Origin of the sequence: Mycobacterium scrofulaceum, assembly GCF_002086735.1 — a bacterium.
Lineage (GTDB): Bacteria > Actinomycetota > Actinomycetes > Mycobacteriales > Mycobacteriaceae > Mycobacterium > Mycobacterium scrofulaceum.
On sequence record NZ_MVIJ01000037.1, the window covers coordinates 1 to 56,411 of the forward strand.

Annotated in this window: 46 protein-coding genes, 1 tRNA gene and 2 pseudogenes; 24 read left to right on the plus strand and 25 right to left on the minus strand. The window is 67.8% G+C overall.

All coding sequences use genetic code 11. From position 1 onward, the window contains the following. Positions 1 to 499: 499 nt before the first annotated feature. On the plus strand, positions 500 to 1,477 hold the full coding sequence (locus tag BST44_RS20815) for a hypothetical protein (protein WP_083178990.1): 978 nt from the start codon (positions 500 to 502) through the stop codon (positions 1,475 to 1,477). 137 nt (positions 1,478 to 1,614) lie between these two features. Here BST44_RS20815 and BST44_RS20820 read toward each other — a convergent pair. From BST44_RS20820 to BST44_RS20865, 9 genes are all read right to left on the minus strand, one after another. Then, positions 1,615 to 1,687 (minus strand) — tRNA-Arg (locus BST44_RS20820). A gap of 186 nt (positions 1,688 to 1,873) precedes the next feature. Next, positions 1,874 to 2,326, minus strand: coding sequence for a DUF5709 domain-containing protein (locus BST44_RS20825; RefSeq protein WP_083178991.1), 453 nt, complete (start codon positions 2,324 to 2,326; stop codon positions 1,874 to 1,876). A 45-nt stretch (positions 2,327 to 2,371) separates the two neighbouring features. Next, positions 2,372 to 2,797, minus strand: coding sequence for a hypothetical protein (locus BST44_RS20830; RefSeq protein WP_083178992.1), 426 nt, complete (start codon positions 2,795 to 2,797; stop codon positions 2,372 to 2,374). A 453-nt stretch (positions 2,798 to 3,250) separates the two neighbouring features. After that, positions 3,251 to 4,660: a phosphoribosyltransferase family protein gene (locus BST44_RS20840; RefSeq protein WP_208619854.1), complete on the minus strand. Its 1,410-nt coding sequence runs from the start codon at positions 4,658 to 4,660 to the stop codon at positions 3,251 to 3,253. 83 nt (positions 4,661 to 4,743) lie between these two features. Next, positions 4,744 to 5,568, minus strand: a complete 825-nt coding sequence (locus BST44_RS20845; protein ID WP_083178994.1) for an LLM class F420-dependent oxidoreductase — start codon at positions 5,566 to 5,568, stop codon at positions 4,744 to 4,746. A gap of 23 nt (positions 5,569 to 5,591) precedes the next feature. Continuing rightward, positions 5,592 to 6,647, minus strand: a complete 1,056-nt coding sequence (locus BST44_RS20850) for a poly-gamma-glutamate hydrolase family protein (RefSeq protein WP_083178995.1) — start codon at positions 6,645 to 6,647, stop codon at positions 5,592 to 5,594. Further along, positions 6,648 to 7,904 (minus strand): Nramp family divalent metal transporter, encoded by a 1,257-nt coding sequence (locus BST44_RS20855; protein ID WP_208619856.1) that lies wholly within the window; start codon positions 7,902 to 7,904, stop codon positions 6,648 to 6,650. Between the two features lie 83 nt (positions 7,905 to 7,987). Then, positions 7,988 to 9,064 carry an NAD(P)H-dependent amine dehydrogenase family protein gene (locus BST44_RS20860; RefSeq protein ID WP_083178997.1) on the minus strand — a complete coding sequence of 359 codons (1,077 nt, stop codon included), beginning with the start codon at positions 9,062 to 9,064 and terminating at the stop codon, positions 7,988 to 7,990. A 101-nt stretch (positions 9,065 to 9,165) separates the two neighbouring features. Next, positions 9,166 to 9,957, minus strand: coding sequence for an SDR family oxidoreductase (locus BST44_RS20865; RefSeq protein WP_083178998.1), 792 nt, complete (start codon positions 9,955 to 9,957; stop codon positions 9,166 to 9,168). A 269-nt stretch (positions 9,958 to 10,226) separates the two neighbouring features. Between BST44_RS20865 and pstS (BST44_RS20870) the strand changes: the two genes are divergently transcribed. The 4 genes from pstS (BST44_RS20870) to pstA all read left to right on the plus strand — a co-directional run bounded on the left by pstS (BST44_RS20870) (position 10,227) and on the right by pstA (position 14,539). After that, the gene (gene pstS, locus BST44_RS20870; RefSeq protein WP_083179032.1) at positions 10,227 to 11,339 is read left to right on the plus strand and encodes a phosphate ABC transporter substrate-binding protein PstS; all 1,113 of its coding nucleotides are present in this window, start codon (positions 10,227 to 10,229) and stop codon (positions 11,337 to 11,339) included. Positions 11,340 to 11,522: 183 nt separating this feature from the next. Then, positions 11,523 to 12,638, plus strand: coding sequence for a phosphate ABC transporter substrate-binding protein PstS (gene pstS / locus BST44_RS20875; RefSeq protein ID WP_083178999.1), 1,116 nt, complete (start codon positions 11,523 to 11,525; stop codon positions 12,636 to 12,638). A 57-nt stretch (positions 12,639 to 12,695) separates the two neighbouring features. After that, entirely contained in the window at positions 12,696 to 13,640 is a 945-nt protein-coding gene (gene pstC / locus BST44_RS20880; RefSeq protein WP_142274616.1) for a phosphate ABC transporter permease subunit PstC, read from the plus strand. Then, the gene (gene pstA / locus BST44_RS20885; protein ID WP_083179001.1) at positions 13,637 to 14,539 is read left to right on the plus strand and encodes a phosphate ABC transporter permease PstA; all 903 of its coding nucleotides are present in this window, start codon (positions 13,637 to 13,639) and stop codon (positions 14,537 to 14,539) included. The genes pstC and pstA overlap by 4 nt, the downstream gene beginning before the upstream one ends. Before the next feature lie 23 nt (positions 14,540 to 14,562). Here pstA and ku read toward each other — a convergent pair whose 3' ends face one another. From ku to BST44_RS20910, 5 genes are all read right to left on the minus strand, one after another. Continuing rightward, on the minus strand, positions 14,563 to 15,471 hold the full coding sequence (ku, locus tag BST44_RS20890; RefSeq protein WP_083179002.1) for a non-homologous end joining protein Ku: 909 nt from the start codon (positions 15,469 to 15,471) through the stop codon (positions 14,563 to 14,565). A gap of 90 nt (positions 15,472 to 15,561) precedes the next feature. Further along, positions 15,562 to 16,473 (minus strand): carbohydrate kinase family protein, encoded by a 912-nt coding sequence (locus BST44_RS20895; RefSeq protein WP_083179003.1) that lies wholly within the window; start codon positions 16,471 to 16,473, stop codon positions 15,562 to 15,564. Then, a complete protein-coding gene (locus BST44_RS20900; protein ID WP_083179004.1) occupies positions 16,470 to 17,879 on the minus strand; it encodes a mannitol dehydrogenase family protein in 1,410 nt (469 codons plus the stop codon). The genes BST44_RS20895 and BST44_RS20900 overlap by 4 nt, the downstream gene beginning before the upstream one ends. Before the next feature lie 110 nt (positions 17,880 to 17,989). Continuing rightward, entirely contained in the window at positions 17,990 to 18,847 is an 858-nt protein-coding gene (locus BST44_RS20905; RefSeq protein ID WP_083179005.1) for an HAD-IA family hydrolase, read from the minus strand. Then, complete coding sequence (locus tag BST44_RS20910) at positions 18,844 to 20,370, minus strand: mannitol dehydrogenase family protein (protein WP_083179006.1); 1,527 nt, start codon at positions 20,368 to 20,370, stop codon at positions 18,844 to 18,846. The genes BST44_RS20905 and BST44_RS20910 overlap by 4 nt, the downstream gene beginning before the upstream one ends. Positions 20,371 to 20,502: 132 nt before the next feature. Here BST44_RS20910 and BST44_RS20915 point away from each other — a divergent pair, with 132 nt between their 5' ends. Both BST44_RS20915 and BST44_RS20920 read left to right on the plus strand, forming a co-directional pair. Further along, entirely contained in the window at positions 20,503 to 22,770 is a 2,268-nt protein-coding gene (locus BST44_RS20915; RefSeq protein WP_083179007.1) for an ATP-dependent DNA ligase, read from the plus strand. Further along, positions 22,767 to 24,704: a fumarylacetoacetate hydrolase family protein gene (locus BST44_RS20920; protein WP_083179008.1), complete on the plus strand. Its 1,938-nt coding sequence runs from the start codon at positions 22,767 to 22,769 to the stop codon at positions 24,702 to 24,704. The genes BST44_RS20915 and BST44_RS20920 overlap by 4 nt, the downstream gene beginning before the upstream one ends. On the opposite strand, the gene BST44_RS20925 is transcribed toward BST44_RS20920, so the two are convergent. Further along, entirely contained in the window at positions 24,701 to 25,618 is a 918-nt protein-coding gene (locus BST44_RS20925) for an SAM-dependent methyltransferase (RefSeq protein WP_083179009.1), read from the minus strand. The two genes, BST44_RS20920 and BST44_RS20925, sit on opposite strands and share 4 nt — an antisense overlap. Before the next feature lie 75 nt (positions 25,619 to 25,693). Here BST44_RS20925 and BST44_RS20930 point away from each other — a divergent pair, with 75 nt between their 5' ends. Further along, entirely contained in the window at positions 25,694 to 26,500 is an 807-nt protein-coding gene (locus tag BST44_RS20930) for an enoyl-CoA hydratase/isomerase family protein (RefSeq protein ID WP_083179010.1), read from the plus strand. A 40-nt stretch (positions 26,501 to 26,540) separates the two neighbouring features. Here the strand turns inward: BST44_RS20930 and BST44_RS20935 are convergent, their stop codons facing one another. The 4 genes from BST44_RS20935 to BST44_RS20950 form a co-directional block, all read right to left on the minus strand. Further along, a complete protein-coding gene (locus BST44_RS20935) occupies positions 26,541 to 27,407 on the minus strand; it encodes an LLM class flavin-dependent oxidoreductase (protein WP_083179011.1) in 867 nt (288 codons plus the stop codon). An 89-nt stretch (positions 27,408 to 27,496) separates the two neighbouring features. After that, the gene (locus BST44_RS20940) at positions 27,497 to 28,219 is read right to left on the minus strand and encodes an STAS domain-containing protein (protein ID WP_142274617.1); all 723 of its coding nucleotides are present in this window, start codon (positions 28,217 to 28,219) and stop codon (positions 27,497 to 27,499) included. Positions 28,220 to 28,707: 488 nt separating this feature from the next. After that, positions 28,708 to 29,940: a DUF4873 domain-containing protein gene (locus BST44_RS20945; protein WP_244184887.1), complete on the minus strand. Its 1,233-nt coding sequence runs from the start codon at positions 29,938 to 29,940 to the stop codon at positions 28,708 to 28,710. Beyond that, positions 29,937 to 30,842 (minus strand): AurF N-oxygenase family protein, encoded by a 906-nt coding sequence (locus BST44_RS20950; protein ID WP_083179013.1) that lies wholly within the window; start codon positions 30,840 to 30,842, stop codon positions 29,937 to 29,939. The genes BST44_RS20945 and BST44_RS20950 overlap by 4 nt, the downstream gene beginning before the upstream one ends. Positions 30,843 to 30,969: 127 nt before the next feature. Here BST44_RS20950 and cobF point away from each other — a divergent pair, with 127 nt between their 5' ends. The 4 genes and pseudogenes from cobF (at position 30,970) to BST44_RS20965 (ending at position 33,361) form a co-directional block, all read left to right on the plus strand. After that, positions 30,970 to 31,713, plus strand: coding sequence for a precorrin-6A synthase (deacetylating) (gene cobF, locus BST44_RS20955; protein WP_083179014.1), 744 nt, complete (start codon positions 30,970 to 30,972; stop codon positions 31,711 to 31,713). Positions 31,714 to 31,718: 5 nt separating this feature from the next. After that, positions 31,719 to 31,961: pseudogene (locus BST44_RS31020) on the plus strand (DNA-formamidopyrimidine glycosylase family protein); the annotation flags it as partial. 153 nt (positions 31,962 to 32,114) lie between these two features. Beyond that, the gene (locus BST44_RS31025) at positions 32,115 to 32,582 is read left to right on the plus strand and encodes a zinc finger domain-containing protein (RefSeq protein WP_231989271.1); all 468 of its coding nucleotides are present in this window, start codon (positions 32,115 to 32,117) and stop codon (positions 32,580 to 32,582) included. A gap of 29 nt (positions 32,583 to 32,611) precedes the next feature. After that, positions 32,612 to 33,361 (plus strand): SDR family oxidoreductase, encoded by a 750-nt coding sequence (locus BST44_RS20965; protein WP_083179016.1) that lies wholly within the window; start codon positions 32,612 to 32,614, stop codon positions 33,359 to 33,361. A gap of 81 nt (positions 33,362 to 33,442) precedes the next feature. Here BST44_RS20965 and BST44_RS20970 read toward each other — a convergent pair whose 3' ends face one another. Continuing rightward, on the minus strand, positions 33,443 to 34,762 hold the full coding sequence (locus BST44_RS20970) for an oxygenase MpaB family protein (protein ID WP_083179017.1): 1,320 nt from the start codon (positions 34,760 to 34,762) through the stop codon (positions 33,443 to 33,445). A gap of 92 nt (positions 34,763 to 34,854) precedes the next feature. Here BST44_RS20970 and BST44_RS20975 point away from each other — a divergent pair, with 92 nt between their 5' ends. Further along, positions 34,855 to 35,430 (plus strand): TetR/AcrR family transcriptional regulator, encoded by a 576-nt coding sequence (locus BST44_RS20975; RefSeq protein ID WP_167380237.1) that lies wholly within the window; start codon positions 34,855 to 34,857, stop codon positions 35,428 to 35,430. 21 nt (positions 35,431 to 35,451) lie between these two features. Here BST44_RS20975 and pgi read toward each other — a convergent pair whose 3' ends face one another. Together pgi and BST44_RS20985 are read right to left on the minus strand one after the other, a co-directional pair. Further along, on the minus strand, positions 35,452 to 37,116 hold the full coding sequence (pgi, locus tag BST44_RS20980; RefSeq protein ID WP_083179019.1) for a glucose-6-phosphate isomerase: 1,665 nt from the start codon (positions 37,114 to 37,116) through the stop codon (positions 35,452 to 35,454). Positions 37,117 to 37,315: 199 nt separating this feature from the next. After that, positions 37,316 to 37,636, minus strand: a pseudogene (locus BST44_RS20985) (chorismate mutase); the annotation flags it as partial. A 569-nt stretch (positions 37,637 to 38,205) separates the two neighbouring features. On the opposite strand from BST44_RS20985, the gene pcrA reads away from it, so the two are divergent. Beyond that, positions 38,206 to 40,539: a DNA helicase PcrA gene (gene pcrA, locus BST44_RS20990; protein ID WP_083179020.1), complete on the plus strand. Its 2,334-nt coding sequence runs from the start codon at positions 38,206 to 38,208 to the stop codon at positions 40,537 to 40,539. Between the two features lie 113 nt (positions 40,540 to 40,652). Here pcrA and BST44_RS20995 read toward each other — a convergent pair whose 3' ends face one another. Next, positions 40,653 to 41,219 carry a hypothetical protein gene (locus BST44_RS20995; RefSeq protein WP_142274613.1) on the minus strand — a complete coding sequence of 189 codons (567 nt, stop codon included), beginning with the start codon at positions 41,217 to 41,219 and terminating at the stop codon, positions 40,653 to 40,655. Position 41,220: 1 nt separating this feature from the next. Beyond that, positions 41,221 to 42,270, minus strand: a complete 1,050-nt coding sequence (locus BST44_RS21000; RefSeq protein ID WP_142274614.1) for a M23 family metallopeptidase — start codon at positions 42,268 to 42,270, stop codon at positions 41,221 to 41,223. A gap of 323 nt (positions 42,271 to 42,593) precedes the next feature. Here BST44_RS21000 and sucC point away from each other — a divergent pair, with 323 nt between their 5' ends. The 3 genes from sucC (at position 42,594) to BST44_RS21015 (ending at position 46,271) form a co-directional block, all read left to right on the plus strand. Continuing rightward, positions 42,594 to 43,757: an ADP-forming succinate--CoA ligase subunit beta gene (gene sucC / locus BST44_RS21005; RefSeq protein WP_083179021.1), complete on the plus strand. Its 1,164-nt coding sequence runs from the start codon at positions 42,594 to 42,596 to the stop codon at positions 43,755 to 43,757. Between the two features lie 12 nt (positions 43,758 to 43,769). Beyond that, on the plus strand, positions 43,770 to 44,672 hold the full coding sequence (gene sucD, locus BST44_RS21010) for a succinate--CoA ligase subunit alpha (protein WP_083179022.1): 903 nt from the start codon (positions 43,770 to 43,772) through the stop codon (positions 44,670 to 44,672). A 72-nt stretch (positions 44,673 to 44,744) separates the two neighbouring features. Further along, entirely contained in the window at positions 44,745 to 46,271 is a 1,527-nt protein-coding gene (locus tag BST44_RS21015) for an acetyl-CoA acetyltransferase (protein WP_083179023.1), read from the plus strand. A gap of 73 nt (positions 46,272 to 46,344) precedes the next feature. On the opposite strand, the gene BST44_RS21020 is transcribed toward BST44_RS21015, so the two are convergent. Next, entirely contained in the window at positions 46,345 to 47,193 is an 849-nt protein-coding gene (locus BST44_RS21020) for an LLM class F420-dependent oxidoreductase (protein ID WP_083179024.1), read from the minus strand. Between the two features lie 246 nt (positions 47,194 to 47,439). Between BST44_RS21020 and BST44_RS21025 the strand changes: the two genes are divergently transcribed. The 7 genes from BST44_RS21025 to BST44_RS21055 all read left to right on the plus strand — a co-directional run bounded on the left by BST44_RS21025 (position 47,440) and on the right by BST44_RS21055 (position 56,333). Beyond that, positions 47,440 to 48,321 carry a DUF5336 domain-containing protein gene (locus BST44_RS21025; RefSeq protein ID WP_083179025.1) on the plus strand — a complete coding sequence of 294 codons (882 nt, stop codon included), beginning with the start codon at positions 47,440 to 47,442 and terminating at the stop codon, positions 48,319 to 48,321. A 39-nt stretch (positions 48,322 to 48,360) separates the two neighbouring features. Next, the gene (locus BST44_RS21030; protein ID WP_208619855.1) at positions 48,361 to 49,749 is read left to right on the plus strand and encodes a cell division protein PerM; all 1,389 of its coding nucleotides are present in this window, start codon (positions 48,361 to 48,363) and stop codon (positions 49,747 to 49,749) included. Positions 49,750 to 49,770: 21 nt separating this feature from the next. After that, on the plus strand, positions 49,771 to 50,418 hold the full coding sequence (purN, locus tag BST44_RS21035; RefSeq protein ID WP_083179036.1) for a phosphoribosylglycinamide formyltransferase: 648 nt from the start codon (positions 49,771 to 49,773) through the stop codon (positions 50,416 to 50,418). After that, positions 50,415 to 52,010, plus strand: a complete 1,596-nt coding sequence (gene purH, locus BST44_RS21040; protein ID WP_083179027.1) for a bifunctional phosphoribosylaminoimidazolecarboxamide formyltransferase/IMP cyclohydrolase — start codon at positions 50,415 to 50,417, stop codon at positions 52,008 to 52,010. Before purN ends, purH begins: the two co-directional genes overlap by 4 nt. A 40-nt stretch (positions 52,011 to 52,050) precedes the next feature. Beyond that, on the plus strand, positions 52,051 to 53,436 hold the full coding sequence (locus BST44_RS21045) for a sigma 54-interacting transcriptional regulator (protein ID WP_083179028.1): 1,386 nt from the start codon (positions 52,051 to 52,053) through the stop codon (positions 53,434 to 53,436). Beyond that, entirely contained in the window at positions 53,429 to 55,417 is a 1,989-nt protein-coding gene (locus tag BST44_RS21050) for a vWA domain-containing protein (RefSeq protein WP_083179029.1), read from the plus strand. Before BST44_RS21045 ends, BST44_RS21050 begins: the two co-directional genes overlap by 8 nt. A 67-nt stretch (positions 55,418 to 55,484) precedes the next feature. Further along, entirely contained in the window at positions 55,485 to 56,333 is an 849-nt protein-coding gene (locus tag BST44_RS21055; protein WP_083179030.1) for an aldo/keto reductase, read from the plus strand. The last annotated feature ends 78 nt before the right edge of the window (positions 56,334 to 56,411 follow it).

Genomic DNA, 56,411 nt, shown 5'->3' on the forward strand with positions numbered 1-56,411 from the left:
CCGCAGGGCTCACCGCCGCGGCACACGATGCGATCGAGGACATGACCCCATCATCGCAGCCGGGTACGACAAATCTCGGCTGGCCAATTCGCTTCGGGGAGTTACTGCTCCGAAATGTTTCAGGGAGGACGTCGAGGCGAATTCGCGGCCACTGCAGCCAATCCGCGCCCCCTCAAGGTGCTAGTGGGAAGCTCGCCAGTCCAACGCGAGGCCTCATAGCGGGCAACCACGAGTGCGGCGCTGACGCGACACCCCCACTTTTCGGCCACCCCTCACTGATGACCGCGATCACGGCCTGATACCTCTGCTCGGCCACGCTCACTCCCTCATCCAGGGAGTGCCAAGGATCAACCGAAACCGCTGTAAAGGATCAGCCGAAACACTGTCACGCATCACCCGAAGACAAATGTCACGCATCAGCCGAAGACAAATGTCACCTATCAGCCGAGGTGATACACACCGATGAGTTAACCTCTCCGATCGGAGGGATGGTACGCACATGTTGCAAGTGCCGTTGTCCGGCTACCGATGGGCACTGTTCGTCGTGGGCGTCTTCGCCACCGCTGCCATCGCGATCGCGGGCCTCTCGACCCTCATCGCCTCGCAGACCAGCACACCTTCCACCATGAGATACCCACCGGCCGTCACCTCGCGGACCAGTCAGACGATCGCTGTCGAAGTCGATAAGCCCACCGCCGTTCAACCCAGTCAGGCGGTTAAACCCGGTCACGATATTCATTTCGGTACTGATATTGACCCCAAGACTGTTGACCACAGTCAGACTGTGGAACCCGGTCATACCGTCAGCGTCGCCATTCCAGACGCCGCCCTAGACAAGCTCGGACCATCTCATGAACCTTCGCTGAAATGGCTGGTGGAACCCGCGGCGACCATCCTCGCCGCGATCGGGGCCGCCGCCGCGACCATCATCACCGCTCGCATCGCGCTGAGCGGGGTTTTGAAGGGGGCCAAAGACAAATGGCTAGACGACCGCCTAGACGACGTATGGCAGCGATTCATCTGGATTGTCGATTCAGCCCGGGGGAAGCTCCTGGACTGGAACCAGCGGAAGACCCTTCTGGCCGGGCTAAGTGAAAAGGCCGACCAGCTCGAAGATCCTCAGCTCAGCAGCATAATCAAGCATTGGTTCTCCGAAGGGGCGGAGAGAATCTACAACGAGCTCGTTAGGAGCGAAGGCCCTAGCGAAACGCTAACGTCGCTCGGTAGCCCAGAGGATGCGATCAAAGCGGCGAAACGTGTTTTAAGGGACAAGACCCTAAGCCCTGACATCAAGGCAAGAGCCCAAACGCTTCTCGATCGTTCCAACAAAATTCAACAGGGCACCGACATCGGCGCGGCATTGGCAGCGATTTACAGTGAAATCGACGAAGACTCACGCCCGGAAAATGAACTCGCCTATTACGGCAGCCGCCGCAGCGGCGTCCTTCGTAAGACACCACCGGCGCCAACCGCGTAGAGGCCCCTGGGGCCCTAGCGCCCGATTTCTGAGATTGGCCGTGCGAGCGACCATGGTCAGCCGGGCGACCATCACCATTAACGACGAATAAACGATGGACATGTTTGATAGGTGGGCTAGATACCATGGTTGACCTGTGCCCCCGGCAGGATTCGAACCTGCGACACCGGCTTTAGGAGAGCCGTGCTCTATCCCCTGAGCTACGAGGGCGGGCCATCTGCGAACACCTGACTCACCCGCGGTCCGCATCCGTGAAGGCATCCGTGAAGGTGCGACTAGCGTCCTGGTGCCGTTTCGGGCGCTCGGCCGGCGGTCGAGCCGGCGGTCCCAATCCGGCGGATGTGAGTCTAGCGGGTCCTCGAGTGGTGGTCAGGGCCGTCGCACTCGCAAGTTCTCTCAGTCTTCGTCCTCGATGACATGCATGGCGGCCTCCTCGGCGGACGCTGCGCCCCCGTCGAGCCCGACGTCCGAAGCGACCAATTCGGCCTCGTAGTCCCCGCCGAATCCCTCGTCCGGCGCGACCAGGCGGCCGGCTCGGGCGCGGCCCACCTCGCGCCGCTGGGGGAATTCGGACTCGCGCTCGGATGCATCGGAGCGTTGCTGCTCGGCTTGGTCGAGCGGGACGTCGGTGCGCGCTGCCGGGTCGGGCTCTTCCTCCGCGAGGAGCTGATCCAGGTTCTCGCTCGGGCCGAAGGCGCCTCGCCCGTAGGGCCGCTCCGGTGGCGAATACCCCTCGTCGAGCACGTCGTCCACACCGCGATCCAGCAGGGTGTCCTCCGGCTGAAGCTGGTTGTCGTCCTCGACGCTGTATTCGCCCGCTGCGGGGCCGGTCTCATAGTGAGAGCTCACGATTTTCCCGCCATGTCGCTCGATCCCTGTTCTGGCACAACGTCCTCAGTGGAGCCGCTCGATCTCGTCGGCCGCGTCGGACAACGCCGCGGCGAGTTCGCGGGCGGCGATCCCGTCCAACGCATCGAGGTGGCGCGCATGCACGGCGATCCACCGCCGCGTCGAGCCGTCGACCTGTTGTCGACCGTAGATTTGAACGCGCGCCCGCCCGCCTCGCCGACTCGTGCCCTCGAAGTCGCGAAACCAGTTCCTGTCGAGCTGCCAGTCGAAGGTGCGAACCGCGCCGTCGGGTGGCGCGACAGCGCCGGACGGCATCCCGGCGGACATGTTCTTGGCCGCCCACTGTCGCGCCATGTCCAGCAGCGTTTGCGGTTCGTCGTGTTCGATGCGCTCGAGTTGAGCGATCTGCGCAGTAGTGAGCTGGTCGGCCACGTCGCGCCAGGTTTGGGCGGTGTCGTCAGATGTGGTCATGCTGTGCAGTCTGTGCGGCCGGCCCGCGGTTGGGGAGGGTCGAAAGTCATGTCTTGGGTCCGTCATGCCGCTGGTCAAGCTCACCGCTGACCCGACGAAAGAGGGCATGCGCCTCGGCCCGCCCGTCCAGCAGCGTGCCGAAACAGACCACGCGGCAATCGATCTCCTCGAATCCCGATCCGCGAGTCGCCAGGGCGCGGAGAATGACGACCGAATTCGTGACTCCGGGAAGGGAGGACGCCATGGCCGCAGACCCACAATGCGCCCGGTGCAAACAACCCATCGGTCCGGGATGGCTCTACCTGACTGCGCATCGCCGCGGCCAGGCCGCGACAGCCGAGGACGATACGGTACTCATCCACGTGCCGGATGAATGCCCACGCCCCGGGGAGCACGCGCCGCCGAGCTAGCCGAGTGGACATGCGTGCGGGCCTCCGCGTTGAAGCCTCCGCTTCACGGATTCGCGGGGAGGGCCGCCGGGCTCAAATGGTCGACGAACCAGTCGCGGGCGAGCACCGCGACCCGCTCGAGCGTCCCGGGTTCTTCGAACAGATGGGTGGCGCCGGGCACGACGGTGAGTTCGCACTTGGCGGGGATTGCATCGCGCGCTTGCCGATTCAGCTCCAGCACCATTTCGTCGTTGCCGCCGACGATCAGCAGTGTCGGCGCGTGCACCCTGGCCAAGAACGGACCCGCCAGATCCGGCCGTCCACCCCGGGACACCACGGCCGCGACGTCGACGCGCGGGTCGGTGGCGGCGACCAGGGCCGCGCCGGCGCCCGTGCTGGCGCCGAAGTAGCCGACCGGCAGCGCGGCGGTGTCCGGCTGGCCGCCCAGCCAGATGGTGACGTCGACCAGCCGACGCGCCAAGAGCTCGATGTCGAACACGTTGGCGCGATTCCGTTCCTCCGCCGGGGTGAGGAGGTCGAACAGCAGCGTGGCCAGGCCCGCGCCGTTCAGCACGTCGGCCACATAGCGGTTGCGGGGGCTGTGCCGACTGCTCCCGCTGCCGTGCGCGAACAGCACCACACCAACGGGGTGCTCGGGGATGGTCAGATGGCCGGCCACCGAGACCGAACCGGCGCTGACGCTGACTTCTTCGTCGCGTATGGGGGGATCGGCCGCGGCGGCATCGTCGACCGCCGCGCGGGATCCATCGCGGGCGCGATCGAGCAGCCTGACCACCTCGTCGTCAGAAGTCTGGGCAAAGTTGCGATAGCCCTGGCCGACGGCGAAGAAGAATTCGGGCGTGCGCAGGCAGACCACCTCGTCGGCGTACCCGGCGAACCTCGCGAACACATCGCGTCCGCCGATCGGAACGGCCAACACCACCCTGCTCGCGCCCTGGGCGCGGGCCACCTGGCAGGCGGCTCTGGCCGTCGCGCCGGTCGCGACGCCGTCGTCGACGATCACCGCGGTCCGTCCCGCCGACGGGATCCGCTCGTGCCCGCTGCGGAACATTTCCGAGCGACGAGCCAACTCAACTCGCTGCTTGGCCTCGACCGCGGCAATGTCGTCCGAAGATAGGTCGGCCTCACGCACCACGGCGTCGTTGATCACCCGCACCCCGCCCTCGCCGATCGCGCCGAAGGCCAGTTCGGGCTGAAACGGGACCCCGAGCTTGCGCACCACCAACACATCGAGCGGTGCCTGCAGCGCCTTGGCAACCTCGAAGGCCACCGGGACGCCGCCGCGCGGGAGGCCCAGTACCAAAACGTCCTGACCGCGCAGGAATTCCAGGCTCTTGGCCAGCTGTCGGCCGGCGTCGACGCGATCATCGAACGGTCTGAGGCCATCGGGCAACGAGGCCAGCCGTTGCGCCAGCGGCCGACCGCGACCACCACCGCGGCCCCTCGGAGTCATCCCCTCAGTGTGCCGCGACCGGCCGGCGCAGCGAAGGGCCGGAAGGCCACTGCGGTGGGGACCAACGCCCCCAGGTCCGCCGTTCAGCGCAGTTCGGCGATCACCTTCGAGAAGTTGTCGATGTTGTTGTCCTGCACGGTGAAAGACGACACGCCGTACTTTTCGCGATATCCGGACAGCGTCTCGGCGATCTCGCGGGGGGAACCGCTGAGCACCGATGGCATGGACAGAATCTCCTCGTCGGAGAGCCCCGGCGCGTAGCTGCGGGTCAGCTTGAGGTCGGGCTCGGTCTCTCCGTCCCGCGGCATCGCCGTGATCGCCAGGTTCAGCTCGAGTGAGTCGAACCGATCTCCGGCGGCGTTGCGGACGAACTCGACGCGTTCGGCGAAGGGGTCCTCGACGTCGCGCACCTTGGAGCCGGTCAAACCGATGATGTCGGCGTTGCGGGCCGCGATGGTCAGCACCCGGTCACCATTGCCGGCGATGATCAGTGGCGTCGACGGATGGTGCTCCTTCAAGTACTTCGTCATGTGTTCGAGGTAGTCGACCCGGGCGCCCGCGCTGGGGTAGGGGATTTCCGCGGCCTCGAATTCTTCGCGGACGTAGCCGGTGCCGAGCCCGATCTCCAGCCGGTTGTCACTGAGCAGATCGAGGGCTTCCATATCCCGACTGAGCAGGGCCGGCTTGTAGAACGCCGAGTTGAGCACGTACATGCTCAGGCGAAGCTTGGTGGTGACCATCGCCACCGCGGTCAGCGTCGGAAAGGGTGCCGCCGCGCCCAGGTGGTCGGGCACGCACAGGACGTCGAACCCGACGTCCTCGGCCCGCTTCGCCTTCTCTTCCAGCGCGGCGCGGGACTTGATGAAGCGCATGCTCAGCCCGAAACGAAAATCCTTGGCCACCAACAACTCCGTTCAACAGATGAGGACAATTACCAACAACGCGCCGCTTCCGCCAACCCCCGCACCAGGGCGCCAGTGATCGGCGACAGACCGTCGTCGCCGGGCAACGGGCTACGCGGGCTGATGCCACGCACGCGGGGGGACAGCTCCAGCTGGGTGCCGCCGTCGCGCACCCGGTTCACCGGGTTGCCCGGGTGCAGGCCCCGCAATTCCGGTGGGATGTCCGCGAGGTCGGTGATCACCTGATAGCCGGCCAAGTTGATGTGGCGGGCCAGGTGCGCCGCCAGCGCGCGGTTGCGGCCGCCGGCCAGCAGTTGCGTGCTGCGCCCGATGCGGCCGTAGCCGTGCAGTGACACCGCAACGTCGACGTGGTCCAGGAATTCGGCGAGCCGCGGCGACTCGGCCGGGTCGAACAGTGCCGACGGAAGGTGGTGGGGATAGCGGTCGGGATGACGCAGCACGTACACCGACGCACCGGCGGCGTCGGCGGCGCGTTCGGCGATCACGTCGGTCATCTCTTCCAGCCCGCCGCCGTGGATGGCGAGAAACCCGAAACGCGAACGCAATTGGCTGACCTCGAAGACGCCCGGCTCGGCCAATAACGCCGAAAGCGACTGCGGCGCGGGCCCGGACGCCGACGCCCGGCGCGGCCAGCGCGAGGGATCCCAGCGCCGCAGGAAGTCGATCCAGCGTTGCGGCAACCCGTGTTGCACCGCGCCGTCGATGATCTTGGGCAGGTAGCCCGGCCGGGGCGGACCCGGCGTCACCCGATGGTCGATGTAGACCCACGCCGGCGACGGCCCGTCGTCGGTATGCACGGTCAGCCGGTCGCGCCGGTAACGCACCGGCACACCCTCGGCGCTGTCGAGCGTCGCCAGGTCGCCATCGGAGATCTGCCAGACCACACCGTGCACCTGATTACCGGCACACGGTTCGACCGTGGCCACGCCGCGCTGGTTGATCAGCCAGTCGTGATCGGACAGGACCGCCGGCCGCGGATCGGTGGCGTCGGGGCATCGCTGCGCCATCTGCCTGACGCACAGGTTCGACCCGTATGCGAAGTAGGTATGCCGCAGGGCCCCCATTTAGCCGGTCACCGTCAGCCAGATGAGCACCACGTTAAGCAGACTAATCATTACGCCGACGGCCCAACCCATAATCGCCGTGACGGGATGGTTGGCGTCGCCGCCCATCAGTTCCCGGTCGCTGGTCAGCTTCACCAGCGGGAGGACCGCGAACGGAATCCCGAAGGACAGCACCACCTGGGAGAGCACCAGCGCCCGCGTGGGGTCGAACCCGACGGCGAGGATGACCAGGGCGGGGCACACGGTGATCAATCGGCGCAGCAGCATCGGAATCCTACGGTGCAACAGCCCCTGCATGATCATGGCGCCGGCGTAGGCGCCCACCGACGACGACGCCAGCCCGGACGCCAGCAATCCCACCGCGAACAGCACCGCGATGGTCGGCCCGAGCGTGTTGTGGATCGCGGCGTAGGCGCCGTCGATGGACGCGTTGATGTTGCGGTGCTGCAGGTTGATCGCGGCGACCAGCAGCATCGCCGCGTTCACCGTCCCCGCGACGGCCATCGCCAGCACGACGTCGAGCCGGGTGACCCGCAGCAGCAGGCGCCGCTGTGAGCCCTCGGCGGGATGCCCGTGCCGGTCGAGGACCAGCCCGGAATGCATGTACACGGCGTGCGGCATCACGGTCGCGCCCAGGATGGCGGCGGCGAGCAGCACGCTTTCGGTGCCCCGGAACCGCGGCACCAGCCCGCCGAGCACGTCACCGGGCGGCGGCGTCTTCACGAAGAAGCTCGCCGCGAAGCCGACCGCGATGACGAGCAGCAACCCGGTGATGACGCGCTCGAAGATGATCTGCCCGCGGCGGTCCTGGATCGCCAGGAGCAACAAGGACACCAGTCCGGTGATGATCCCGCCGAGCAGCAGCGGCAAGCCGAACAGGATGCGCAAGGCGATTGCGCCACCGACGATTTCGGCCATGTCGGTCGCGATCGCCACCAGTTCGGCCTGGACCCAGTAGACCAGCCGGACCGGACGGCCCATCCGCTTGCCGATGGCGGCGGGCAACGAGCGCCCGGTCACCAGGCCGAGCTTGGCCGACAGGTATTGCACCAGCCCGGCCAGCGCATTGGCCACCACGATCACCCACAGCAGCAGGTAGCCGAACTGGGCGCCGGAGCTGACGTTGGCGGCGACGTTGCCCGGATCGACATAGGCGATCGCGGCGACGAAGGCGGGACCCAGCAGATACCAGCTGCTTTTGAGCGAGTCCTGCCTGCTCTGCGTCAACGCGCCGCCCCTCGATTCTCTTGGCCGAATAAGAAAGTGAGGGTATCCGAAGACTACGGGCCGACCCAAAGGCCACCCGCCATTCGGGCACACACGTCTCTGCCGTGGGCCGGTCACCCGGGCAGGTAGAGGCCCTTCCCTGTGATCAGGGGGAGGTCCAGCGTCGTCACGATTCCCGGCGGGGCGGCCACCACCGCGGGGATCGCGTTGACCACCCGCATCGCGGTGGCGACCAGCCCGGCGTGGTTGTGGTCGCCCTTGCGGCTGCTCAGGCAGACGTCCATGGCGTAGGACGGTTCGCCGGTGACCTCGATGCGGTAGGACCCGCCGTGTTGCGCGGGCTGCGGCCACTCGGGGCACAGGTCCTCACGCAGCCGGGTGACGTGTTCGAGGACCACGACGGGGTCGCCGTTGACGAGGCCGAACACCTCGAACCGCAGCGCCGCCGCGCTGCCCTTCGGGATGTGTCCCGACGCGATGTCGAAGTCCTCGGGCGCGGGCACCCGCACGTATTCCTGCGCCACCGAGTCGAGCGAGACGCCCAGGCCGGCCGCGAGCTGCCGAACCACCGAGCCCCAGGCCAGGCTGAGCACGCCGGGCTGCAGGAGCATCGGGATCTCGTCGAGCGGCTTGCCGAACCCCATCACGTCGAACATGACCGCGGCGCTGTCGTAGGTGGCGTAGTCGACGATCTCCATGCAGCGGATCTGCTGGATGTTCTGACAGGTGCCGGCCAGCGCCAGCGGCAGCAGGTCGTTGGCGAAGCCGGGGTCGATCCCGTTGACGTAGACGCTCGAATTGCCTTCGCGCGCGGCGTCTTCGATGGGCTTGATCAGCTCTTCGGGGATCACCTCCCACGGGTATTGCAGGAACACCGGGCCGCTGCCCACGACGTTGATCCCGGCGGCCAGGACGCGCCGGTAGTCCTCCAGCGCCTCAGGCAACCGGTTGTCGGCCAGCGCGTTGTAGACGGCGCATTGCGGGCCGGTCGCCAGGACGGCGTCCAGGTCGGTGCTGGCGAGCACGCCGGTCGAATCGGGGAGTCCGGCAAGCTCGGCGGCGTCCTTGCCGGCCTTGGCGTCCGACGACACCCAGACGCCCCTGAGCTCGAACTCGGGGTTGGTGATGAGCGCGCGCAACGCGTGGATACCGACGTTGCCGGTGCCCAACTGGACGACGGGTATTGCCATGACGGGCTCCTCAGGGGTTGGTTCACGACCGTGAGCAGACGCAAAATCGCATGAACTGCGGGGTGCGCAGGCGAGTTTGCGTCTGCTCACGCGTCAAGGGTTCACAGGTCCGGGACGGGGATGTCGAGGTTGGGGTAGGTGAGGCCGCCGTCGACCTCCAGCGTCTTCCCGGTCAGGAAGCTGCCCGCCGGGGACGCCAAATAGACTGCGGCGGCGGCGATGTCGACGGGGTCACCGAGGCGGCGCATGGGGGTGGCCTTCTCCATCGGCGCGCGCAACTCGTCGTTGGAGGCCACCACGTCGAGCGCGGAGGTCAAGATCGAGCCCGGCGCGATCGCGTTGACGCGGACGCGCGGGCACAGGTCGAGGGCGGTCAGCCGGGTGTAGTGCGACAGCGCGGCCTTGGCGGTGCCATAGGCGGCGAAGCCGCGGCCGGCCAGCCGGCCCATGGTGGAGGTGATGTTGATGACGCTGCCGCCCCCGGAGTGCTCCAGCATGAGGGGCACCGCCGCCACGGTCAGCGCGTGGGCGGTGGCGACGTTGAACGTGAACGCGTCTTTGAGGTCCTTGGTCGAGGTGGTCAGCAGCGTGTTGGGCATGGTCCCGCCGACGTTGTTGACGACGATGTCTAGTTTCCCGAACGCCTCGACGGCCTGGCCGGCGAGTTGGGCGGTCGCCTCCGGGTGGGCCAGGTCGGCGGCGACGATGTGCGCCCGCCGACCGGCGGCGCGGACCTGTTCGGCGACGCCTTCTAGTTGTGATTCGGTGCGCGAGGCGATGAGCACGTCGGCGCCCGCCTCGGCGAAAGCCAGCGCGATGGCCGCCCCGAGGCCGCGACCGGCACCGGTGATGACGGCGACTTTGTCGTCGAGACGAAATCTGTCCAGGATCATTGCGGCCTCTCCTCGCCCAAGTTGTCAGCCGACACGGTAGCAAGCTCTGCCGTCTCGGATGCGGCATTTCTGGAACAGGTTCTACTTTTGCATATGGCGGGACCCGTACAACGGCCCGCGCCCAATTCGGGGCCCGACGACCTTGCCGCGTCTTGCGTCCACTGCGAGAACATTTACCCGGCGCTAGCCTTAGTGCTGACCGTTTGGTCGGCGTGCAGCGGCTATTGAATGGTGACGATGATGTTTGACCTACCCCAGTGGGATTCCCGTTGAGGCTGAACCGATTTGGCGCAGCACTCAGTGCCATGACCGTTGTTGCCCTGGTGGTGGCGGGGTGCGGGTCCAACGACAACGGGGCGGGCGAAGGGGGCGGCTCGGACGGGTCACCGGTCAAGGTGAGTTGTGGCGGCAAGAAGGCGCTGAAGTCCAGCGGATCGACCGCCCAGGCCAACGCGATGACCCGCTTCATCAAGGTCTTCGAGCAGGCCTGCCCCGGCCAGACGCTGAACTACACGCCGAATGGTTCCGGTGCGGGGATCGCCGAATTCACCGGAAATCAGACAGATTTCGCCGGATCGGATTCGCCGCTGGCGCCCATCGAATACTTTGCGGCGCGGCAGCGCTGCGGTTCGCCGGCCTGGAATTTGCCGGTCGTGTTCGGCCCGATCGCCATTACCTATCACGTCGCGGGCGTCACGTCGCTCAATTTGGACGGCCCGACGGCAGCGAAGATATTCATGGGCGCCGTCAGGCAGTGGAACGACCCGGCGATTCAGGCGCTGAACCCCGGCGTCGTGTTTCCCGCCGAGCCGATTCGGGTGATCTTCCGCAACGACCAGTCCGGGACGACGGACAATTTCCAGAAATACCTGGACTCCGCCGCCGACGGCGTCTGGGAGAAGGGCATCGGGAAGACCTTCAACGGCGGTGTGGGCGAGGGGGCCAAGGGCAACGACGGCACCTCGGCGGCGGTCAAGGCCACCGAGGGGTCGATCACCTACAACGAGTGGTCCTTCGCCCAGGCGCAGAAGCTCAGCATGGCCAAGATCATCACCTCGGCCGGCCCGGACGCGGTGGCGATCAGCGCCGACTCCGTCGGTCGAACGATCGCCGGCGCCACCTTCAGCGAGGAGGGCAACGACTTGGTTGTCGACACCTTCTCCTTCTACAAGCCGACGAAGCCCGGTTCCTACCCGATCGTGCTGGCGACGTATGAGATCGTCTGCTCGCAGTACCCGGATCCACAGGTCGCCGCGGCCGTGAAGGCCTTCCTGCGGAGCACCGTCGGCCCGGGGCAAAACGGCCTGGCGGACAACGGCTACATTCCCGTCCCGGCGTCGTTCAAGTCCCGGCTGTTGGCGGCGGTCGACGCCATTTCGTGAGCCTTCTCGCCCCCTCTGCGACCCCGGCCCACGCCGCCTTGGCCAGCGATGATCGGCCGACGGCAATTTGCCCAACGTTAACCTTCGTGCTGTTAGCTTCCGTGCTGCGAGAGACGCTGGTCGCCGGAGAGCGGCTAGGAGAACGTCGGCAATCATGTTTCATCCCTACCGTTAGGAAGTGACTTGAAACTCAACCGATTCGGAGCCGCGCTGAGCGTCGTGACCGCTGGTGCGCTGGCGTTGTCGGGATGCGGAAGTGACAACAACGCCACTGGCGGAAGCGGCGCGACCAGCGGTTCGTCGTCGGGCAGCGTGGCGTGTGGCGGGAAGAAGACGTTGAAGGCCAGCGGGTCGACCGCCCAGGCCAACGCGATGACGCGCTTCGTCAACGCATTCGAACAGGCCTGCCCCGGCCAGACGTTGAATTACACCGCGAATGGCTCGGGCGCGGGCATCAGCGAATTCAACGGCAACCAAACCGATTTCGGTGGCTCGGACTCGCCGCTCGTCCCGAAGGAATACGCCGCGGCACAGCAGCGCTGCGGTTCGCCCGCCTGGAACCTGCCGGTGGTGTTCGGTCCGATCGCGATCACCTACAACGTCAAGGGGCTGAGCTCGCTGAGCCTCGACGGTCCCACGGCGGCCAAGATCTTCAACGGCGCGATCACGACCTGGAACGACCCGGCCATCGCGGCGGTGAACCCGGGCGTGACGCTGCCCGCCGAGCCGATCCACGTGGTGTTCCGCAACGACGAATCCGGCACCACGGACAACTTCCAGAAGTATCTCGACGCCGCCTCCAACGGCGCGTGGGGCAAGGGCGCCGGGAAGACGTTCAAGGGCGGCGTGGGCGAGGGCGCCAAGGGCAACGACGGCACGTCGGCGGCGATCAAGGCGACCGAGGGCTCCATCACCTACAACGAATGGTCGTTCGCGCAGGCGCAGAAGCTGAACATGGCCAAGGTCATCACGTCGGCCGGTCCGGATGCCGTGGCGATCAGCTCGGACTCGGTCGGCAAAACGATTTCCGGGGCCAAGATCAGCGGCCAGGGCAACGACCTGGTGCTCGACACGCTCTCCTTCTACAAGCCGACCCAGCCCGGTTCCTACCCGATCGTGCTGGCGACGTACGAGATCGTTTGCTCGAAGTACCCCGATCCCCAGGTCGGTACGGCCGTGAAGGCGTTCCTGCAAAGTACGATCGGTGCGGGGCAAAATGGCCTGGCCGACAATGGGTACATTCCCATCCCGGATTCGTTCAAGTCGAGACTGTCGGCTTCGATCAACGCCATCACGTGATTTGAGGTGGTCGTGACCCGAGCGGTAGCCAGCCCGTCGACCCCGAAAAAGCCCGAGCTGAAGGCGCTGGGTGCGCCTTCGGCCCGGCGGGGTGACCAGTTGTTCAAACTGCTGGCTGCCGCTGCCGGTTCGACGATCGTGGTCGCGATCCTGCTGATCGCGGTGTTCCTGCTGATTCGTGCCGTTCCGTCGTTGCGGGTCAACCACGCGAACTTCTTCACCAGCGCCCAGTTCAGCACCACTGACGCGGGGAAGCTGGCGTTCGGCATCCGTGACCTGCTGATGGTCACGGTGCTGAGTTCGCTCACCGCGCTGGTGCTCGCGGTGCCGGTCGCGGTCGGGATCGCGGTGTTCCTCACCCAGTACGCGCCCAAGCGGCTGGCTCGGCCATTCGGGGCGATCGTCGACCTGCTGGCCGCGGTCCCGTCGATCATCTTCGGGCTGTGGGGCATCTTCGTGCTGGCGCCCAACATCGAGCCGGTCGCGGCGTTCCTCAATCGCAACCTGGGCTGGTTCTTCCTGTTCAAACAGGGCAACGTGTCGCTGGCCGGGGGCGGCACCATCTTCACGGCGGGCATCGTGCTCTCGGCGATGATCCTGCCGATCATCACGTCGGTCTCGCGGGAGGTGTTCCGGCAGACGCCGCACATCCAGATGGAAGCGGCGCAAGCGCTGGGTGCCACCAAGTGGGAAGTGGTGCGGATGACCGTGCTGCCGTTCGGCCGCAGCGGTGTCATCGCGGCGTCGATGCTGGGGCTGGGCCGCGCGCTCGGTGAGACCGTGGCGGTGCTGATCATTCTGCGCTCCGCCGCACGCCCGGGGAACTGGTCGCTGTTCGACGGCGGGTACACGTTCGCCTCGAAGATCGCCTCCGCGGCGGCCGAATTCAGTGAACCGTTGCCCACCGGGGCCTACATCGCCGCGGGGTTCGCGCTGTTCGTCTTGACGTTCGTCGTCAACGCGCTCGCGCGGGCCATCGCCGGCGGGAAGGTCAACGGATGACCGCCAACGTGTTCGACCGGCCGGTCAAGACCCAGGCTTTCCGGCCCGTCAGCATCCGTCGCCGGCTGACGAACAACGCGGCGACCGTGTTCTTCGTCGCCTCGTTCCTCATCGCGTTGGTGCCGCTGGGCTGGGTGCTGTCGGTGGTGGTGGCGCGGGGCTGGTACGCGGTCACCCGGGCGACCTGGTGGACCCACTCGCTGCGCGGGATTTTGCCGGAGCAATTCGCCGGTGGCGTCTACCACGCGCTCTACGGAACCGTCGTGCAGGCGGGGGTGGCGGCCCTGCTGTCCGTGCCGCTGGGCCTGATGACCGCCGTCTTCCTGGTGGAGTACGGTTCCGGCCGGCTGGTGCGGCTCACGACGTTCATGGTCGACGTGCTCGCCGGGGTACCGTCCATCGTCGCGGCGCTGTTCATCTTCAGCCTTTGGATCGCCACCCTGGGTTTCCAGCAGAGCTCGTTCGCCGTCTCGCTGGCGCTGGTCCTGCTGATGCTGCCGGTGGTGGTGCGGTCCGCCGAGGAGATGCTGCGGTTGGTGCCCGACGATCTGCGCGAGGCCAGCTACGCGCTCGGCGTGACCAAGTGGAAGACGATCATGCGGATCGTGTTCCCGATCGCGATGCCGGGCATCGTGTCCGGCGTCCTGTTGTCGGTCGCGCGGGTGATCGGCGAAACCGCTCCGGTGCTGGTGCTGGTCGGCTACAGCCGATCCATCAACACCGACATCTTCCACGGCAACATGGCGTCGCTGCCGCTGTTGATCTATACCGAACTCACCAACCCCGAGCACGCCGGTTTCCTGCGCATCTGGGGTGCGGCGCTGAGCCTGATCATCATCGTGGCCGTGATCAACCTGGTCGCGGCGGCGACGCGGTTCCTGGCGGCCCGCCGGCGCTGAGTAGCCCGCGCCGGCTCTCAGGGTCAGGATTTCGCCGCGGCCTTCTTGGCCGGTGCCTTCTTGGCCGTGGTCTTCTTCGCGGCGGTTTTCTTGGCGGCGGTTTTCTTGGCCGGTGCCTTCTTGGCAGGCGCCTTCCCATCGCCGGAGCGCGCCTTGACGCTGGCTTCCAGCTTGGCCAGCAGGTCCGAGACGTCCTCGGTCTCGTCGAGTTCCTTCGGCTTTTCCTCGGTGGTAAAGGCTTCGCCGCCTTCGAGTTTCGCGTCGATGAGCTCCTGCAGCTGCTCCTGGTAGGTGTCGTGGTACCGATCGGGATTGAAGTCTTCGGCCATCGACTCCACCACCTGGCCGGCCATCTTCAGTTCCGCCGGCTTGATCTCGACTTCCTTGTCGAGCACGGGAAAGTCGGGGTCGCGGATCTCGTCGGGCCACAGCAGCGTGTGCACCATCATCACGTCCCGCTTGCCGAAGTCCTTGACCCGCAACGCGGCCAGCCGGGTCTTGTTGCGCAGCGTGAAGTGGACGATCGCCATCCGATCGGTCTCGGCGAGCGTCTTGGCCAGCAACACATAGGATTTGGACGACTTGGAGTCGGGCTCCAAGAAGTAGCTACGGTCGAACAGCATGGGGTCGACCTCTTCGGCGGGAACGAACTCCAGCACCTCGATCTCGCGGCTGCGTTCTTCGGGCAAGGTGGCGATGTCGTCGTCGGTGATGATGACCATCTGGCCGTCGTCGGATTCGAAGGCCCGGGCGATGTCACGGTATTCGACGACCTCGCCGTCCACCTCGCACACGCGTTGGTAACGGATGCGGCCGTTGTCCTTGGCGTGCACCTGATGGAACTTGATGTCGTGGTCCTGGGTGGCGCTGTACACCTTGACCGGGACGTTGACCAGCCCGAACGCGATCGAGCCCTTCCAGATGGAGCGCATGTAAGTCAGTATGCCCATACTGTTCGCCGGCTAACAGCACGCCGGGCCGCTGCGCCGCAGCTCGTGACCGCATCGAAGCCTGCCGAGCGGTTACGGCCGGTTTGCCTGGGACCGTAGCTCGGCGCGATCGGGAAGATCCGCACCCGCGCGGCCCACGGTCAGCGCCGATGCCAGGCCGGCCGCCTCGAGCGCCTTCGCAAGGACCTCGATGGGGATGCTGCGCAGGGCCGCCCGCCGGCCGGCGCCCAGCAACCGCATTCCCCAGAGCGCGTCGAGCAGGGCGACAGTGAAGGCGTCGCCGGCGCCGACGGTGTCCACCACCCGGACCGGCCGGGCGGCCACGCGCGCCTCGCCGGCCGAGCACAACGCGAGCGCGCCCCGGGCGCCCATCGTCACCACCACGATCGCGGGTCCGGACGCCAGCCAGCTCCGAGCGGTCGATTCGGGTTCGTGGTCGGGGTCGATCCAGCGGAGGTCCTCGTCGCTGACCTTGACGAGGTCGCTGTGCCTGACGAGGTGCTCGATCCGCGCAACGGCCGATTCGCGATTGCCAATGAGCGACGGGCGCACGTTCGGGTCGAAGCTCACGGTAGCGGAGGCGCGGTAGGTGTCGATCAACGCCGCGACGGCCAGGCAGCCCGGCTCGAGCACGGCGGCGATGGACCCGGTGTGCACGAACAGCGGCGGCGGAACTTCTGGCGTGCCGGACAGCCGCCAGTCCAGATCGAACACGTAGCGCGCCGAACCGTCCGCGGTGAGCGTCGCTACCGCGGACGGCGTCCGGCTCGCCGAGGTGCTGCCCGGGACAAGCTGTGCGCCAGCTGATTTAACATATTCGGCGATGCGATGGCCGTATGGGTCGTTGGCGACGTGGGTCAGGAAGTCGACGTCGCGGCCCAGCCGGCCGAGCCCGACGGCGACGTTGAGCGGACTCCCGCCGACATGTTCGGTGCCCCCAACGATGTCGATCAGCGACTCGCCGATAACCAGCCCGCGGGTCATCGCAACAAAGCCTCCAGCGTTGCTCGAGCTCCCTTGTGGTGCAACGAATCCAGAGCCCAACGGTACGCGTCGACAAACCGGGGCTGGTGGGCCAGGTCGCAGAATACCGCGGTGATCTCGATGAACGCGGTGGGATTCTGGTGCTGCGAACGGGCAATCGGGATGAGCGAATCCGCGAGCTGATCCACCACTTCGTACGGCTTACCCCATTCGTCGGTGCCCTCCGCGTAGCGGGCCCAGCTCGCCACGGCAGCGGCCGCCATTTGGACCGGACCGTCGTTGGCCAGGTTGGCGCAGATGACGGGATACAGCCACTTCGGAATGCGGTCCGACGAGTAGGCGCAGAGCCGCCCTACGGTGTCGCGCACGGCCGGGTTGGCGAACCGGGCGACCAGCGTGCGGCCGTATTCATGCAGGTCGATTCCTGGCACCGGCGGCAGCGTCGGGATAGCCTCGTTGTCGAAGTAGGAGAGCAAGAACTCGGCGAAAAGGGGATCGCGCGCCGCCTCGTGGACGAACTGGAAGCCGCACAGGTGGGCGAAGTAGGCCAGGCACTGGTGCCCCGCGTTGAGCAGCCGCAGCTTCATCAGCTCGTAGGGGCGCACATCGTCGACCATCAGCACCCCCGCCCGCTCCAGCGGCGGCCGGCCGTCGGCGAAGTCGTCTTCGATCACCCAGGCGGTGAACGGCTCGGCCACCACCGGCCACCGGTCGTTGACGCCGAAGTCGCGCCGCACTTCGGCGGCCATCTCCAAAGTCGTTGCCGGAGTGATGCGGTCGACCATCGAGCTGGGGAACCGCACGTGATCCGCCACCCAGCAAGCCAACTCGGGGTCCATGCGTTCGGCACTGGCGAGGACCGTACGCCGCGCGACTTCGCCGTTGTTCTCGATGTTGTCGCAGGAGACCACTGTGGGGGCGGGGACTCCCCGATCGCGCCGCCTGGCCAGCGCTTCGGTGATCAACGCGAACGCGGGGCCGTCGGGATCGCGATACCCGCCTTCGGTGATGGTCAGCGAAATAATCCGGGTCGAGGCCGCGGCGAGCGCCTCCACCGCGGATTCCGGGTCGTCCGGGGCGTATCGGTAGTCCACGATCGAGCCGATCACCTGCGCGTCGCGGCTGCCGTCGGGATTCTCCAAGATCAGCGTGTACAGCCCGTCCTGACCGTTGAGGACGTCGCGCATGGTCCAATCGGCAGGCATCACCCCTACCCCGCAGATGCCCCAGTCGTTTGCCAGACCCTGCTGCAGCAGCAGGTTGATGTACGCGGCCTGATGCGCCCGGTGGAAGTGGCCGGCGCCGATATGCGCAATGCCGACGGTCATCTTGTCGCGGTCGTAGTTCGGCGCGTCGATCGGCAGTCTGGAAAGCGACGCGTTGTTCAGGTTGATCGGCCCAGTCATCGTTGGCCAACTCCTCCCTGGGCCGCAGCCCGTCATCAGGCTCGCAGCACCGCCCGGCGTTGTGACGACCGCGGGCTCCCACGCCCGGCGGTACATCACCAATCGATGCCTTATGTGAGCGGGTTGCCTTCGGCCGGCACCGCCGAAGGCAGCAGGACATCGGCAAGCGCACGCCACGAATCGGTTATCGCGACCGCGCCGGCATCGATCAATTCCGCACGGCGGCAATCCCGTTCGTCGGGCAACACGAACATCAGGTTTCCGACGGTGGCGTAACCGGCCGCAACCGCGGAAGCCACCCCCGCCACGGAGTCCTCGATGGCCAGTCCTTGTTCCGCCTCCACACCCAGTACCCGGCCGGAATGCAGATACACCGCCGGGTCGGGTTTGCTGGTCGGCACCGGAAGTGAATCCTCTGCGCTGAAGGTCACCGCTTCCGGTATCAGCGAGTCGATGCCGGTGGCGGCGAAGCAGGCCCGCAAGCGCTTGGTGGCGCTGGAGCTGACGGCCGCGAGCGCGAAATGCGGCGCGAGTTCTCCCAGCGGTTCCAGCACCCGCGGATCGGGCGTCAGGGTGACCCCCAGATGAGCGGTGACGCGTTCGCGCTCTTCGCGCACCCACCGCTCGAGTTCGTCGGCGACCAACGCCTCGCCGCGCGCCATGTCGCCGCCCGTGGCGACCACCGCCCCGGGAAGAGCCTGGGCCAACGCCTGATCGATCGGCAGCTCACACTGCACCGCCAGGTCGAGGGCCATGGCACGGAAGTTCTTCCCGACGGCCCGCTTACGCAACTCCTCAGAGCTGAGCGGAGCGGTCACACCGAACCGGGCCAGGAAACGATTCATCACCTCCGTCGACGCCTCGAACGCCGGCCTCTCCGAAGGGAACAGGTTGTCGTCGGCGTCGCACAGCAGGGTCGTAATCGGCGCCGGGTCGAATTCGCGCACAAAGGTCAGCTCGTCGTTCATCGTGACACCAACTGCCGTTCGTCGTCGCGCAGCGCATCACGCAGCGTGGGCACCACCCCGCGCGTGTCGATGTCCGCGATCATGTCTCCGAGGCGCAGCGCAAAGCCGGGAACCGGGCGCAGGTCGGCGAACATCGCATGCCGCAGCAGCGGATCGGGGTTGTTGCCCGCCATGTCGGCCAGCTTGGCCACCGGTATCGCCTGCGAGTCCTCGAGGTGCAGCTTGCGCCCCTTGAGGTCGTGGCCGCGCATGTAGCGGGCCCAGCCGGCAACGGCCAACAACAGCAGCGTGTGCGGCCTGTGCTGCGCGATCGCCTGCTGCAGGGAGGGCAGCACAAACGACGTTATCTTGGTCGTTCCCCGGCGAGCCAGCCGCGACAACTGATCACTCATTTGGGGATTGCCGAGCCGATCCAGCAAGGTCGCCCGGTATTCGGGCGTGTTCATCCCCGGGACTGCGGGCAGCAGTGGCTGAATTTCGTCGCGCAAGAGCTTCTCGACGTAACTGGAGAGCACGCGGTCGCGCATCGCCTGGTCGGTGCGCTGGTAACCGGCCAGGATGGCCAAACACGCCAGCGCGATATGGGTTCCGTTGAGAAGACGCGTCTTGATCAGCTTGTGGTCGCTGACATCGGCAACGAATTCGGCACCGACCTCCTCCAACGGCGGCCGCCCATTGCTGAACGAATCCTCGATCACCCATTGGCGATACGGCTCGGTCACCACCGGACATCTATCGGCCACGCCGAAGGTCTGCTCGACGAATTTGCGCTCCGAGTTCGAGGTTTGCGGGGTGATGCGATCCACCATGGTCGACGGAAACGCGACGTGAGTGTCGATCCAGCGCGCAAGGCTGTGGTCCTTCAACGCCGCAAACGACACCAGCGCTGTCTTGGCCGGCCTGGTGTCGCCGGCGATGTTGTCGCAGCAGAGCACCGTGAACGGCGCCATGCCCGCGCGGCGACGCAGGTCGAGCGCTTCGGCCAGATATCCCCACGCCGTGGCATACCCGTCGGACGCGACGAGATCGGCGCGCACGTCGGGGTCGTCGGCGGCGAACTCGTCGGTGACCGGGTCCAAGAAATATCCGTTGTCGGTGATGGTCAGGCTGACGATGCGGGTGTGGGGATCCACCAGGGCTGCGCGCACGGCCGCCCCGTCGTTCGGCGCGTAGTGGATGGAACCGATTGAGCCGACGACCCGGGCGGTCTGGCGGTCATGGCCCCGCTGCACCACGGTGTACAGCCCATCTTGTGCGGACAGTAGGTCTTTGGCGTTGGGGGAGTGCAGACTGACACCGGTAACACCCCAACGATCCGAAATGCCCGCGCGCGCAAGGTCGTCGAAGTAAACGGCCTGATGTGCGCGGTGGAAGTTGCCTGCGCCGATGTGGACCACGCCCCGCCGAAGGGCCGACCTCTCATACGTGGGCACCGCGATTCGCCGGGAATGCAGTTGGAGTGTCGCGTCACTCAGGGGGACGCCGCCGTCTGGACGCCAGGGGGACGGGATGACATCAAACATCGTTCCCACTGTGCCCCGATGTGGTCGCGGGTTTAACCCGTCCGTGGTTGATGTCACAAAAGAAATTGGGTGCGCCAACGATATTCGGTGGTCAGGGCCGTTAACAATACGGAAACGCGTAAGTTGACTGTTATGGCACCGCGGGTGAAGCTCACCAACGCAGACAAGGTGCTCTACCCCGCCACGGGGACCACGAAGCGGGACGTCTTCGACTACTACACCCGGATCGCCGAGGTGATGATCCCGCACATCGCCGGGCGCCCGGCCACCCGCAAGCGCTGGCCGAACGGGGTCGAACAGGATTCCTTCTTCGAGAAACAACTCGCCTCCTCGGCGCCGGACTGGCTGCCGCGCGGCAGCGTCACGCACCGGTCCGGGACCACGACGTATCCGATCATCGACAGCCCCGACGGGCTGGCCTGGATCGCGCAACAGGCCGCGCTGGAAGTGCACGTGCCGCAGTGGCGGTTCGTCGCCGAGTGGACCCGGAGCAAGGCGGAGGTGCTCAAGCCCGGCCCGGCCACCCGGCTGGTATTCGACCTCGACCCCGGCGAAGGCGTGACCATGGCCCAGCTGGCCGAGGTCGCCCATGCCGTCCGCGAGCTCATCGACGGGATCGGGCTGACGCTGTTCCCGCTCACCAGCGGCAGCAAGGGCCTGCACCTGTACGCGCCGCTGGCGGACCCGGTGAGCAGCAAGGGCGCCACGGTGTTGGCCAAACGCGTTGCACAGCAACTGGAGCAGTCGATGCCCACCCTGGTCACGGCGACCATGACGCGCAGCCTGCGGGCGGGCAAGGTGTTCCTCGACTGGAGCCAGAACAACGGATCCAAGACCACCATCGCGCCGTACTCCCTACGGGGACGCGAACATCCGACGGTGGCGGCACCGCGCACCTGGGAAGAGATCGACGATCCGGGGCTGCGCCAGTTGCGCTACGACGAGGTGCTCGCCCGCGCCGCGCGTGACGGGGATCTGCTGGCGCGCCTGGACAGCGACGTCGCCGTCCCGGATCGGCTGACCAAGTACCGCGGCATGCGCGACGCGTCGAAGACCCCGGAACCGGTCCCGCGCACGAAGCCGACTACCGGCCAAGGCAACTCCTTCGTCATCCAGGAGCACCACGCGCGCCGGCTGCATTACGACTTCCGGCTGGAGCGCGACGGCGTGCTGGTGTCATGGGCGGTGCCGAAGAACCTCCCGGAAACCACCTCGGTGAACCACCTGGCCGTCCACACCGAGGACCATCCGCTGGAATACGCCACCTTCGAGGGCACCATCCCCAGCGGGGAATACGGCGCCGGGAAGGTGGTCATCTGGGACGCCGGCACCTACGAGGCGGAAAAGTTCAATGACTCCGCCGAAAAGGGGGAGGTCATCGTCAATCTGCACGGCAACAAGGTCTCGGGCCGTTATGCGCTGATCCAGACCAACGGTGACCAATGGCTGGCCCACCGGATGAAGGAGCAGAAGACCTTCGACTTCGACGGGCTTGCGCCCATGCTCGCCACCCATGGTTCGGTGGCGGCGTGTAAGGCGGGCCAGTGGGCCTTCGAGGGCAAATGGGACGGCTACCGGCTGCTGGTCGAAATCGACCACGGCGCCCTGCGGGTACGGTCCCGGCGCGGCCGCGAGGTCACCAACGAATATCCCGATTTGCGTTCGCTCGCAGCCGGACTCGCCGACCACCACGTGGTGCTCGACGGGGAGGCCGTCGTCTTGGACGCCTCGGGCGTGCCGAGCTTTCACGCGATGCAGAACCGGGGCCGCGCCAGCCGCGTGGAGTTCTGGGCGTTCGACCTGCTCTACCTCGACGGCCGTTCGCTGCTGCGGGCCCGCTACCAGGATCGCCGAAAATTGCTGGAAACTCTGGCCAGTGGTAGCGACCTCATCGTCCCCGAGTTGCTCCCGGGCGACGGGCAACGGGCGCTGGCGCACTCCCGCGAGCATGGCTGGGAGGGCGTGGTCGCCAAGAAGCGCGACTCCACGTATCAGCCGGGCCGGCGCTCGGCGTCCTGGGTCAAGGACAAGAATTGGAACACCCAGGAAGTCGTCATCGGCGGCTGGAAGGCGGGGGAGGGCGGGCGCAGCAGCGGGATCGGCTCGCTGCTGATGGGCATCCCGGTCGAGGGCGGCCTGCATTTCGCCGGGCGGGTCGGGACCGGGTTCACCGAGCGTGACCTGGCGAACCTGAAAAGGACGCTGGCGCCGCTGCACACCGACCGATCCCCGTTCACCCCGCCGCTTCCCCGCGGCGAGGCCAGGGGCGTGACGTACGTCGAGCCGGCGCTGGTGGGCGAGGTGCGCTACAGCGAGTGGACCCCGGATGACCGGTTGCGCCAATCGAGTTGGCGGGGGCTGCGGCCGGATAAGGAACCGAGTGAGGTGGTGCGCGAATGAAATGGGTGACCTACTTGGGCGCCGGGGGAGAGCGCACCGGGGTGCTCTCGGGTGACACCATCCACGCGATGCCCGCGGGGGTGCCCCTGCTCGACCTGGTAGCAGGTGGCGCGGACGGGCTGCGTGCGGCCGGCGAGGAGGCGCTGCGTGCGCCGGCGGAGACCGTGCCGGTGGCTGCGGTGCGGCTGCTGGCGCCCATCCCGCGCCCGCCGTCCATCCGCGACTCGCTGTGCTTCCTGGATCACATGCGCAACTGCCAGGCCGCGATGGGTGCGGGGCGGGCGCTGGCCGACACGTGGTATCGCATACCGGCATTCTATTTCGCTTGCCCGGCAACGGTTTTGGGCCCATACGACGACGCCCGCACCGCGCCCGGAAGCGCCTGGCAGGACTTCGAATTGGAGATCGCCGCGGTCATCGGAACACCCGGCCGGGACCTTTCGGTCGAGGAAGCGGAGCGGGCCATCATCGGCTACACCATCTTCAACGACTGGTCCGCGCGTGACCTGCAGCAAATGGAAAGCCAACTGGGGATCGGGCAGGGCAAGGGCAAAGACAGCGGCCTGACGCTGGGCCCCTACCTGGTCACTCCCGACGAGCTCGAGCCCTACCGGCGGGGCGGCAGGCTCGACCTGCAGGTGACGGCCCTGGTCAACGACATCGTGATCGGGTCGGGGTCGACCGCCCAAATGGATTGGAGTTTCGGCGAAGTCATCTCTTACGCGTCCCGCGGCGTGACGCTGCTCCCCGGCGACGTCATCGGGTCGGGCACCGTGCCGACCTGCACCCTGGTCGAGCACCTGAACCCGGCGGCGCTCGATTCGTTCCCCGGCTGGCTGCATGACGGCGACGTGGTCACGCTGCGGGTCCAGGGGCTCGGGGAGACCCGGCAGACCGTGCGCGCCAGCGCCGCCCCGCGCCCGTTGGCGGCCCGGCCCAATCCGGACGCCGCGCCCGCGACGCGGCGGGTGAACAGGGCGCCGGCGAAGGTGCCCTACACCCGCGGCCTGCACCCGGTCGGTCACCGGGTGTGGGCGTGGACGCTGCCGGACGGGGGCTACGGGTGGAGCAACGCCGGGCTGGTCGCCGGCGACGGCGCGTCGCTGCTCGTCGACACCCTGTTCGACCTGGCGCTGACCCGCGAAATGCTCACCGCGATGCGGGACATCACCTCTTCGGCGCCCCTCACCGACGCGGTGATCACCCACTCCAACGGGGACCACACCCACGGCAATCAACTGCTCGACGCCTCGGTGCGGATCATCGCCGCGCGCGGCACCGCCGAGGAGATCGCGCACGGGATGGCACCGGAGATGCTGGCGATGGCCCAGACCGCGAACCTCGGCCCGGTCGCCACGCCCTACACGCGAGACCGGTTCGGGCACTTCGACTTCAGCGGCATCACGGTGCGCAACGCCGATCAGACGTTCGACCGTGAGCTGACCATCGATGTGGGTGGGCGGCGGATCGATCTGCTCAACCTGGGCCCCGCGCACACCGCCGCCGATTCGGTGGTCCACGTGCCCGACGCGGGGGTGCTGTTCGGCGGCGACCTCCTGTTCATCGGGTGCACCCCGATCGTGTGGGCCGGCCCGATCGCCAACTGGATCGCCGCGTGCGACACGATGATCGCACTCGACGCGCCGACGGTCGTGCCGGGACACGGGCCCGTCAGCGATCCGGACGGAATCCGGGCGGTGCGTGGGTATCTCGAGCATGTCTCCGAACAGGCCGAGGCCGCCTACCGCCGGGGGCTGTCGTGGTCCGAGGCGGCCGACACCATCGACCTCGGTGAGTATGCGACCTGGCTGGACGCCGAGCGCGTCGTCGTCAACGTCTACCAGCGGTACCGCGAACTGGACCCCGCGACACCACAGCTGGAGGTCATGGCCCTGCTGGTGATGCAGGCCGAGTGGCTGGCCAGGCGCGGCTAAAGGCGCACGGCGCGAACGAATTTGATCGTCGTGGCGGGGACCTGCTCCGCGGCCTGCCCCAACTCCGGCAGCCCGGCGGCCGAGAACAGATCGGTGAGCCGGGATTCGGTTGTCTCCCAGCCATTCTCGTGCAGGTGCGCCGCGACGTCGGTGTGCTCGCCCGGATAGGTCAGGGTGGCGAGATCCATGTCGAGCCCGTGCCGTCGCCAGCCGTCGGTCATCAGCCGGGATTGCTCCTCGGCCGCCGGCGAGCTGCCGGTCACGGTGCCGTAGTCGGCGGCGAACCGGCTGCCCTCGGCGGACAGCGGGATGATGGAGTCCAGTAACCGAACCTCCGCCTCCGGTGGGAGCCATCCGATGAGCACCCCCTCGGCGAGCCACGCCGTGGGATGGGCCGGATCGAAGCCCGCCTCCTGAAGCGCCGCCGGCCAGTCCTCGCGCAGGTCGATCCCGACCTCACGAAGCTTGGCGGTGGGCGCCGCGCCGATCTCCGACATGGTCGCCGCCTTGAAGGCGATCACCTCGGGCTGGTCGATCTCGTACACCGTCGTCCCGATGGGCCAGCGCAGCCGGTAGGCGCGGGAGTCCAGCCCCGAGGCCACGATCACCACCTGGAGCAGCCCCGCTTGCCCGGCCGCGGCGAAATAGTCATCGAAATACCGGGCGCGGGCGGCGAAAGTGTCGACCATCCGGGCAAACCCGACGCTCTGCTCGAGCTCCGCGGGGTCGAGCTCGCCGCTGGCCAGCCTGGTGAACACGTCCAACCCGACCGCACGCACCAGCGGTTCGGCGAAGTCGTCCGTGATGACCGGCTGCGGACTCCGGCTCGCGGCGGCTCGGGCGGCGGCGACCATGGTGGCCGTCGCCCCCACGCTGTTGGCCAGGTCCCAGCTGTCACCCTCGGTTCGTGCCATGCGTTCTCCTTCGATGTGGGGGCCAAACCACGGTATGCCCCGTCGATGAATACCGCATCGCCTACGGTTTCTGCCATGCCCGCAGTGGAATTGGAAACCGTCGAGGACGGCATCGCCCGCGTCACCCTGAACCGGCCGGAGCGCCTCAATGCCATCGACGGATCGCTGATCGACGGCGTCGACCATGCGCTGGACGTGCTCGGTGGCGGGGAGTTCCGGGCCGCGATACTCACCGGCGCCGGGCGCGGCTTCTGCGCCGGGGCGGACCTGAGCGGCGCGGGGGAGCCGTGGACCAAGCCCAGGCCGTCGACCCCGCCGTTCAAGGTCAACTACGACGCCCAGGTCCGGCTCGCCGACCTCTTCACCCGCATCTACGAGCTGCCCATCCCGGTGATCGGCGCGGTCAACGGCGTGGCCGTCGGCGGGGGGCTGGCGTTCGCGCTGGTCTGCGACGTCCGCGTGGCCTCGGACCAGGCGCGGTTCGGCTCGGCGTTCATCAAGGCCGGCTTCTCGTCGATGGACATGGGCACCAGCTATCTGCTGCCCAAGCTCGTCGGCGCGGGGGTGGCCCGCGAACTCATGCTGACCGGGCGCATCATCGACGCGGCCGAGGCCTACCGCATCAAGCTGGTGCACGAGGTGGTGGCCCCGGACGATTTGATGGCGGCCGCGCTGAAGGTGGCCCGGTCGATCGCCGAGAACAACGCCTATGGCGTCTGGCAGACCAAGATCGGCCTCAACGCGGCGCTGGACGCGCCCAGCCTGCGCCACGCCATCGAGATCGAGAACCGCACCCAGATCCTCAGCGGCTTCACCAACAACCCGGTCGAGGCGGCCCGGGCGCACCGGGAGAAGCGGTCGCCCAGGTGGGATCCCCTGTGACGGGTCCGACGGCGGTGGCCCGCCTCCCCGGTCTCCGCCGCTACACCTTCGCGATGACGTTCTCGGCGAACATCTCCAGGTTGCGGATCTTGGTCTCCAGCGGCTCGGTGTCCTTGCCCTTGATGTAGGGAATGCGGAAGCCGACGATGGCGTCGGTGACGCCCTTGTCTTCGAGGCGTTTGATGCCGTCCACGGTGTAGGCGTCGGCCGAGATGACGTGGATCTGGAACGGTCCGGTCTTGCCGGCCTCTTCGCGATACCGCTTCAGCTTGGCGATGAGCCCGTCGAGTTCCTCCGGGTCTCCGCCGCCGTGCATCCACCCGTCCAGCCGGGCCGCGCGGCGCAGTGCCGCGTCCGCGTGGCCGCCGATCAGGACCGGGATCGGTTCGGTGGGAGCCGGCGTCATCTTGGTCTTCGGGATGTCGTAGAACTCGCCGTGGAACTCGAAGTAGTCGCCGCTGGTGAGGCCCTGGATGATTTCGATGCATTCGTCCATGCGCTTGCCGCGCTTGGCGAACGGGACGCCGAGCAGTTCGTAGTCCTCCGGCCACGGGCTGGTGCCGACCCCGAATCCCACCCGGTTGTCGGTCAGCGCGGCCAGCGAGCCGATCTGCTTGGCCACCAGGGCCGGCGGGCGGATCGGCAGCTTGAGGACGAAGAAGTTGAAGTGCAGCTTCGTCGTCACCGCCCCCAAAGCCCCTGTCAGCACGAAGGTTTCGATGAACTCCTTGCCATCCAGGAACTCGCGATCACCGTCGGGTGTGTACGGGTACTTCGAGTCGGACTCGAAGGGGTAGGCGATGCTGTCGGCGATCGTCATCGCGTGGTACCCGGCCGCCTCGGCCGCCTGGGCCAGCGGGATGTAGTACTTGTGGTCGGTCATCGCCTCCGCGTAGGTGAACCGCACGTCATCCGCCTTCCTGGGAACGGGTCGTCACACGAGATTAGAACGTGTTCTAGTTCTACCCGCGCCGGGGTTCCGAGCACAATACGGCGTCAGAGCTGGTTCTCGGGTCCGATGACCGCCCACACCGTCTTGCCGTCCGAGGTGGGGGTGCTGCCCCACGCGCGGGACAACGCCTCGACGATCGCCAGGCCGGACACGTCGATGCCGTTGGCCGGCGACGGTAGCCGCAGGGCCGGGGCGTGGCTGCTGTCGGAGACCGCGATGGTCGCCGTTGCGCCGTGGCTCTCGATCCGCATCATCGGCACGCTCGCGGTGTGTTCCAGCACGTTCTCGACGAACACGTTGACCACCACCAGCGCGACCGGGATGAGCGTCGACTGCGACCAGGCGGTGAGCCACTCGCGGACCAGGCGGCGGGACTCGCGCAGGCTGGTCAGGTCCGCGGGCAGTCGCGCGTCGGCGCGGCGCACGGCTCGCCTGCTCTGCTGGCTGAGCGCCTTCATCGCCGCCTTCTCGGTCGAGTACACCGGCATGAAATAGGCGACGCCGCTGCGGGTGATCGCCTCGCGTGTGGCGCGGTGCGCGCAAACAAGCACGATCGGCACGTTGGGCTTGTCGCGAACTTGCCAATGGGCGCCGATGAAGGTCGACCACGCCAATTCGGCGAGCACCTTGAGCGCGGAGATGTTGACGATGACAGCGGCAGGCTCGTCCAGCGTGGCCTGCAGGATGTGGTCGCCCAGCGCCGCGGAGTTGGAGGTGTCGAGCACACCGTCGACGGTCAGGATGGCCACCGACTGATCCGTGTGCATCGCGACGGCCAGTGAGCTGGGGGACTCGGCTACCGAACTCACCGCCGGGGCCCCTTCCCCCTCGGAATCCCGTGCTGTCGAGGCGCCCGGACCCCCGGCTGGGTCGAACGCGAGGGGGACGTCGCAATCCGGCTTCCCAGCTGGTTCGTGTCGTCCGGTTCCATCGCTGCTCCTCGAATCACTGCCGGGCCAACTGCTTGAGTATCCGCCCTCGGCGGCAAAAGTCTAATTCGGGTCGAGCGGCCTACCCGCCACCGGAAAGCGCAGCCCACGCGGGCCGGGCCCAGGGCGCGCGCGGCGGGCGGCGCGGCGCGAACGGGGCGCGTGCCGGTCCCCACCCGTTGCAGGCCCCCGCCCCTACCGCGTCGAACACGATGTTCGAAGTCGCTGCGCAGCACGCGCATCCCCCGGGTTTACCACCCGCGGGGCACCCCCAAACGCGGCGACGCGCCCCAAAACATCAGTCGATGACCAGCGGAAGGCGGTGGTCAGCCGGCCGGGTAGGGCGGGGCTCCCACGCCGGCGACCGAGTGGGTGCCCCACGGCGTCTGTTCGACGATCCGCGCGGCGGCGCTGCGCCGGCCCACCGTCAACGTCGCGGTCCGAGTCTGGGTGAGTGTCTGGTCCGGCAGCGGCCGTGACGGCGAACCGAACACCGTCCCCTGCCAGTGGTAGCGGCCGTCGATCGGGTCGAGGTGGCCGGTGAGCCGGACCCGCACCGGATGGCTGGTACCGGCTATCTCGAGCGTCGCCGCGCCGTCGTAGGTGTCGTCGCGTTCGGGCGCGCTGGACGACAGGTCGAAGGCGGATGTCACCGGGGGCGGCGGGTCGGGGCTGAGTTGGGCGCGCTCGTTGAACACCTGCATGCTGCTCGCGCGCACCTCGATGCGGCCGCTAACCGTGCGCTCCATCGTCCGCAGGCACTCGGCGACGTAGCGGGCCTGCGCGGCGGCGTCGGGCCCGGTGATGAAGAAGTAGTTGGGAAAGCCGCGAACCGCCACCCCGCAGAACGGCTCCATGCCGTCGTGCCAGGCCTGCCGGAGGTCATGGCCACCGGCACCGACGAGGGCGCCCTCGGCCAGCCCCTCGGCGATGGCGAAACCGGTGCCGTAGACGATGGCGTCGACGCCGTGCTCGACGCCGTCGCGGGTGCGGATGCCCGAGGCGGTCACCGCCTCGATCGATGACCCGGCCAGCCTGACCGACGGGCGCTCGGCGGTGGTTCGGATGCGACGGCGCAGCCAGCGTCTGGCCCGGGTCGACCACAGCGGCATCTCGGTGACAACGCGGCGCGGTGCGTGGGCGAAGACGGTGACCGACGCCGCGGTCCGGCTCAATCGGCCGATGTGGTGGCCGGCGGCGGCGTCGGTGCCCACGACCGCGACGCGCCTACCGGCCGGGTCGAAGTCGGGCGCCCACGCGGCCGCGGGAAACGACGCGCCCGGGAAATCGTCGCGGCCGGCGAGGTCGGGCAGCCAGGGGACGAAGGGCCACGGGTCGGTGGCGACGACGGCCCGCGCCCGCACGTCCTCCCCGCCGGCCGTCCTCAGCAGCCAGCTATCGGTGGCCTCGTCAAACCTCGACCGGACGTTGGCGGCCGGCCCGTGAAGGACGACGAAGTCGGTGAGACCGGTCGCCGAGAACGCCGACCGCATGCCGGGGTGCGCGCCGAGGACGACGACGGGATGACGGGGGTCGCCGGGGCCGGGCGGCCGCGTCACAGAAACCTGCTGCGCTTCCAGCCGCGGCGGGCGATGGGGCCGAGCAGACCCACTTCGGTCAGGAACGCCGCCAGCGGGGCGAAGCCCGCGACCTGAATGTCGCGGCGGTGCGGGCTGGTCCGCGCGATCCGCCGCGCCCGCTTCGGGTCCAGGCCTGTGCGCGCATACGGGATCGGATTGCTGAACAGGTAGTTGAAGAAGTACCCGCCCAGGCCGTTGATGTTGGCCATGAACCAGCGGTTGAACCGCGGCATCTCGGCGACCCGCTTGCGGGCGCCGTCGCGCGCGAACTGGATGTGGCGCGCCTCCTCGGTGACGTGAATCCGCATGAGCCGCTGGATGATCGGCTGCAACTCCGGGTCGTCCATCATCTGGCGCTGCAGGGAGTCGAAGATCTCCTCACCGATCAGCGCGGCCACCCACAGCATCGAGCCCCGCTGAAACGCCAGCGGAAGCGCGTTGATGATCATCCGGTGAAAGAGCCGGGGCCGCACCGGTTTCGCGCCGATGCGCTCGATGGCCTTGCCGAACATCACCATGTGGCGTGTCTCGTCGCCCAGTTCGGTGAGCTTGTAATGGGTGGACCGGCTCGTCGGGTCCTCGTGCAGGATCGTCCGCAGCAGCGACTGATTGAGCATGTTCTCGAACCAGATGCCGGCCGAGAGGGTGTTCACCAGCTCCTGGCGGGACAGCTCGATCTGTTGCTCGCGGGTCATCTCGTCCCACATCGGGGTGCCGTAGAGCGACACCAGCCGCGGCGGCAGGTAGAACTTGTCCGGGTCCAGCGGCGCGTCCCAGTCGATGTCGACGACCGGCTCGTAGGACTTCTTCACCGAGCCCCTGAGCAGGCGCTCGGAGAACTCTTCCCGACTCGGCCCAGCTGGCTTCACCGCAGATGTCATCTGGCTGGCGTCCCTTCATTGGGTGCTTCAGACGGTACCCATGGTACTGGGTACTTTTGGCTCGGACTAGGCCCTTTAGGTTTCAATTCGGCAATCTGATCGAGCAACCCGCGGGCAGGAGAGCGTTTTGGGCCGGCACATCCACGTCATCGGCATCGGCGCCGGCGATCCCGACTACGTGACCGCCCAGGCGATCGAGGCGCTCAACGACACCCAGGTCTTCTTCGCGATGGACAAGGGCGAGGCGAAAAGCGATTTGGTCGCGCTGCGACGGGAGATCTGCGCCCGCTTCATCCGCGAGCCGGGTTACCGCTTCGTCGAGCTGGCCGATCCGCAACGGTCGACCGATACCGACTACCGCGGGGCGGTCTCGGACTGGCACGCGGCGCGGGCGCGGGTGTGGGCGGCGGCCATCGGCGCCGAGCTGGGCCCCGACGGTGTCGGTGCCTTCCTCGCCTGGGGCGATCCGTCGCTGTACGACAGCACGCTGCGCATCCTGGACGCCGTCAAGGCCGAGCTCGACTTCACCTTCGACGTCATCCCCGGCATCACCGCGATCCAGGCGCTGACCGCGCGACACCGCATCCCGCTCAACGAGGTCGGGGAGCCGGTCCTGATCACCACCGGCCGAAAGCTGCGCGCGCACGGGCTGACCGGATCCGCGGTCGTCATGCTCGACGCCGAGTGCTCCTTTCGGGCGTGCCCGCCCGGCACCCACATCTGGTGGGGCGCGTACCTGGGCACCGGCGACGAACTGCTCGTGGCGGGCACCGTCGGCGAGGTCGGCACGCGCATCGCGGCGCTGCGGGCGCAGGCCCGCGCGCGGCACGGCTGGATCATGGACACCTATTTGCTCAGACCGGCAGACTGAAGGGCGTGCCCGAACTGCCCGAGATCGAAGCGCTGGCCGACCACCTGCGCCGCCATGCCGTCGGCTTGACCGTCGGGCGTGTCGACGTCGGCGCCCTGTCCGTGCTGAAAACCTTCGATCCGCCGCTCGGCGCGCTGCACGGCCAGCCCGTGACGGGCGCCCACCGGTGGGGCAAATACCTGGGGCTGGAGGCCGGGGAGCTATTCTTGATCACCCACCTGTCGCGGGCGGGGTGGCTGCGGTGGTCCGACAAACTCGGCGCGGCGCCGCTGCGTCCCGGCAAGGGCCCGATCGCGTTGCGGGTGCACCTGGGCACCCCCGGTGAGGCGCCCGGCTTCGACCTCACCGAGGCGGGCACCCAGAAGCGGCTGGCCGTATGGCTGGTCACCGACCCGCAGACGGTGCCCGGGATCGCTGCCCTCGGCCCGGACGCGCTGGAACTCGGCGTCGACGACCTCGCCGGGCTGCTGGCCGGCAACACCGGGCGGATCAAGACCGTCATCACCGATCAGAAGGTGATCGCCGGCATCGGCAACGCGTACAGCGACGAAATCCTGCACGTCGCCAAGATTTCGCCGTTCGCCACCGCGGGCAAGCTGACCGACGAGCAGCTCACCACGCTGCACGACGCGATGGTGTCCGTCCTGCGGGATGCGGTGAGCCGATCCGTGGGCCAGGGGGCGGCCACGCTCAAGGGCGAGAAGCGCTCCGGGCTGCGCGTGCATGCCCGCACCGGCCTGCCGTGCCCCGTGTGCGGCGACACCGTCCGTGAAGTCTCGTTCGCGGACAAGTCTTTTCAGTACTGTCCGACGTGTCAGACCGGTGGCAAGGTGCTGGCCGACCGGCGGATGTCGCGGCTGCTCAAGTAGTCGACGGCCGCGGTCGCTATGCTGCCTGGGTGACTCGCCAGAAGATTCTCATCACGGGTGCCAGCTCCGGCCTGGGTGCCGGCATGGCGCGCGCCTTCGCCGCCAAGGGCCGCGATCTGGCGCTGTGTGCGCGGCGCACCGACCGGCTCGACGAGCTGAAGGACGAACTGTCCCAACGGTATCCAGGAATCAGGATCGCCGTGGCCGCGCTCGACGTCAACGACCACGAGCAGGTGCCCAAGGTGTTCGGCGAACTGAGCGACGAGCTCGGCGGCATCGATCGGGTCATCGTCAACGCCGGCATCGGCAAGGGCGCCAAACTCGGCTCGGGCAAGCTCTGGGCGAACAAGGCGACCATCGAGACCAACCTGGTGGCCGCGCTGGTGCAGATCGAGACGGCGCTGGAGATGTTCAACAAGAGCGGCTCGGGCCACCTGGTGCTGATCTCGTCGGTGCTCGGCAACAAGGGGGTGCCGGGCGTCAAGGCCGCCTACGCCGCGAGCAAGGCCGGCCTGAGCTCGCTGGGCGAATCCCTGCGGGCCGAATACGCCAAGGGGCCGATCAGGGTCTCGGTCATCGAGCCGGGCTACATCGAGTCGGAGATGACGGCCAAGTCGAACAGCACAATGCTGATGGTGGACAACGAGACTGGCGTCAACGCGCTCGTCGCTGCCATGGAACGCGAGCCCGGCCGGGAGGCCGTGCCGTGGTGGCCATGGGCGCCGCTGGTGCAGGTGATGCGGGTGCTGCCGCCGTCACTGACCAAGTGGTTCGCCTGACCGCTGACTAGCGGTGAGCGTCCGTGTTTGTACGCGACACGCCGGTCGGGCGCGTACATTTGCGCACGCTCGCGCCGCCGGTTAGTGCATGGCTGGCGTGTAATGCGTTGCGTCGGTGGTGAACTCCGGCTTCCCGTACGTCGCCAGCCGGAGCTTGAGCAGCCCGATCACGTAGGCGTCGGTGACCTCCCGCAGCACGGGAATGCGGCTGGCCTGGCTCACCACGTTGAATCGGCCGACGATGAACGGCGCGGTGAGGGCGACGCGCAGCAGATCCGTCGGCCCCATGGAGACCCCCATGGCCTCGGCGATCTCCCGGTCGCCGTTGCAGAAGGTGCGAACGAATGTGAGCTTGCTGAAACTCTTTTCGACCGCTTCCGCGCAACGGTCGAACAAGGAGGTGCCGGGCCGCAGGTAGGCCGCCATCGTGCCGCGAACGAGTTCTTGGCAGATGCTGTCGAATCCGTCGCGCAGCAGTGCCGATCGCGCATGCATGACATGGATGATGTCGGCGGGCTCGGAGGGCAGCAGCTCCTCGGGCAGCCCGAGCAGAAAGCAGCGATAGCGGGCGAATTCGACGACGGCACGTTCTTCGTTGGTGAACTCCGTCCGGCCCTGCTGGCGCGCCCGGCGGGCCAGCAGATACTGGCCGATCATTCCGGCGGGCATCTGGTCGACCTGCGGTACCGGCATGCCGTAGACGGCCGCATCCCACTTGTCGGATCTCTTGAGGGCGTTGTAGCGAACCATCGAGTGCATCAGCCGCACCATGGCCGCGGCCTCGAAGCCGGGGCCGTAGCGGTCCAGCGCGCCGGGCAGGGTGGTGACGGCGAAGAAGCTGGCCGTCTCGTTGACCCGCCGGGCGGCCCGCTTGCCCGAGAGCGCACCGGTCAGCGCCATCGGCAGCGCGGCGTAGGTGTTGGTGAAGGTCGCGATGAAAGCCCCGCGGGTGATGAACGGGGCCAGCAGCGCCGCCGGAATGCGCTCTTGCCGAGCGCCTTCGCGGACCAGGTCGAAGTCGATCCACTCGGGGGTGGCCTCCATGGCGGCGATGAACTCCGCCAGTTCGGTGGGCGCGTCGGCGACCGCGTCGATCCCCTCGCGGCAGGCCGTCTTGAGCATGTCGATCAGGTGCGCGACGCTGTACGAGTTCATCAGGGCCGCATAGGGATCCGCGACGACATCACCGAGCAGGGTGGCCGTGCTCATCAACTCGACCACGCGGTCATCTTCCAGGATCGGCGCGCGGTCGGCGACCCAGGCGGGCAGGGCCGAGTCCACGTCGGGCTCGGTGGCCAGGCGGTCCGGTCGCCGATCGAAGTCGAAATCGCCGTAGAGGCCGGGTTGCAGGTCCCGCTGGCTGCGGACCCGCCGCGCGAGCTCGGGGTAGTACGTGACCATCGCTGCCTTCCGCTAACTAACACTTCGTGAGCAATCCTCACAAGTTGTTAGTTATGCTGTCAAGCATGAGCGCGGGTAACCCGAAGCGGCGCATGAGCGCCGAGGGGCGGCGCGAGCAGATCCTCGACGTCACGCATGCGATCGTCGACGTCGAGGGCTTCCACGCGGCAACGCCGAACCGCATCGCCGAGGCCGCCGGCATCAACCGATCGCTGATCTACCAGCTGTTCGGCGACCCGGCGGGCTTGTTCGTCGCACTGATCGACCGCGAGGCGGCGCGGGCCGGCGCCCAATTCGCCGAGGCGATCGCCGGATTGGACGCCGTCTCCGAAGACCAGTCGCTGGTGATCGCGTTCGACGGCGTGCTGGCCGCCGTGGACGCCCACCCCGCGACGTGGCGCCTGTTCCTGTTTCCGCCGCAGGGCGCCCCACCGGAGTTGTATGCGCGGCTGGCCCAATCGCAGGCCGTTGTCCTCAAGTTCTTCGTCCGCGAACTATTGCGTCACAATCCGCAGTTGCACGAGCCCGAATACACCGCTCGGATCCTTCATGCCGCCGGTCGTGAATTGCTCCAGTTGCACCTCAGCGATCCGCAGACCGCCACCCAGGAACGGCTGCGCACTTTCGTGCGGGGTCTGAGCCCCGAGCTCGCAAGCCAGCACCGGTGACCGGGCTCCCGCCGCGCCACGTCAGCTGGTGCGTCCGCGCTCCGTTCGGTAGCGGCGGACCAGCGCGTCGGTGGAGCTGTCCGACTGCGGCGGTGGCGAGCCGTCGGACGTGATGACCGGAAGCAGCGCTTTGGCCTGCGTCTTGCCCAGCTCCACGCCCCACTGGTCGAACGAATCGATGCCCCAGACGACGCCCTCGGTGAAGACCTGATGCTCGTAGAGCGCGATCAGTTGCCCCAGCACCGACGGGGTGAGCCGGTCGGCCAGAATCGAGGTCGACGGCCGGTTGCCCGGCATCACCTTGTGCGGCACGATGGCGGCCGGCGTCCCTTCGGCGGCGATCTCGTCGGCGGTCTTGCCGAACGCCAGCACCTGGGTCTGCGCGAAGAAGTTGCTCATCAGCAGGTCGTGCATGCTGCCCGTGCCTTCGACGGTGGGCAGGTCGTCGAGGGGCTGGCTGAAGCCGATGAAGTCGGCCGGCACCAGCCGCGTGCCCTGGTGCAGCAATTGGTAGAAGGCGTGCTGGCCGTTCGTTCCCGGCTCGCCCCAGAAGATTTCGCCGGTGTCGGTGGTGACCGGAGTGCCGTCGGCGCGCGTCGACTTGCCGTTGGATTCCATGGTCAGCTGTTGCAGATACGCCGCAAATCGCGCCAGGTCGTTGGAGTAGGGCAGCACCGCGCGCGATTGCGCACCCATGAAGTTGGAATACCACAGCCCGATCAGCCCGAGCAGCGCCGGCGCGTTGGATTCCAGCGGGGCGGTCTTGAAATGCCGGTCCACGATGTGGAATCCGGACAGGAAATCGGCGAAGGCCTCCTTGCCGATGGCGGCCATCACCGAGAGCCCGATCGCCGAATCGACCGAATACCGTCCGCCGACCCAATCCCAGAACCCGAACATGTTGTCGGTGTTGATGCCGAAGTCGTCGACCAGGCGCTTGTTGGTGGAGACCGCCACGAAATGCTTGGACACCGCCGCGTCGCCCAGCGCGTCGGTCAGCCAGCGGCGGGCGGCGGTCGCGTTGGTCAGGGTTTCCAGCGTGGAAAATGTTTTCGACGCCACGATGAAAAGTGTTGTGGCGGGGTCCAAGTCGGCCAGGGTCGCGATGAGGTCGGCGGGGTCGACGTTGGAGACGAAGCGGGCCGAAATCCCGGCGTCGGCGTAGTGGCGCAGCGCCCGGTAGACCATCACCGGACCCAGATCCGATCCGCCGATCCCGATGTTGACCACGGTGCTGATTCTTTTCCCGGTCGCCCCGGTCCATTCACCGCTGCGTAACCGGTCGGTGAAGTCGCCCATCCGGTCCAGCACGGCGTGTACGTCCTCGACGACGTTGCGGCCGTCGACGATCAGTTCGGCATCCCGGGGCAGCCGCAGCGCGGTGTGCAGCACCGCCCGGTCCTCCGAGACGTTGATGTGCGCGCCGGCGAACATCTGGTCGCGGCGCTCCTCGAGGTTAGCCGCTCGAGCCAAATCGACCAGGAGCCGCAACGTCTCTCGGGTGATGCGGTGTTTGCTGTAGTCGATGTAGAGGTCGCCGACCGAGAGGGTGAGTTCGCGGCCGCGGTCCGGGTCCTCTTCGAAGAACTGGCGCAGATGCGTCGCGCCGATCTGTTCGTGATGCCTGCGCAGGGCGTCCCACGCTGCGGTGGCGGTGATGTCGGGGAGGCTTTGCAGGGAGGTCATACTTCGACCCTAGTGACGGTCGCAAGCGCGGCGTAGCCGGGCGCGGCGGGCCGTCGCCGTCGGATCTAGTGACGGTCGCAAGCGCGGCGTAGCCGGGCGCGGCGGGCCGTCGCCGTGGGGCGTGACGGTCGCAAGCGCGGCGTAGCTGGGCGCGGCGGGCCGTCGCCGTCGGCGCGACCCCCGGCCGTGACGGGCGGCCTCAGTGGCCGAGCCGGCCCCTGCCCAACCTCAGCAGCAGAATCGCGAGGTCCTTGCCGTCGGGGCCCAGCTCGCTGTAGCGCTCGATCACCTTCATCTCGCGGCTGTGCACGAGCCGCGTCCCGCCGGATGCCATCCGCACCTTGCCGATCGCCTGGGACACCTCGGTGCGCCGCTTCACCGCGGCCAGGATCTCCGCGTCCAACCGGTCGATCTCGTGGCGCAACTCGTCGATGCTCAACTCTTCTGGGTCGGCGGTCTCTGGGGTTTCCACCGTCTCAACCTTCATCTCTGTTAACTCCGCATTGTCGTGATGTGGGGGGTGATGGTCTCATCCGGTTCCGGGCCTCAGAAAAGAGACGAGCCCCGATTCCGGAAGCGGACCACGGGGCTCTGGTGAATGCAGCTAGACCACGGGGACCGCTAACCGGTACCCGTAGAAAAATCGACGGCAGTTCGGGGATGACGGCTGCCGACGGCACTGCGCATTGAGCACCAAACGAGTGTGCCACTAAAAACAGCTCCGGCGCAAAAAGGCGTTCGTGAACTGGCCATTACCCCGTCGGCGGCCGGGCCGCGACGGTCCCGGTGATCGATTGCGCCTGCGCCCATGCCGGGGTTGCCCGCCGGTGGGGATTTCATTAACGCGGCGCGAATTTGCGCCCCATAGCCGGTCGCACGAGATTGACGGTGACGAAAACTCGGGCGCGAATGTGAGGGCCTTTTAGACTTGCGTGTAATTAACCGTCAATTCAAAAGTGCTTGCCTATTGCATCGCCGAACCACCGTTTATTGCGGGCGCGATCCGGCCCGGGGAAGGGGGCGGCGGCACCAGCCTGGCCGCACGCCTCGGCGCGTTGCGTCGGTGGGCGGCGGTAAGTTTGGACCAACATGAGTGTGTACGCAACCGATGCCAACCTGACCTCCGAAGCAGATCAGCTGCTTGAAGGCCTCAATCCGCAACAGCGCCAGGCGGTGGTGCACGAGGGTTCGCCGCTGCTGATCGTGGCGGGGGCGGGATCGGGTAAGACCGCAGTATTGACCCGCCGCATCGCCTATCTCATCGCAGCGCGCGGCGTCGGCGTCGGGCAGGTCCTGGCCATCACCTTCACCAACAAGGCCGCGGCGGAGATGCGCGAACGCGTGGTGCGGTTGGTGGGCAACCGGGCCCGTGCCATGTGGGTTTCCACCTTCCACTCGACGTGCGTGCGCATCCTGCGCAACCAGGCCTCCTTGATCGAAGGGCTCAATTCCAACTTCTCGATCTACGACGCCGACGATTCCCGCCGCCTGCTCCAGATGATCGGGCGCGACATGGGGCTCGACATCAAGCGCTACTCGCCCCGGCTGCTCGCGAACGCGATCTCCAACTTGAAGAACGAGCTGATCGACCCCGCGGAGGCCGTGGCCAAACTGACGGACGATTCCGACGACCTGGCCCGCACCGTGGCGTCGGTTTACGGCGAGTACCAGCGCCGGCTGCGCGCGGCCAACGCGTTGGACTTCGACGACCTGATCGGGGAAACCGTCGCGGTGCTGCGGGCCTTCCCGCAGATCGCCCAGCACTACCGGCGTCGGTTCCGGCACGTCCTCGTCGACGAGTATCAGGACACCAACCACGCCCAGTACGTGCTGGTCCGGGAACTCGTCGGTCACGACGTGACGGAATCACCCGACGACGTGCCGCCCGCGGAATTGTGCGTGGTCGGCGACGCCGATCAGTCGATCTATGCGTTCCGCGGCGCCACCATCCGCAACATCGAGGACTTCGAGCGCGACTATCCGGACGCGACAACCATTCTGCTGGAACAGAATTACCGTTCGACACAGAACATCTTGTCCGCGGCCAACTCGGTGATCGCGCGCAACTCCGGGCGCCGGGAGAAGCGGCTGTGGACCGACGCCGGCGCCGGCGAGTTGATCGTCGGCTACGTGGCCGACAACGAGCACGACGAGGCCAGGTTCGTGGCCGACGAGATCGACGCGCTCGCCGATCGCGGCGAGATCACCTACAACGACGTGGCCGTGTTCTATCGCACCAACAACTCGTCGCGGTCGTTCGAAGAGGTGTTCATTCGCGCCGGCATTCCCTACAAGGTCGTCGGGGGAGTCCGTTTCTACGAACGCAAAGAGATTCGCGACATCGTCGCCTACCTGCGGGTGCTGGACAACCCCGGCGACGCGGTCAGCATGCGGCGCATCCTCAACACGCCGCGCCGCGGCATCGGTGACCGCGCCGAGGCCTGCGTGGCGGTGTACGCCGAGAACACCGGCGCGAGTTTCGCCGACGCGCTGGTGGCGGCGGCCGAAGGCAAAGTGCCGATGCTCAATTCACGCGCGGAGAAGGCGATCGCCGGTTTCGTCGAGCTGCTCGACGAGCTCAGGGGCCGCCTCGACGAGGATCTCGGCGATCTGGTCGAATCGGTGCTCGAACGGACTGGATACCGCCGGGAGCTGGAATCCTCCACGGACCCTCAGGATCTGGCCCGCTTGGACAACTTGAACGAATTGGTCAGTGTGGCACACGAATTCAGCACCGACAGAGCCAACGCCGCCGCGCTGGACGAGTCGCTGCAATCGCCGGACGACGAAGACGTGCCGGACACCGGTGTGCTGGCGGAGTTTTTGGAACGCGTCTCGCTGGTTTCCGACAGCGACGAGATCCCCGATGACGGCGCCGGCATGGTCACCCTGATGACGTTGCACACCGCGAAGGGGCTGGAGTTTCCGGTGGTGTTCGTCACGGGCTGGGAGGACGGGATGTTCCCCCACATGCGCGCGCTGGACGACCCGAGAGAACTATCCGAGGAACGGCGGTTGGCCTACGTCGGCATCACCCGCGCCCGTCAGCGCCTGTACCTGAGCAGGGCCATCGTCCGGTCCTCCTGGGGACAGCCGATGCTGAACCCGGAATCACGCTTCCTTCGGGAGATTCCACAGGAACTCATCGAATGGCGACGCACCGCGCCGGCCCCGTCGTTCAGCGCACCGGTGAGCGGCGCAGGGCGGTTCGGTACGCCGCGCGCGGCGCCCACCCGCTCGGGCGCGGGCAAGCGCCCGCTGTTGGTGCTCGAGCCCGGCGACCGGGTGACCCACGACAAGTACGGCTTGGGTCGCGTCGAGGAAGTGTCCGGGGTCGGCGAATCGGCCATGTCGCTCATCGATTTCGGCAGCGCGGGCCGCGTCAAGCTGATGCACAATCACGCTCCGCTCAGCAAGCTCTAGCCGGCCGGTGCCTGCGCACCGTCAGACGATGCGGGATGTTGGTACCGCGGGTGATATCGGATTCGAAAGTCGCCTAGCGGTCGGGCGTCGAGGCCGCACCCGCGTCGGTTCGGTCAGGCCTCCAGCCAGCGTTTGGTCCGCGGGTGCATCGCGAGCACCACGCTGCCGATCGGCAGCAGCGGCAGCAGATGCACGATCCACGCGACGCGGGCGCCGGCGATGAACACACCGATATAGGTCAGCACCGCGACCACGGCGCCGGCCACGATGAGGTAGCGCCCGAAAGGCCGATGCTGCAACAGCATGATCACGCCGGAGATGGTGGTCGCGGCGAACACCAGGGCCAGGAACGCGACCGCGATGCAGAACAGCCGGTCGCTTCGCCACCAGCCGGCGATCAGGTCGGTCGCCACCACCGATGTGGCCCACCCGCTGACGATGCTGACGGCGCAGGCGGCGACGGCCGTCCGGTCGCTCGGGCCGTCGGCCGGGGCGCCCAAAGCCGACCGGCCCGCGCGCGCCGGGCCCTGGTAGGGCGGCGGAATGTGGGTGGTCGGGGACTCCGGCGCTATGGGGACCGGTCCGGTGGGTGCACGACGGATGATCCGCGTCTTGGAGTCCGAGGGCGAGGTGGACTCAGGCGGCTGCGGACCGGGAGGTGGTTGATTCGGCGCGGTCACCTCAACCAGCGTAGTTACCGACCATAAGACCCCGCTTAGCGAGCCACGGGACAGGGTCGATCCGCTCGGTGCCGCCCTGGAGCACCTCGAAGTGCAGGTGGGGACCGGTGGAATTTCCCCGGTTGCCCATCGTGGCGATCTGGTCGCCGGCCATCACCCGCTGGCCGACGCTGACCAGCGTCGTGTTGATGTGGCCGTAGAGCGTCACCGTGCCGTCGGCGTGGCGCAGCTTGACCAGCATCCCGTAGCCGGCGGCCGGGCCCGCCTCGATGACGACGCCGTCGGATACCGCCATGATCGGCGTCCCGATCGAATTGGCCAGGTCGATGCCGGCATGCAGCACCCCCCAGCGGTAACCGAAGTTGGAGGTGAAGATGCCCTTCGTCGGCATCACGTAGAGCGGCTGCTGCAGTCGCGCCTCGCGCTGAGCGCGATCGTTGGCGAAGGCGACGCCCTTGGCGAGTTCCTGGTTGTGCACGGCGGCGGTGGCCGCCGGCTCGAGCGCGACCACCTGCGCGCCGCGGATGGTGTTGTTGGCCGACCCGCCGGTGAGCGCGGAGGCGTTCGCGGTCAGCACGGTCTCCGTCTTCGGGGTGTCCGCGTGGCTGGTGGCGGTGTGTGCCGCCGCGGCGGCCGCGCCGGCGGCCATCGCCGAGATCAGCACGCGACCCCGGGCGGCGCTGGTCGGTTCCTTGCGGTGCTGCCCGCCGTGGCGTGCCACACCGACGACGTCCGTGGCGCGAGCGCGGACCCGCCGCGGCTCCGCGGTCGGCCCGACGACCACGCGCGGCAGCACCTCGGTGACCGGCGCGGCCAGCCACAGCGGGGCCGGGTCGTCGGCCTCGTCCAGATCGTCGAGCTCAGGGGCGAGCAGCACCTGCGCTTCGTTGTCGAAAGCGGAGTCGTTGCTGTAGTCGAGGTCGCCGAGGTCGCTGACCTCGTCGCGCCAATCCAGGTCGTCGAAGTTGAAGCCGTCGAGCGGGAGGATCTCGGTGACTTCGTTGCGGTGCGGCTCGATTCCCCTGCCGCCGGCCGCGCGACTAACCCTCACCACGCCCGAGGTATCGGCGGCAGAAGGAGCCAAAGGGTGCTGGGACAAGCTGAAATGTCCTCGTATCGTGACCATAACGTTATCTGGACCCTAGGACGGTATCCGCTGACGTGCGGAACTGGCAACCTCGTCGCGCAAACCAATCGAAATTGTGATTTGAGTCACCAAACGGGTACGCCGGGATGCCGTGAGCTGTGCCACAACGCCGGACGCGCCGGTAAGCGCCGGTCGGACGGTGGATACAGTTCGTCCGTGCGAGTTGCCGAATGCGGCACAGCCCATCACGAGGCCTAGTAGTTGATTCGAGCGAAGACAGAGAGTCCATGGACCTTTTCGAGTATCAAGCAAAAGAATTGTTCGCCAAGCACAACGTACCGACCACGCCGGGACGGGTGACCGACACCGCCGAGGGCGCTCGGGAGATCGCCACCGAAATCGGACGGCCGGTCATGGTCAAGGCGCAGGTGAAGGTCGGCGGGCGCGGTAAGGCGGGTGGCGTCAAGTACGCGGCGACACCGGAAGACGCCTACGAACACGCCAAGAACATCCTCGGCCTCGACATCAAGGGGCACATCGTCAAGAAGCTGCTGGTCGCAGAGGCCAGCGACATCTCCGAGGAGTACTACATCTCCTTCCTGCTGGATCGGGCCAACCGCACCTACCTGGCCATGTGCTCGGTCGAGGGCGGCATGGAGATCGAAGAGGTCGCCGCCACCAAGCCCGAGCGGCTGGCCAAGGTGCCGGTGAACGCCGTCAAGGGTGTGGACCTCGCGACCGCGCGTTCCATCGCAGAGCAGGGTCACCTGCCGGCCGAGGTGCTCGACGCGGCCGCGGTCACGATCAACAAGCTGTGGGAAGTCTTCGTCGCCGAGGACGCCACCCTGGTCGAGGTCAACCCGTTGGTGCGTGACCCCGAAGACCAGATCCTGGCACTGGACGGCAAGGTCACGCTGGACGCCAACGCCGACTTCCGTCACCCCGAACACACCGAGTTCGAGGACCGCGAAGCAACCGACCCGCTGGAACTCAAGGCCAAGGAGCACGACCTCAACTACGTGAAGCTGGACGGCGCCGTCGGCATCATCGGCAACGGCGCGGGCCTGGTGATGTCCACGCTCGACGTCGTCGCCTATGCCGGCGAGAAGCACGGCGGCGTCAAGCCGGCCAACTTCCTGGACATCGGTGGCGGCGCGTCGGCCGAGGTGATGGCCGCGGGGCTGGACGTCATCCTGAACGACAAGCAGGTCAAGAGCGTGTTCGTGAACGTGTTCGGGGGGATCACCTCGTGCGACGCCGTCGCCAACGGGATCGTGACCGCGCTGAACATGCTCGGCGACGAGGCCAACAAGCCGCTCGTGGTGCGGCTCGACGGGAACAACGTCGACGAAGGCCGCCGCATCCTGGCCCAAGCCAACCACCCGCTGGTGATCCAGGCCGAGACCATGGACGCCGGTGCCGACAAAGCCGCCGAGCTGGCGAACAAGTAAGGGAGCCAACAAATGTCGATCTTCCTGAACAAAGACTCCAAGGTCATCGTCCAGGGCATCACCGGCGGTGAGGGCACCAAGCACACCGCGCTCATGCTGAAGGCGGGCACCCAGGTGGTAGGCGGTGTGAACGCCCGCAAGGCAGGCACCACCGTTTCGCACGTCGACCCAGTCGGCAAGGACGTCGAGTTGCCGGTGTTCGGCACCGTCGCCGAAGCGATGAAGGAGACCGGCGCCAACGTGTCCGTCGTCTTCGTGCCGCCCAAATTCGCCAAGGACGCGATCATCGAGGCGATCGACGCAGAGATCCCACTGCTGGTGGTCATCACCGAGGGAATTCCGGTGCAGGACAGCGCATATGCCTGGGCCTACAACGTCGACAAGGGCCAGAAGACGCGCATCATCGGGCCCAACTGCCCCGGCATCATCACGCCGGGTGAGGCGCTGGCCGGCATCACCCCCGCCAACATCAGCGGCCCGGGCCCCGTCGGCCTGGTGTCCAAGTCCGGCACGCTGACCTACCAGATGATGTACGAGCTGCGCGATTTCGGATTCTCCACCTCGATCGGCATCGGCGGTGACCCGGTGATCGGCACCACCCACATCGACGCCATCGAAGCGTTCGAGAAGGACCCCGACACCAAGGTCATCGTGATGATCGGTGAGATCGGCGGCGACGCCGAGGAGCGTGCGGCCGACTACATCAAGGCGAACGTCTCCAAGCCCGTCGTCGGCTACGTCGCGGGATTCACCGCCCCGGAGGGCAAGACGATGGGCCACGCCGGCGCCATCGTGTCCGGCTCCTCGGGCACCGCGGCCGCCAAGAAGGAGGCCCTGGAGGCCGCCGGCGTCAGGGTGGGCAAGACCCCGTCGGAGACCGCGGCGCTGGCCCGCGAGATCCTGCAGAGCCTGTAGTCCGCGAGCGCGGCGGACGCTGCGCGGGCCCCGGATTTGTCCGGGGCCCGGCCCAAGGTAGATAGTGGGTCTATGAATCTCGACCCGAACACGCCGGTCATCGTCGGCGTGGGGCAGTTCACCGAGCGCATCGAGGACTCCGGCTACCGCGGGATGTCCTCGGTGGAGCTGGCCACCGCGGCGGCGCAGGCCGCACTGCATGACTGCGGGGCCGACGCGACCGCCGTCGCCGCGTCCATCGACACCGTCGCCGCGATCCGGCAGTTCGAGCTCTCCGGGCGCACACCCGCGCCGATGGGCAAGTCCAACAACTACCCGCGTTCGGTGGCCCAGCGCATCGGTGCTGCACCGGCCCGCGCGGTCCTCGAACCCATCGGCGGGCAGGGGCCACAGCATCTGGTCACTGAGTTCGCCGGCGTCATCGCCTCGGGTGCGGCCGAGGTTGTGATGATCTTCGGCTCCGAGAACACTTCCAGCATCCGGTATTTCGCCGACCGGGAGAAGCCGGACCATTCCGACACGGTCGAGGGCTCGCTCGAGGACCGGGGCTTCGGCTACGAGGGCCTGTTCGACGACTACACCGTCGCGCATGGCCTGGTCGGTGCGCCGGCCCAGTACGGGCTGCTGGAGAACGCGCGCCGTGCCCGACTGGGTTTGAGCGTCTCCGACTACCGGCGCCAGATGGGCGAGTTGTTCGCTCCGTTCACCAAGGTGGCGGCGAAGAACCCGTTCGCGTCCTCCCCGGTGGAGCGCAGCGTCGACGAGCTCATCACCGTCACCGCGTCCAACCGGATGATCTGTGATCCGTACCCAAGGCTGCTGGTGGCCCGTGACCAGGTCAATCAGGGTGCGGCCGCGCTGCTGATGTCGGTGGCCGCGGCCCGCAGGCTCGGCGTGCCCGAGGAGCGCTGGGTGTTCTTGCACGGCCACGCCGACATGGTGGACCAGCCGCTGCTCGACCGCCTCGACCTGACGCACAACTCCGCTTCGGTGCTGGCCGTCACCGAAGCACTCGCCGGCGCGGGTGTCGGCATCGACGACGTGTCGACCTTCGACCTCTACAGCTGCTTCCCGGTGCCGGTGTTCAACTTCTGCGACGGGACTTCTCTGGCCACCGATGACCCGCGCGGGCTGACGCTGACCGGCGGCCTGCCGTACTTCGGCGGACCGGGCAACAACTACTCACTGCACGGCATCGCCGAGACGGTCAGCGAAATGCGGGACCTGCCAGGGCAATTCGGCCTGGTCGCCGCCAACGGCGGGATCATGAGCAAATACTCCGTCGGGGTGTACTCGACCACCCCGGTGAACTGGAAGCCCGACAACAGCGCCGCGCTGCGGGCCGAGGTCGCCGCTCGCCCGAGGATGCCGGTGACCGTCAAGGCCGACGGCCCGGCGACCATCGAGACCTACACCGTGCGCTACGACTGGCCGGTACGCACCGGCCTCATCGTCGGCCGTCTCGACGGCGACGGCAGCCGCTTCCTGGCCCTGAGCGAGGACCCCGACCTGGTCGGGCTGCTCAGCGACGGTGAGCCGCTCGGGGCTTCGATCGTGGTGCGGCCGACGGAGAAGGACAACCGGGCCGCGCTGGCCTGACGCCCCGGTGGCGAGCAGACGCAAACTCGCATTGGTTCCCGGCTCCGGATGCGATTTTGCGTCTGCTCGCGGGTCAGACGAGAGCGGCGAGCTTGCCGGCCAGCCGCTCGACATAGGCGGCGATCTCGTCCTCGGGGCGGTCCGGCAGACCGAACAGCACCTCGGTCACGCCGAGCTCGGCCCATTTGGCGAGCTTCTCGGGCACGGGCTTGAAGTCCAGCGCCACGATCTGCGGGGCGCCGTCGCGGCCGGCGGCCGCCCAGGTGTCCTGCAGCAGCTTCACCGGCTCGTCGATGTCGAAATCGCGCGGGGTCGTGATCCAGCCGTCGGCGCTGCGGGCGATCCACTTGAAGTTCTTCTCGGTGCCGGCCGCGCCGACCAGTACGGGAATGTGCGGCTGCACGGGCTTGGGCCACGCCCAGCTGGGACCGAACTTGACGAACTCGCCGTCGTAGGCGGCTTCCTCTTTGGTCCACAGCTCCCGCATCGCCTCGATGTACTCGCGCAGCATGGTGCGGCGTCGCGCGGGCGGCACGCCGTGGTCGGCGAGCTCGTCGGTGTTCCACCCGAACCCGACGCCCAGGCTGACCCGCCCGCCGGACAGGTGGTCGAGGGTGGCAATGCTTTTCGCCAACGTGATCGGATCGTGTTCGACGGGCAACGCCACCGCGGTGGACAGCCGCACCCGCGACGTGACGGCGCAGGCCGCGCCCAGGCTCACCCAGGGGTCGAGCGTCCGCATGTAGCGGTCGTCGGGCAGCGACGCGTCGCCCGTGGTCGGGTGCGCCGCCTCGCGCTTGATCGGGATGTGGGTGTGCTCAGGCACGTAGAAGGTAGTGAAGCCGTGTTCGTCGGCAAGCTTCGCGGCGGACGCCGGAGAGATGCCACGGTCGCTGGTAAAAAGCACAAGCCCGTAATCCATGAAGAGAATTAGAACGTGTTCTACCTCCGGTGAGCAAGCTGCCGCCGCGGCGGCACGGATCGGCGTCCAAGCCGGTCGCGACGGCACGCCCGTCCCGAAGTGCGCTAGCGTGGTTGATCGATCGCGTCGCAACGCAACCGCCGGGCACGGCATTCGTGGAACGGCGCGCCCGCACGCACAGCGCCGCGACGCAACTGTGGCGCCCGCAAAGGCACTTCACGGCACTGGAAGCAACAGGAGGAGCCAATGACCTACTCGCCCGGTAGCCCCGGATATCCACCCGCGCCAGGCGGCTCCTACGCAGGCGGCACCCCGTCGTTCACCAAGGACGACGATGGCACCACGAAGCTCCCGCTCTACCTGAACATCGCGGTCGTGGTGCTCGGCCTGGCCGTGTATCTGCTGAACTTCGGCCCGACGTTCACCATCGGCGCCGACCTCGGCCCCGGCGTCGGCGGTCGCGCCGGCGACGCGGGGACCGCGGTCATCGTCGCCGTCCTGGCCGCGCTGCTCGCCGGGCTGAGCCTGGTGCCCAAGGCCAAGAGCTACGCCGGGATCGTCGCGGTCATCGCCGTTCTGGGTGCCTTGCTCGCCATCACCGAGACGATCAACCTGCCCGCCGGCGTCGCGATCGGCTGGGCGATGTGGCCGCTGGTGGCGTGCAGCGTGCTCCAGGCAATCGCCGCCGTCGTCGTCGTGCTGCTGGACGCGGGCGTGATCACGGCCCCGGCGCCGCGGCCGAAGTACGACCCCTACGCCCAGTACGGCCAGTACGGCCAGTACGGCCAGTACGGCCAGCAGCCCTACTACGGCCAGCCGGGCGGCCAGCAGCACCCCGGGTACGGATCGCAGTACGGCGGCTACGCGCCGGGTCAGGGCCCGACCCAAACCGCGGTTCCCACCGGTGGTTTCGGCGCCCAATCGGCGCCGCAGTCCGGGGCCCAGCCGGCCGCGCAGCAAGGACCGTCCACGCCGCCCACCGGGTTCCCGAGCTTCAGCCCGCCGCCCACGCCCGGTGCCGGCTCCGAGGGTTCGGCGGCCAATTACTCCAACCAGGCCGGGGGCCAGCAGCCCTACGGTCAGGAGCAACAGTCGCCTTCGTCGCAGTCTGGCCCAGCGCCGTCCTAACGGTGCGCCTTCGCGCCTAGACGGGACGTGCGCCAGAGAGTGAAAAGGGTGTCGGAAGGCGCGGACAGCCGGCCGGTGGGCGCCCGCCAGGCGCGTGACCTGGTCCGGGTCGCGTTCGGCCCGGCGGTGGTGGCCCTGGTCATCATCGCCGCGGTCACGCTGCTGCAGCTGCTGATCGCCAACAGCGACATGACCGGGGCGCTGGGCGCGATCGCCAGCATCTGGCTCGGCGTGCATCAGGTGCCGATTTCGATCGGCGGCCGCGAGCTGGGCGTGATGCCGCTGCTGCCGGTGCTGCTGATGATCTGGGCCACGGCGCGCAGCACCGCGCGGGCCACGTCTCCGTATTCCTCGTGGTTGGTGGTCCGCTGGGTTGTCGCCTCGGCGCTGGGCGGGCCCCTACTGATCGCGGCGATCGCCCTGGCGGTCATCCACGACGCGTCGTCGGTGATCACCGAGCTGCAGACGCCCAGCGCCCTGCGCGCGTTCGGCAGCGTGCTCGTCGTGCACGCCGTCGGCGCCGCGATCGGGGTGGGGTCCCGGGTCGGACGGCGGGCCCTGGCGGCGTCGTCGCTGCCGTTCTGGGTGGGCGACGCCCTGCGCGCCGCGTCCGCCGGTGTGCTGGCGTTGCTCGGGCTCTCCGGCCTGGTCACCGCGGCTTCGCTGGTGGTGCACTGGGCGACCATGCAAGACCTGTACGGGATCACCGAGTCGATATTCGGGCAGTTCAGCCTCACCGTGCTGTCGATGTTGTACGCGCCCAACGTCATCGTCGGCACCGCGGCGATGGCGGTCGGGTCCAGCGCCCATCTCGGCTTCGCGACGTTCAGTTCGTTCACGGTGTTCGGTGGCGACATCCCGTCGCTGCCGATCCTCGCCGCGGCCCCCAGGCCGCCGCTCGGTCCGGTGTGGGTCGCGCTGCTGATCATCGGCGCGTCGTCGGGCGTGGCGGTCGGTCAGCAGTGCGCCAGGCGGCCGCTACCGCCGATCCCGGCGCTGGCCAAGCTGCTGGTCGCTGCGGTCGCCGGCGCGCTGGCGATGTCCTTGCTCGCATACGGCGGCAGCGGCCGGCTGGGCAACTTCGGCGACGTCGGCGTCGACCAGGGCGCCCTGCTGATCGGGGTGTTCTTCTGGTTCTCGGTCGTCGGCGGTATCACGGTGGTCATGAGCGGCGGCGTCAGGGCCCGGCCCCGGCGACCGAAGCCCGCGCCGGCGGCGGCGCAAGAACCGGCCGACTTTGCGGGGGTCTTCGACGAGCCGATGGGCGGGCCGGACGACGAGCTGCCGACGGATGACCTTGACGACGACCGCTTGGCGGGGCGCGACGCGCTGCTGAGCGACGACGACGCGCCGGTGGGTGACGACGGCGTCGCGCCGCCCCCCGACGAAGCGGAGCAGACCGCGACCGACCGCGAGCCCGGCGAGTAGCTGCCACTAGGCTCTGTGCTTGTGGCCGAACCGCTCCATGTGCCCCCGAGTGCGCCGGCGCGGGTGGTGGTGTTGGCGTCGGGCACCGGTTCCCTGCTGAGCTCCCTGCTCGACGCCGCCGTCGGCGACTACCCGGCGCGGGTGGTCGCCGTCGGCGCGGATCGCGACTGTCCGGCCACCGAGATCGCCGCGGCCGCGTCCCTGCCGGCCTTTACCGCCCGGCTCGGCGATCACCCCGACCGCACCGCCTGGGATGCGGCCATCACCGAGGCCACCGCCGCGCACTCGCCGGATCTGGTGGTGTCGGCCGGATTTATGAAGATACTTGGGCCACAGTTCCTTTCGCGCTTCTATGGCCGGATCATCAATACCCACCCGGCGCTGCTGCCGGCGTTCCCGGGTGCACACGGGGTGGCCGACGCGCTGGCCTACGGCGTCAAGATCACGGGCTGTACGGTGCACCTGGTGGATGCCGGGACGGACACCGGGCCGATTCTGGCGCAGCAATCCGTGCCGGTGCTCGACGGCGACAGCGAAGAGACCCTCCATGAACGCATCAAGGTCACCGAGCGCAAGCTCCTGGTGGACGTGGTGGCCGAGATCGCGACCGGTGGCCTGACCCTGGTCGGAAGAACAGCGACGATCGGACGAAAGGCGACCAACCCATGAGCACCGACGACTGGCCGGAGACGGCGAAAAGGCCGATCCGGCGCGCATTGATCAGCGTCTACGACAAGACCGGGCTCGTCGAACTCGCCCGGGGACTGGCGGAAGCGGGCGTCGAGATCGTCTCGACGGGATCGACGGCCAAGACCATTGCCGAGAAGGGGATTCCGGTCACGCGGGTGGAGGAGCTGACCGGCTTTCCCGAGGTGCTCGACGGCCGGGTCAAGACACTGCACCCGCGGGTGCATGCCGGGTTGCTGGCCGATCTGCGCAAACCCGAACACGCCGCGGCGCTCGAGGAACTCGGCGTGCCGGCGTTCGAACTCGTCGTCGTCAACCTGTACCCGTTCAGCGAAACCGTCGACTCCGGCGCCAGCATCGACGAGTGCGTCGAGCAGATCGACATCGGTGGGCCGTCGATGGTCCGCGCGGCCGCCAAAAACCATCCCAGCGTGGCGGTGATCACCGATCCGCGCGGCTACGACGGCGTGCTCGCCGCGGTGCGCCACGGTGGCTTCACCCTTGCCGAGCGCAAGAAGCTTGCGGCGCTGGCGTTCCAGCACACCGCGGAATACGACATCGCCGTCGCGGGCTGGATGGAGTCAACGCTGGCGCCCGAGCACCCGCCGACGTCGTTCCCGAAGTGGTTGGGGCGCAGCTGGACCCGCTCCGCGATGCTGCGCTACGGCGAGAACCCCCACCAGCAGGCGGCCCTCTACAGCGATCCGGGCGCCTGGCCCGGACTGGCGCAGGCCGAGCAGCTGCACGGAAAAGAGATGTCCTACAACAACTTCACCGACGCGGACGCGGCCTGGCGGGCCGCCTTCGACCATGAGCAGACCTGCGTCGCGATCATCAAGCACGCCAACCCCTGTGGGATCGCCATCTCGTCGGAATCGGTGGCCGACGCGCATCGCAGGGCCCACGAATGCGATCCGCTGAGCGCGTTCGGCGGCGTCATCGCGGCCAACACGGAGGTCAGCCTCGAGATGGCCGAATACGTGAGCACCATCTTCACCGAGGTGATCGTCGCCCCGGCCTATGCGCCGGAGGCGTTGGAAGCCCTGAAGCGCAAGAAGAACATCCGGGTGCTGGTGGCCTCCGAGCCGCTGACCGGCGGCACCGAGCTGCGGCCGATCAGCGGTGGGCTGCTGGTGCAGCAGCGCGACGAGCTCGACGCGCACGGCGACAACCCCGCGAACTGGACGCTGGCGACGGGATCCCCGGCCGACCCGGCGACGCTGACCGATCTGGTATTCGCGTGGCGGACCTGCCGCGCGGTCAGGTCGAACGCGATCGTGATCGCGGGCGGCGGCGCCACCATCGGCGTGGGCATGGGACAGGTGAACCGGGTGGACGCCGCCCGGCTGGCCGTTGAAAGAGGGAATGCACGGGGCGGCGACCGGGTGCGCGGCGCGGTGGCCGCCTCCGACGCCTTCTTCCCGTTCCCCGACGGACTCGAGACGCTGACGGCGGCCGGGGTGAAGGCGATCGTGCACCCGGGAGGGTCGGTGCGCGACGACGAGGTGACCGCGGCGGCAACCAACGCCGGCGTCACGTTGTACCTCACCGGGGCCCGCCACTTCGCTCACTGACGCTCAGCGCGTGGGGCGTTCCCGCAACGCGTAGCGTGGAGTGGTGCCATCACCCAGCAATTTGCCCCGCACCGTCGGTGAGCTGCGTGCCGCCGGCCATCGTGAACGGGGAGTCAAACAGGAAATCCGGGAAAACCTGCTGACCGCGTTGGCTGAGGGCGACGAGGTATGGCCGGGAATCCTGGGCTTCGACGACACCGTCCTGCCCCAGCTGGAGCGGGCGCTGATCGCCGGTCACGACTTCGTCCTGCTCGGCGAGCGCGGCCAGGGCAAGACCCGGCTCCTGCGCGCCCTGACCGGGTTGCTCGACGAGTGGACGCCGGTGATCGCCGGGGCCGAGTTGGGCGAGCATCCCTATTCGCCGATCACCCCCGAGTCGATCCGCAAGGCCGCCACCCTGGGCGACGACCTGCCGATCGAGTGGAAGCACCGCAGCGAGCGCTACACGGAGAAGCTGGCAACCCCCGACACCAGCGTCGCCGACCTCGTCGGCGACATCGACCCGATCAAGGTCGCCGAGGGCCGCAGCCTCGGTGACCCGGAAACCATCGCGTACGGCCTGATCCCGCGCGCACACCGCGGCATCGTCGCGGTCAACGAGCTTCCCGACCTCGCCGAGCGGATCCAGGTGTCGATGCTCAACGTGATGGAGGAGCGCGACATCCAGGTCCGCGGCTACACGCTGCGCCTGCCGTTGGACGTCCTGGTGGTCGCCAGCGCCAACCCCGAGGACTACACCAACCGCGGGCGCATCATCACCCCGCTCAAGGACCGGTTCGGTGCGGAGATCCGCACCCACTACCCGCTGGAGCTCGACGCCGAGGTCGGCGTCATCGTCCAGGAGGCGCACCTGTCGGCGCAGGTGCCCGACTATCTGATGCAGGTGATCGCCCGGTTCGCCCGGTATCTGCGGGAGTCGAATTCGGTCGATCAACGCTCCGGGGTCTCGGCGCGGTTCGCGATCGCCGCGGCCGAAACCGTGGCGGCCGCCGCCCGGCACCGCGGCGCGGTGCTGGGGGAGACCGACCCGGTGGCCCGCGTGGTCGACCTCGGCACGGTGATCGACGTCCTGCGCGGCAAGCTGGAATTCGAGTCCGGCGAGGAGGGCCGCGAGCAGGCGGTGCTCGAACACCTCCTGCGCCGCGCGACGGCCGACACCGCGTCGCGGGTGCTCGGCGGCATCGACGTCGGGTCGTTGGTGTCCGCGGTCGAAAGCGGTTCGGCGGTCACCACGGGTGAGCGGGTGTCGGCCAAGGACGTGCTGGCCGCTGTTCCTGCCTTGCCGGTGGTGGACAAGATCGCGGCCAAGGTGAACGCCCAGTCGGAGGGTGAGCGCGCCGCGGCGCTGGAATTGGCGCTGGAGGCCCTGTATCTGGCCAAGCGGATCGACAAGGTGTCCGGGGAGGGCCAAACGGTCTATGGCTGAACCCTTTAAAGGGCACCATCTACGGTATTCGGCGTATACCGGCGGGCCGGACCCGCTGGCCCCGCCGGTGGATCTGCGCGAGGCTCTCGAGCAGATCGGGCAGGACGTCATGGCCGGCACCTCGCCCCGCCGCGCGCTGTCCGAACTGCTGCGTCGCGGCACCAAGAACATGAACGGCGCGGACCGGCTGGCGGCCGAGGCGAACAAACGCCGACGGGAGTTGTTGCGCCGCAACAACCTCGACGGCACCCTGCAGGAGATCAAGAAGCTGCTCGACGAGGCGGTGCTGGCCGAGCGCAAGGAACTGGCCCGCGCCCTCGACGACGACGCCCGCTTCGGCGAACTGCAGCTCGACGCCCTGCCCTCGTCGCCGGCCAAGGCCGTCCAGGAGCTCTCCGACTACAACTGGCGCAGCAGCGAGGCCCGTGAGAAGTACGACCAGATCAAGGATCTGCTCGGTCGGGAGATGCTCGATCAGCGGTTCGCCGGCATGAAGGAGGCGCTGCAGGGCGCCACCGACGAGGACCGCCAACGCGTCAACGACATGTTGAACGACCTCAACGAGCTGCTGGACAAGCATGCCCGCGGTGAGGACACCCAGCAGGACTTCCAGGACTTCATGGACTCCCACGGCGAGTTCTTCCCGGAGAACCCGCGCAACGTCGACGAGCTGCTGGACTCGCTCGCCAAGCGCGCCGCGGCCGCGCAACGCTTCCGCAACAGCCTGAGCCCGGACCAGCGCGCCGAGCTGGATGCCTTGGCGCAGCAGGCATTCGGGTCACCGTCGCTGATGCAGGCGCTGAACCGGCTCGACGCCCATCTGCAGGCGGCCCGGCCTGGGGAGGACTGGACCGGTTCCGAAGAGTTCTCCGGCGACAACCCGTTCGGGATGGGCGAGGGCACCCAGGCGCTGGCCGACGTCGCCGAGCTCGAGCAGCTGGCCGAGCAGCTCTCGCAGAGCTATCCGGGCGCCACCATGGACGACGTCGATCTCGACGCGCTGGCACGCCAACTCGGCGACCAGGCCGCCGTCGACGCCCGCACGCTCGCCGAATTGGAACGCGCACTGGTGAACCAGGGATTCCTGGACCGCGGCTCCGACGGGCAGTGGCGGCTCTCGCCGAAGGCCATGCGCAGGCTCGGCGAGACGGCGTTACGGGATGTGGCGCAACAGCTTTCCGGTCGCCGCGGCGAGCGGGACCATCGGCGCGCGGGAGCGGCGGGCGAGCTCACCGGCGCCACCCGGCCCTGGCAGTTCGGGGACACCGAACCGTGGAATATTTCCCGCACGCTGACCAACGCGGTGCTGCGGCAGGCCGGGACCGCCGCTCTGGACGGCACCGCCGGGACGTTGAGGATCACCGTCGACGACGTCGAGGTCTCCGAGACCGAGACCCGTACCCAGGCCGCGGTGGCGCTGCTGGTCGACACCTCCTTCTCCATGGTGATGGAGAACCGTTGGCTACCGATGAAGCAGACGGCGCTGGCGCTCAACCATCTCGTGTGCACTCGATTTCGCTCGGATGCGTTGCAGATCATCGCGTTTGGCCGCTACGCGCGGACGGTGACCGCCGCCGAGCTCACTGGCCTCGAGGGCGTCTACGAGCAGGGCACCAACCTGCATCACGCCCTGGCGCTGGCGGGTCGTCACCTGCGGCGGCATCCGAACGCGCAGCCCGTCGTGCTGGTGGTGACCGACGGTGAGCCCACCGCACACCTGGAGGACTTCGACGGCGACGGCACGACCGTATTTTTCGACTACCCCCCGCATCCGCGGACCATCGCCCACACCGTGCGCGGATTCGACGACATGGCCCGGCTCGGTGCGCAGATCACCATCTTCCGGCTGGGCAGCGACCCCGGGCTGGCCCGGTTCATCGATCAGGTCGCACGGCGGGTCGAGGGACGCGTGGTGGTGCCCGATGTCGACGGCCTGGGTGCCGCCGTGGTGGGCGACTACCTGCGGTCCCGGCGCCGCTAGCGCTTCGTCGACCACAACGGGTAGGTGCTCACTCGACGGGGTACACCGACCGAGAAGGAGGAGATGTATGAGCAAGGTTCCAGCGATCGAACTCAATGACGGTGTCAGCATTCCGCAGCTCGGTTTCGGCGTGTTCCAGATCAAGCCGGACGAGACCGCGGCCGCCGTCAAGACGGCGCTCGAGATCGGCTACCGCCACATCGACACCGCCGAGATGTACGGCAACGAAAGGGAAGTCGGGCAGGGCATTCGCGAGGCCGGACTCGACCGCGCCGACGTGTTCATCACCAGCAAGCTCAACAACGGGTTCCACAAACCCGACGACGCGCGCCGCGCATTCGACAAGACGCTCGAGGCCTTGAGGTCCGATTACGTCGACCTGTTCCTCATCCACTGGCCGCTGCCCACGCTCTACGACGGCGACTTCGTCTCCACCTGGAAGGTGTTGGAGGAGTTCGCCCGCGACGGCCGCGCCCGCAGCATCGGTGTCTCGAATTTCCAAGTCGCACACCTGGAGCGGCTCGCAAAGGAAACCGACACCGTCCCGTCGGTCAACCAGATCGAGCTCCATCCGTACTTCGGGAACAACGAGGTTCGCGCGTATGGGCGTGAGCACGGCATCGCCACCGAGGCATGGGCACCCATCGCACAGGGCAAGGTGCTCGACGACCCGGTGATCAACCGCGTCGCCGACGCACGGGGCAAATCGGCGGCGCAGGTCGTGCTGCGCTGGCATATACAGCGCGGCGACATCGTCTTCCCCAAGTCGGTGACCCCGGCACGGGTCGAGGAGAACTTTCAGCTTTTCGACTTCGAGTTGGATGACTCCGACATGGACGCGATTTCGGCCCTGGACAAGGGTGAAGCGGGTAGGAACGGGCCCAACCCCGACAAGTTCGACTACGTGCCGGGCTGACCTAGACGGTATGGGGGGCGGCGTGAGGCCGAAGGCCTCGGGCTGCAATCGGACGTGGGTTGCCTGTATCGAGTGAAC

Excerpts from the sequence above, each read along its gene's own strand:
- BST44_RS20815 (WP_083178990.1), top strand. The coding sequence starts at position 500 with ATGTTGCAAGTGCCGTTGTCCGGCTACCGATGGGCACTGTTCGTCGTG.
- BST44_RS20830 (WP_083178992.1), bottom strand. The coding sequence starts at position 2,797 with ATGACCACATCTGACGACACCGCCCAAACCTGGCGCGACGTGGCCGAC.
- BST44_RS20840 (WP_208619854.1), bottom strand. The coding sequence starts at position 4,660 with ATGACTCCGAGGGGCCGCGGTGGTGGTCGCGGTCGGCCGCTGGCGCAA.
- BST44_RS20850 (WP_083178995.1), bottom strand. The coding sequence starts at position 6,647 with ATGGGGGCCCTGCGGCATACCTACTTCGCATACGGGTCGAACCTGTGC.
- BST44_RS20860 (WP_083178997.1), bottom strand. The coding sequence starts at position 9,064 with ATGGCAATACCCGTCGTCCAGTTGGGCACCGGCAACGTCGGTATCCAC.
- BST44_RS20865 (WP_083178998.1), bottom strand. The coding sequence starts at position 9,957 with ATGATCCTGGACAGATTTCGTCTCGACGACAAAGTCGCCGTCATCACC.
- pstA (WP_083179001.1), top strand. The coding sequence starts at position 13,637 with ATGACCGCCAACGTGTTCGACCGGCCGGTCAAGACCCAGGCTTTCCGG.
- ku (WP_083179002.1), bottom strand. The coding sequence starts at position 15,471 with ATGCGCTCCATCTGGAAGGGCTCGATCGCGTTCGGGCTGGTCAACGTC.
- BST44_RS20895 (WP_083179003.1), bottom strand. The coding sequence starts at position 16,473 with ATGACCCGCGGGCTGGTTATCGGCGAGTCGCTGATCGACATCGTTGGG.
- BST44_RS20900 (WP_083179004.1), bottom strand. The coding sequence starts at position 17,879 with ATGACTGGGCCGATCAACCTGAACAACGCGTCGCTTTCCAGACTGCCG.
- BST44_RS20905 (WP_083179005.1), bottom strand. The coding sequence starts at position 18,847 with ATGAACGACGAGCTGACCTTTGTGCGCGAATTCGACCCGGCGCCGATT.
- BST44_RS20910 (WP_083179006.1), bottom strand. The coding sequence starts at position 20,370 with ATGTTTGATGTCATCCCGTCCCCCTGGCGTCCAGACGGCGGCGTCCCC.
- BST44_RS20915 (WP_083179007.1), top strand. The coding sequence starts at position 20,503 with ATGGCACCGCGGGTGAAGCTCACCAACGCAGACAAGGTGCTCTACCCC.
- BST44_RS20920 (WP_083179008.1), top strand. The coding sequence starts at position 22,767 with ATGAAATGGGTGACCTACTTGGGCGCCGGGGGAGAGCGCACCGGGGTG.
- BST44_RS20925 (WP_083179009.1), bottom strand. The coding sequence starts at position 25,618 with ATGGCACGAACCGAGGGTGACAGCTGGGACCTGGCCAACAGCGTGGGG.
- BST44_RS20930 (WP_083179010.1), top strand. The coding sequence starts at position 25,694 with ATGCCCGCAGTGGAATTGGAAACCGTCGAGGACGGCATCGCCCGCGTC.
- BST44_RS20940 (WP_142274617.1), bottom strand. The coding sequence starts at position 28,219 with ATGCACACGGATCAGTCGGTGGCCATCCTGACCGTCGACGGTGTGCTC.
- BST44_RS20950 (WP_083179013.1), bottom strand. The coding sequence starts at position 30,842 with ATGACATCTGCGGTGAAGCCAGCTGGGCCGAGTCGGGAAGAGTTCTCC.
- BST44_RS20970 (WP_083179017.1), bottom strand. The coding sequence starts at position 34,762 with ATGGTCACGTACTACCCCGAGCTCGCGCGGCGGGTCCGCAGCCAGCGG.
- BST44_RS20975 (WP_167380237.1), top strand. The coding sequence starts at position 34,855 with ATGAGCGCCGAGGGGCGGCGCGAGCAGATCCTCGACGTCACGCATGCG.
- pgi (WP_083179019.1), bottom strand. The coding sequence starts at position 37,116 with ATGACCTCCCTGCAAAGCCTCCCCGACATCACCGCCACCGCAGCGTGG.
- pcrA (WP_083179020.1), top strand. The coding sequence starts at position 38,206 with ATGAGTGTGTACGCAACCGATGCCAACCTGACCTCCGAAGCAGATCAG.
- sucC (WP_083179021.1), top strand. The coding sequence starts at position 42,594 with ATGGACCTTTTCGAGTATCAAGCAAAAGAATTGTTCGCCAAGCACAAC.
- sucD (WP_083179022.1), top strand. The coding sequence starts at position 43,770 with ATGTCGATCTTCCTGAACAAAGACTCCAAGGTCATCGTCCAGGGCATC.
- BST44_RS21015 (WP_083179023.1), top strand. The coding sequence starts at position 44,745 with ATGAATCTCGACCCGAACACGCCGGTCATCGTCGGCGTGGGGCAGTTC.
- BST44_RS21020 (WP_083179024.1), bottom strand. The coding sequence starts at position 47,193 with ATGGATTACGGGCTTGTGCTTTTTACCAGCGACCGTGGCATCTCTCCG.
- BST44_RS21025 (WP_083179025.1), top strand. The coding sequence starts at position 47,440 with ATGACCTACTCGCCCGGTAGCCCCGGATATCCACCCGCGCCAGGCGGC.
- purH (WP_083179027.1), top strand. The coding sequence starts at position 50,415 with ATGAGCACCGACGACTGGCCGGAGACGGCGAAAAGGCCGATCCGGCGC.
- BST44_RS21050 (WP_083179029.1), top strand. The coding sequence starts at position 53,429 with ATGGCTGAACCCTTTAAAGGGCACCATCTACGGTATTCGGCGTATACC.
- BST44_RS21055 (WP_083179030.1), top strand. The coding sequence starts at position 55,485 with ATGAGCAAGGTTCCAGCGATCGAACTCAATGACGGTGTCAGCATTCCG.